The 57671-nt window shown below is 69.9% G+C and carries 39 protein-coding genes, 5 tRNA genes, 1 pseudogene and 1 riboswitch (1 of these 46 running past the window's edge); of the genes and pseudogenes, 24 read left to right on the top strand and 21 right to left on the bottom strand.

Annotated features, from left to right (window positions below; translation table 11 throughout):
* Positions 1–508: the 3' portion of a phosphoribosylformylglycinamidine cyclo-ligase gene (purM, locus tag AB0435_RS18300; RefSeq protein ID WP_366006452.1), read on the top strand. Its footprint begins 587 nt before the window's first position; 508 of the gene's 1095 nt are visible here — the last part of the coding sequence; its start codon lies off the left edge, out of view; it ends in the stop codon at positions 506–508.
* 146 nt (positions 509–654) lie between these two features.
* On the opposite strand, the gene AB0435_RS18295 is transcribed toward purM, so the two are convergent.
* Both AB0435_RS18295 and AB0435_RS18290 read right to left on the bottom strand, forming a co-directional pair.
* Positions 655–915 (bottom strand): DUF3073 domain-containing protein, encoded by a 261-nt coding sequence (locus AB0435_RS18295; RefSeq protein WP_366006453.1) that lies wholly within the window; start codon positions 913–915, stop codon positions 655–657.
* Positions 916–1279: 364 nt separating this feature from the next.
* Entirely contained in the window at positions 1280–2392 is a 1113-nt protein-coding gene (locus tag AB0435_RS18290) for a Glu/Leu/Phe/Val dehydrogenase dimerization domain-containing protein (RefSeq protein ID WP_366427417.1), read from the bottom strand.
* A gap of 203 nt (positions 2393–2595) precedes the next feature.
* On the opposite strand from AB0435_RS18290, the gene AB0435_RS18285 reads away from it, so the two are divergent.
* Positions 2596–3444, top strand: a complete 849-nt coding sequence (locus AB0435_RS18285; protein ID WP_366006455.1) for a hypothetical protein — start codon at positions 2596–2598, stop codon at positions 3442–3444.
* A gap of 498 nt (positions 3445–3942) precedes the next feature.
* On the top strand, positions 3943–4149 hold the full coding sequence (bldC, locus tag AB0435_RS18280) for a developmental transcriptional regulator BldC (protein ID WP_003949541.1): 207 nt from the start codon (positions 3943–3945) through the stop codon (positions 4147–4149).
* Positions 4150–4621: 472 nt separating this feature from the next.
* Here the strand turns inward: bldC and AB0435_RS18275 are convergent, their stop codons facing one another.
* The 6 genes from AB0435_RS18275 to AB0435_RS18250 form a co-directional block, all read right to left on the bottom strand.
* Positions 4622–4840 carry a DUF6274 family protein gene (locus AB0435_RS18275; RefSeq protein WP_366006456.1) on the bottom strand — a complete coding sequence of 73 codons (219 nt, stop codon included), beginning with the start codon at positions 4838–4840 and terminating at the stop codon, positions 4622–4624.
* Between the two features lie 209 nt (positions 4841–5049).
* A tRNA-Asp gene (locus AB0435_RS18270) sits at positions 5050–5124 on the bottom strand.
* A 127-nt stretch (positions 5125–5251) separates the two neighbouring features.
* Positions 5252–9223, bottom strand: coding sequence for an ATP-dependent RNA helicase HrpA (gene hrpA / locus AB0435_RS18265; protein ID WP_366427416.1), 3972 nt, complete (start codon positions 9221–9223; stop codon positions 5252–5254).
* Between the two features lie 762 nt (positions 9224–9985).
* Positions 9986–10059, bottom strand: a tRNA-Phe gene (locus AB0435_RS18260).
* Between the two features lie 23 nt (positions 10060–10082).
* Positions 10083–10157, bottom strand: a tRNA-Asp gene (locus tag AB0435_RS18255).
* A gap of 39 nt (positions 10158–10196) precedes the next feature.
* Positions 10197–10269: transfer RNA gene (locus tag AB0435_RS18250), tRNA-Glu, on the bottom strand.
* A 169-nt stretch (positions 10270–10438) separates the two neighbouring features.
* Here AB0435_RS18250 and AB0435_RS18245 point away from each other — a divergent pair.
* From AB0435_RS18245 to AB0435_RS18230, 4 genes are all read left to right on the top strand, one after another.
* On the top strand, positions 10439–10789 hold the full coding sequence (locus AB0435_RS18245; protein ID WP_229332333.1) for a metallopeptidase family protein: 351 nt from the start codon (positions 10439–10441) through the stop codon (positions 10787–10789).
* A gap of 140 nt (positions 10790–10929) precedes the next feature.
* Complete coding sequence (locus AB0435_RS18240; RefSeq protein ID WP_366006458.1) at positions 10930–11436, top strand: hypothetical protein; 507 nt, start codon at positions 10930–10932, stop codon at positions 11434–11436.
* 306 nt (positions 11437–11742) lie between these two features.
* Positions 11743–14040 (top strand): DEAD/DEAH box helicase, encoded by a 2298-nt coding sequence (locus AB0435_RS18235; protein WP_366427415.1) that lies wholly within the window; start codon positions 11743–11745, stop codon positions 14038–14040.
* A gap of 131 nt (positions 14041–14171) precedes the next feature.
* Positions 14172–14247: transfer RNA gene (locus AB0435_RS18230), tRNA-Lys, on the top strand.
* 78 nt (positions 14248–14325) lie between these two features.
* Here the strand turns inward: AB0435_RS18230 and AB0435_RS18225 are convergent.
* Positions 14326–14820, bottom strand: a complete 495-nt coding sequence (locus AB0435_RS18225; RefSeq protein WP_366427414.1) for an SDR family NAD(P)-dependent oxidoreductase — start codon at positions 14818–14820, stop codon at positions 14326–14328.
* A 179-nt stretch (positions 14821–14999) separates the two neighbouring features.
* On the opposite strand from AB0435_RS18225, the gene AB0435_RS18220 reads away from it, so the two are divergent.
* From AB0435_RS18220 to AB0435_RS18195, 6 genes and pseudogenes are all read left to right on the top strand, one after another.
* Positions 15000–15863, top strand: coding sequence for a DUF6227 family protein (locus tag AB0435_RS18220; RefSeq protein WP_366006461.1), 864 nt, complete (start codon positions 15000–15002; stop codon positions 15861–15863).
* 226 nt (positions 15864–16089) lie between these two features.
* Positions 16090–16293 (top strand): cold-shock protein, encoded by a 204-nt coding sequence (locus AB0435_RS18215; protein WP_366006462.1) that lies wholly within the window; start codon positions 16090–16092, stop codon positions 16291–16293.
* Between the two features lie 242 nt (positions 16294–16535).
* Entirely contained in the window at positions 16536–18176 is a 1641-nt protein-coding gene (locus tag AB0435_RS18210) for a DEAD/DEAH box helicase (protein WP_366427413.1), read from the top strand.
* 935 nt (positions 18177–19111) lie between these two features.
* A riboswitch (cyclic di-AMP (ydaO/yuaA leader) is annotated at positions 19112–19312 on the top strand.
* 11 nt (positions 19313–19323) lie between these two features.
* Positions 19324–20601 carry a peptidoglycan DD-metalloendopeptidase family protein gene (locus AB0435_RS18205; RefSeq protein WP_366427412.1) on the top strand — a complete coding sequence of 426 codons (1278 nt, stop codon included), beginning with the start codon at positions 19324–19326 and terminating at the stop codon, positions 20599–20601.
* Positions 20602–20704: 103 nt separating this feature from the next.
* Positions 20705–21175 (top strand): annotated as a pseudogene (locus tag AB0435_RS18200) (hypothetical protein); the annotation flags it as partial.
* Positions 21176–21192: 17 nt separating this feature from the next.
* Entirely contained in the window at positions 21193–22137 is a 945-nt protein-coding gene (locus tag AB0435_RS18195) for an aldo/keto reductase (protein ID WP_366427411.1), read from the top strand.
* Positions 22138–22334: 197 nt separating this feature from the next.
* Here AB0435_RS18195 and AB0435_RS18190 read toward each other — a convergent pair whose 3' ends face one another.
* The gene (locus tag AB0435_RS18190) at positions 22335–22634 is read right to left on the bottom strand and encodes a hypothetical protein (RefSeq protein ID WP_366008005.1); all 300 of its coding nucleotides are present in this window, start codon (positions 22632–22634) and stop codon (positions 22335–22337) included.
* Between the two features lie 70 nt (positions 22635–22704).
* Positions 22705–23031 carry an ATP-binding protein gene (locus AB0435_RS18185; RefSeq protein ID WP_366427423.1) on the bottom strand — a complete coding sequence of 109 codons (327 nt, stop codon included), beginning with the start codon at positions 23029–23031 and terminating at the stop codon, positions 22705–22707.
* 352 nt (positions 23032–23383) lie between these two features.
* Here AB0435_RS18185 and AB0435_RS18180 point away from each other — a divergent pair, with 352 nt between their 5' ends.
* From AB0435_RS18180 to AB0435_RS18170, 3 genes are read left to right on the top strand one after another with little or no spacing between them, the layout of a single operon-like run.
* A complete protein-coding gene (locus tag AB0435_RS18180) occupies positions 23384–23839 on the top strand; it encodes a very short patch repair endonuclease (RefSeq protein ID WP_366008006.1) in 456 nt (151 codons plus the stop codon).
* Positions 23836–24849, top strand: a complete 1014-nt coding sequence (locus AB0435_RS18175; RefSeq protein ID WP_366008007.1) for a DNA cytosine methyltransferase — start codon at positions 23836–23838, stop codon at positions 24847–24849. The genes AB0435_RS18180 and AB0435_RS18175 overlap by 4 nt, the downstream gene beginning before the upstream one ends.
* Positions 24846–26165, top strand: coding sequence for a DNA cytosine methyltransferase (locus AB0435_RS18170; RefSeq protein ID WP_366008008.1), 1320 nt, complete (start codon positions 24846–24848; stop codon positions 26163–26165). Before AB0435_RS18175 ends, AB0435_RS18170 begins: the two co-directional genes overlap by 4 nt.
* Here the strand turns inward: AB0435_RS18170 and AB0435_RS18165 are convergent.
* From AB0435_RS18165 to AB0435_RS18155, 3 genes are read right to left on the bottom strand one after another with little or no spacing between them, the layout of a single operon-like run.
* Positions 26134–27021: a DUF6339 family protein gene (locus tag AB0435_RS18165; RefSeq protein WP_366008009.1), complete on the bottom strand. Its 888-nt coding sequence runs from the start codon at positions 27019–27021 to the stop codon at positions 26134–26136. The two genes, AB0435_RS18170 and AB0435_RS18165, sit on opposite strands and share 32 nt — an antisense overlap.
* On the bottom strand, positions 27018–28010 hold the full coding sequence (locus AB0435_RS18160; protein ID WP_366008010.1) for a hypothetical protein: 993 nt from the start codon (positions 28008–28010) through the stop codon (positions 27018–27020). Before AB0435_RS18160 ends, AB0435_RS18165 begins: the two co-directional genes overlap by 4 nt.
* Positions 28007–31630 carry a sigma-70 family RNA polymerase sigma factor gene (locus AB0435_RS18155; protein WP_366427422.1) on the bottom strand — a complete coding sequence of 1208 codons (3624 nt, stop codon included), beginning with the start codon at positions 31628–31630 and terminating at the stop codon, positions 28007–28009. Before AB0435_RS18155 ends, AB0435_RS18160 begins: the two co-directional genes overlap by 4 nt.
* A 106-nt stretch (positions 31631–31736) precedes the next feature.
* Between AB0435_RS18155 and AB0435_RS18150 the strand changes: the two genes are divergently transcribed.
* The 4 genes from AB0435_RS18150 to AB0435_RS18135 are packed head-to-tail and all read left to right on the top strand — an operon-like array spanning position 31737 to position 39503.
* Positions 31737–33353 (top strand): NERD domain-containing protein, encoded by a 1617-nt coding sequence (locus AB0435_RS18150; RefSeq protein WP_366008011.1) that lies wholly within the window; start codon positions 31737–31739, stop codon positions 33351–33353.
* Positions 33350–36508 (top strand): helicase-related protein, encoded by a 3159-nt coding sequence (locus tag AB0435_RS18145; RefSeq protein ID WP_366008012.1) that lies wholly within the window; start codon positions 33350–33352, stop codon positions 36506–36508. The genes AB0435_RS18150 and AB0435_RS18145 overlap by 4 nt, the downstream gene beginning before the upstream one ends.
* Positions 36505–38406: a DUF1998 domain-containing protein gene (locus tag AB0435_RS18140; protein ID WP_366008013.1), complete on the top strand. Its 1902-nt coding sequence runs from the start codon at positions 36505–36507 to the stop codon at positions 38404–38406. The genes AB0435_RS18145 and AB0435_RS18140 overlap by 4 nt, the downstream gene beginning before the upstream one ends.
* A complete protein-coding gene (locus AB0435_RS18135; protein ID WP_366427410.1) occupies positions 38403–39503 on the top strand; it encodes a DNA helicase in 1101 nt (366 codons plus the stop codon). The genes AB0435_RS18140 and AB0435_RS18135 overlap by 4 nt, the downstream gene beginning before the upstream one ends.
* 182 nt (positions 39504–39685) lie before the next feature.
* Here AB0435_RS18135 and AB0435_RS18130 read toward each other — a convergent pair whose 3' ends face one another.
* The 4 genes from AB0435_RS18130 to AB0435_RS18115 form a co-directional block, all read right to left on the bottom strand.
* Positions 39686–41020 (bottom strand): PrsW family intramembrane metalloprotease, encoded by a 1335-nt coding sequence (locus AB0435_RS18130; protein WP_366427409.1) that lies wholly within the window; start codon positions 41018–41020, stop codon positions 39686–39688.
* A 161-nt stretch (positions 41021–41181) separates the two neighbouring features.
* Positions 41182–41946 (bottom strand): tRNA (guanosine(46)-N7)-methyltransferase TrmB, encoded by a 765-nt coding sequence (gene trmB, locus AB0435_RS18125; protein ID WP_366427421.1) that lies wholly within the window; start codon positions 41944–41946, stop codon positions 41182–41184.
* Positions 41947–42366: 420 nt separating this feature from the next.
* The gene (gene lhgO, locus AB0435_RS18120; RefSeq protein WP_366008133.1) at positions 42367–43575 is read right to left on the bottom strand and encodes an L-2-hydroxyglutarate oxidase; all 1209 of its coding nucleotides are present in this window, start codon (positions 43573–43575) and stop codon (positions 42367–42369) included.
* A 405-nt stretch (positions 43576–43980) separates the two neighbouring features.
* Complete coding sequence (locus AB0435_RS18115; protein WP_366008134.1) at positions 43981–45426, bottom strand: MFS transporter; 1446 nt, start codon at positions 45424–45426, stop codon at positions 43981–43983.
* A gap of 697 nt (positions 45427–46123) precedes the next feature.
* Here AB0435_RS18115 and AB0435_RS18110 point away from each other — a divergent pair.
* Complete coding sequence (locus AB0435_RS18110; RefSeq protein ID WP_366008135.1) at positions 46124–48277, top strand: asparagine synthase-related protein; 2154 nt, start codon at positions 46124–46126, stop codon at positions 48275–48277.
* 30 nt (positions 48278–48307) lie between these two features.
* Here AB0435_RS18110 and AB0435_RS18105 read toward each other — a convergent pair whose 3' ends face one another.
* A complete protein-coding gene (locus AB0435_RS18105; RefSeq protein ID WP_366427408.1) occupies positions 48308–50308 on the bottom strand; it encodes a sigma-70 family RNA polymerase sigma factor in 2001 nt (666 codons plus the stop codon).
* 329 nt (positions 50309–50637) lie between these two features.
* Entirely contained in the window at positions 50638–51375 is a 738-nt protein-coding gene (locus AB0435_RS18100) for a helix-turn-helix domain-containing protein (RefSeq protein ID WP_366427407.1), read from the bottom strand.
* A gap of 404 nt (positions 51376–51779) precedes the next feature.
* Between AB0435_RS18100 and AB0435_RS18095 the strand changes: the two genes are divergently transcribed.
* Both AB0435_RS18095 and AB0435_RS18090 read left to right on the top strand, forming a co-directional pair.
* Positions 51780–53123: an NAD(P)/FAD-dependent oxidoreductase gene (locus AB0435_RS18095; RefSeq protein WP_366008137.1), complete on the top strand. Its 1344-nt coding sequence runs from the start codon at positions 51780–51782 to the stop codon at positions 53121–53123.
* Between the two features lie 266 nt (positions 53124–53389).
* Positions 53390–55144, top strand: coding sequence for a SpoIIE family protein phosphatase (locus AB0435_RS18090; protein WP_366427406.1), 1755 nt, complete (start codon positions 53390–53392; stop codon positions 55142–55144).
* A 101-nt stretch (positions 55145–55245) separates the two neighbouring features.
* Here the strand turns inward: AB0435_RS18090 and AB0435_RS18085 are convergent, their stop codons facing one another.
* Positions 55246–56556: an MFS transporter gene (locus AB0435_RS18085; RefSeq protein ID WP_366427420.1), complete on the bottom strand. Its 1311-nt coding sequence runs from the start codon at positions 56554–56556 to the stop codon at positions 55246–55248.
* A gap of 139 nt (positions 56557–56695) precedes the next feature.
* Here AB0435_RS18085 and AB0435_RS18080 point away from each other — a divergent pair, with 139 nt between their 5' ends.
* Positions 56696–57244 carry a MarR family transcriptional regulator gene (locus tag AB0435_RS18080; protein WP_366008597.1) on the top strand — a complete coding sequence of 183 codons (549 nt, stop codon included), beginning with the start codon at positions 56696–56698 and terminating at the stop codon, positions 57242–57244.
* The last annotated feature ends 427 nt before the right edge of the window (positions 57245–57671 follow it).

Genomic DNA, 57671 nt, shown 5'->3' with positions numbered 1-57671 from the left:
TTCGTCCGGACTTCACTCGAACGGGTACTCGCTGGTCCGCCATGTGCTGTTCGACCGGGCGGGCTGGGAGCTGGACCGCGAGGTTCCGGAGTTCGGCCGCACCCTCGGCGAGGAGCTGCTGGAGCCCACCAAGATCTATTCGCTCGACTGCCTCGCCCTCACCCGCACGGCCGAGGTGCACGCCTTCTCGCACATCACCGGCGGCGGGCTCGCCAACAACCTGGCCCGGGTGATCCCGGCCGGGCTGCACGCCACCGTCGACCGCTCGACCTGGGCGCCCGGCGCGGTCTTCGACCTGGTCGGCCGGCTGGGCGGGGTCGAGCGCCCGGAGCTGGAGAAGACGCTCAACATGGGCGTCGGCATGATCGCGGTCGTGCCGCAGGAGTCCGTGGACGTCGCGCTCGCGACCTTCGCCGACCGGGGAGTGGAGTCCTGGGTCGCCGGCGAGATCACCGAGCGTGGGGACCACACCGAGGCCGTGGCCCTGACCGGTGAGTACGGCAGCTGACACACGCGGACCCGCGGGTCCCGGAGCCGCAAGGCGCTCCGGGGCCGGTGGGTCCATGCCCGTGCGGGGCCGCGGAAACCGGCGCCGGGCAGCACAGAACCCGGTCCGAGGGCAGGCCCCGGACCGGGTCGGTGGGAGTTACGGCGTCAAGCGCGGCGACGGTATGTCGAGGAGTGGTCGGGCGATTGCTCGTCCTCGTCCTCGTGGTTGTAACGATCCGCATACTGTGCGTACGGATCGTCGTCCAGCTCATCGTCCTTGTCGAGCGGCTCGCTGTTCGGCGGCTGCTTCGTCGTCGGCGATGCGCCCAGCTCATTGGCCAGACGTGAGAGATCGGTCCCGCCGCTGTTGTACTTCAGCTGGCGGGCGACCTTTGTCTGCTTGGCCTTGGCCCGGCCGCGCCCCATGGCTCGACCCCCTCAGTGACGGGGCTCGACGGCCCCAGAGTCTTGACACGCGTTCACGTTCATGAGTCAGAGCGGACCCTCGGTGAGGTGTCCGGCCTGTAGGGCTTCAACGGTACCTGCTTCCGCGGCCATACGGTACGTCGCCCGCATGACGTGCCACGTCGCACAACCCGTGGGGAGCCCCGTCCCCGCTGGTCAGCTGCGATTTTAACGTGTCTTGTGCGCCGACCCGCCGATGGGTGGTGAGGGATCTCTCCCTCGCGGCTCCCGGGGCGGTCCCTGTGGCAACCCTCCGACCGCTGTGCGGGCACCGAGCGTACGGCCGGGCCACGGGCCGCGACGGCCCGTGGCTACCGGCTGGTAATCAGCGGGTCCCGACAGGGGCGGCGGTGCGGGCCTCCGCCATGCGCTGCTCGGCGAGCCGGTCGGCCGCGGCGGCGGGCGGGATGCCGTCCGCCTTGGCGCGCTCGAATATGGCCAGCGTCGTGGCGAAGATCTCGGTCGCCTTGGCCTTCGCCCGGTCGAAGTCGAAGCCGTGCAGCTCATCGGCCACCTGGATCACGCCGCCGGCGTTCACCACATAGTCCGGGGCGTAGAGGATGCCGCGGTCGGCGAGATCCTTCTCGACGCCCGGGTGGGCGAGCTGGTTGTTGGCCGCGCCGCAGACCACGGTGGCGGTCAGGGCGGCCACGGTCTCGTCGTTGAGCGCGCCGCCGAGGGCGCAGGGGGCGTAGACGTCGAGGGGGCTGCGGACCAGGACGTCGGCGGTGGCGACGGAGGTGACCTGCGGGTGCCGGGCGGTGATCCGCTCGACGGCCTCGGCGCGTACGTCGGTGACGACGACCTCGGCGCCGTCCTCGATCAGGTGCTCCACGAGGTGGTGCCCCACCTTGCCGACACCGGCGACGCCGACCCGGCGGCCGCGCAGCGTCGGCTCGCCCCACTGGGTCTGCGCGGCGGCGCGCATGCCCTGGAAGACGCCGTAGGCGGTGAGCACGGAGGAGTCGCCCGCGCCGCCGTTCTCGGGGGAGCGGCCGGTGGTCCAGCGGCACTCGCGGGCGATGACGTCCATGTCCTGCACGTACGTGCCGACATCGCACGCGGTGACATAGCGGCCGCCCAGAGACGCCACGAACCGACCGTAGGCAAGCAGCAATTGCTCGCTCTTGACCGTTTCGGGGTCACCTATGATCACGGCCTTCCCGCCGCCGTGGTCGAGCCCGGCCAGTGCGTTCTTGTACGACATGCCGCGGGCGAGGTTGAGCGCGTCCCGCACCGCCGCCTCGTCGGAGGCGTACGGATAGAAGCGGGTGCCGCCGAGGGCCGGGCCCAGGGCGGTGGAGTGAAGGGCGATCACGGCCCTGAGGCCGGTCTCGCGGTCCTGGCAGAGCATGACTTGCTCATGGCCGCCCTGGTCCGATCGGAACAAGGTGTGCAGCACGCCGTCAACGTCATCGGTGGGACGTACGTCAGTCACTGTGGTGACTCCATATGTCGCGGAGGTCGCCCTCCGGGGGTGGTGGAGGGCCGGTTGGGACGAGGGTAAGACCTGTGGGGCCGCGGGACGGGTCCGGTGCCGAGGATCACTCTCCCGGGGTGCGACGCCATGGGACGATCTGGACAGCAAGGGGGAGGGCTGGGCAACTCCCCGGGGAGTCCGGGCGGTTCGAGGGAGCGGGTGTGGGCTTGGCGTCGTCGGTGACCGTCCCGTACGCGGCGTATCTGCGGGTCTACGAGCCCCTGGGCGCCTTCCCGGAACCGGAACGCGGCCACTGGGCGCGCTACGCCCGCCGCGAGTCGCTCCCGGGCGTCCAGGACGAACTCCGCAGGTCGCTCGCCGATCTGCTGCCCACGCCCCCCATGCCGGTGCCGGTGCACGAGAGCGGCGACGCGTTCGTCGCCTTCCAGGACGGCGTCCTGTGCGTCTGCCCCTGGCGCACCCGGCTGCGCGGCTGGCTGGCGCTGGAGGAGCTGGCCGAGAGCCTGCCCGCGCCGGTCCTGGACGCGGCGCTGCCGCCCGTGGTGCGCCGCCAGGCGGAGGCGGACTACGAGCGCTGGCAGGAGCGCAACCCCGACGCCCGGCCGTGGATCCGTACCGCGACCTGGCAGGTGCCGCTGCGCTGGTTCGTCCTCTTCGCCGACGAGGAGCGGGAGTACGGCAAGGGCTGCGACCCGGGCCGGGACGGGCTCGTCCTGCGCTACCGCACGCCCATGGTGGAGGCCAGACGGCGCGTGGCGCGCGGCCTGCGGACGCTGAAGGACGCGATCGACGAGGGCCCGCTGATCGACGGCCTGGTGGACGTGGGGCGCTGGCTGGAGGAGTTCCACCCGCGCTCCCTGGTGGAGCTGGACTACGGAGGGCTGGTGCACATGGTGCCCGAGGCCGATCTCGCGGAGGACCACTCGGCCGGCGACACCGCGGAGGGGCTGGCGGCGCTGCGCGAGGGGGACGGGGCCCGGGCGGGCGAGGCGTACGAACGGCTGACGGAGCGTTGGAGCGCCGTGCGGAACCGTCAGTATGCGAACTGAAGTCCCATACCGGGGCTTGAGGGAAGGCCGGGGCTCCTGAGGCGGGTGCGGGGGACCTAGGTCCCGATCCGGGCCATTGCGGCAACCGTGACCTAACGCACTTACGTCAGGTCTTGCGCCCATCACCCACCCTCGTGGCAAAATAGGACAAGGAGTCCGGGAAGGGCTCCTTCCGTCCAACTAAGGGCGGATAGATCGGTATTGCACTCCTTGGCGGGTCTGGTGACCCCTGATCCCGCTGTGACTGATCGTCACGGTGGCGTGACTGTCCGCTATGGCATGGTCCATCGGCTTCCGTCGAGGTTGAACACCTGAGAGGGCAATTCCATCGGTTTGGCCGACGTGGCTGGACAGATGGTGTAGTTGTAGTGCCGAGGACAAGCCGTTCGTCCTATAACCGACTCGGCCCGCGTCCGCCATTTCGGGCAACGTGGGTCAAGGTGCAGAATTTAGAGGAAAGAACCGACTCCAAGTCCGGTTCTCCCGAGGAGGCCGCTCATGACCGCTCGCACCCCTGATGCCGAGCCGCTGCTGACCCCGGCTGAGGTTGCCACGATGTTCCGCGTGGACCCGAAGACCGTGACCCGCTGGGCCAAGGCAGGCAAGCTCACGTCCATCCGCACGCTCGGAGGACACCGCCGCTACCGCGAAGCGGAGGTCCGCGCACTGCTGGCGGGCATTCCGCAGCAGCGCAGCGAGGCCTGAACAACCGTATAGCGCACTGCCGGGCGTTTTCCGGGGCCCCCAACCCGGTCCGACGCCCACAACGCATCACAGAGCTTCACACGACAGGGGGACCTGCCCCAACAGGTTCCTTGCCCACCGACTTGGGCGAGTCGTCGATCGCGCTGGACTCCGCCGGGTCCAGCGCGATCTTTTTTGTATCCGGTCACGGGCTCTCCCCGAGGGCTTCCCGCCCGGCCTCCCGTGCTCCTCGCACGAGGCACGGAGCGGACTCCGGTTGCCGGCCGGACCCTTTCGGGTGAGGTGCAATTGCACATATTAAATTGACCCGTTGTAGGCGAGGGGTAAGTTCCGTCACTACGGAAAGTCTTTCGGTGACTCCCGTCACAGTGCGACGCGCTTGTCACTCACCGTGCTGCTGCGGTAGTGGACCGGAGGTCCAGGTGCTGCCTCAAGCCTCGCATCCGACTGCCCCCGGTGCGGCCGTCGTTGGTCACTCGTCGGCGGGGCCTATGTCCTGGCCGGCCCCGGTGTCCCCCCGGCCCGGCCCGGCCGCCTCCTGGGCGAGCCGCAGGAGGCGGTGGCACACGGCGCAGTGCCGCGTCAGGTGGCGATACCCCGAGGCGGCCGCCAGATGGGCGCGCAGCAGCGCCCTCGTCTCGTGCCGGATGCTCTCGGTCCGCTTCGGCTCGGTCCGGGTGGTCGTCGTCATGGAGCGCAGCACCTCCACTGCCTGGGTACCCCTGGCACGTGTCCGAGTCAAGGTCGGATGCGAAGTCGGGTGCAAAAGGGCCCGGATCCTCAAGGGCGGGACCCGGGCTTCGACCGGCGTGGCGCCGAAGGGACTTGGCCCCGGCGCGAGAGCTGCCGCACAAACAGCGGAGCCCGCATCCAGTGAGGATACGGGCTCCGACTCTACTGCGGTCCTGACGGGATTTGAACCCGCGGCCTCCACCTTGACAGGGTGGCGAGCACTCCAAACTGCTCCACAGGACCTTGTGCTTTCCCGCTCTCGCGGTGCTGCGAGACAGACTCTACAGCAGGTCAGGGGGTGTGGTCGAACCCGGTCTCCGGCGGAGCGCGAAGGACGGTCCGGGAGCGCTCCCGGACCGTCCCGCACGCACTACGGAGCCAGCTGATCGATGGCCTTCACGATCCGCTTGTCCGAGACCGGATACGCCGTGCCGAGCGCGTGGGCGAAATAGCTGACCCGCAGCTCCTCGATCATCCAGCGCACCTCCCGCGCCTCCCGCGGCACCGGCCTCCCCTTGGGGAACTGCTCCAGCAGCCAGGCGTACTCGTCCTGCATGTCCTTGACCTTCGCCAGCCGCGCGCGGTCCCGCTCCGCGTTGGTGGGCATCTGCGTCAGCCGGCGGTCGGCCGCCACCAGATAGCGCAGCAGGTCCGGCAGCCTGCGCACGCCGTGCTCGGTCACGAAGCCCGGCTTGACCAGCGCCGCCAGCTGCTCCTTGACATCCGTGAGGGACGGCACGAGCACGAGCGACGTCGTCGCCTTCAGCCGCCGCTCGCACGCCTGCCAGGCCGCCAGCACCTCCTGCACCTTGCGGATCGTGTCCAGCGTCGCGTCGACAATGTCGGCCCGCACCGCGTCGAAGAGCTTCCGGAAGGACTCCTCGTCCCAGGCCGGGCCGCCGCGCAGCGCGATCAGCTTGTCCGCGGCGCCGGCCACGCAGTCCTCGAAGAGGGCCGGGATGGAGCCGTGCGGATTCCGCGACAGGGCGAGCTTCTGCTGGTTGCTGAGCTTGTCCTGGGCGAATTTCGCCGGATTGGAGGGGAGGTTGAGCAGGATGAGGCGGCGGGTGCCCCGCCACATGGCCTCCTGCTGCTCCGCCTCGGTGTCGAAGAGCCGCACCGCCACCGAGCTGCCCTCGTCCACCAGCGCGGGGTACGCCTTGACCGGCTGCCCGGCCCGGCGCGTCTCGAAGGTGCGCTGGAGCGTCCCGACGGTCCACCGGGTGATCCCCGAGCGCTGCTCCGGCGCGCGCGCCGCGCCGTCCTCGCCCGGGGCCTCGGCGGCCTTCTCGAACGCCTTGGTGATCGCGGCCTGCGTCTTCGGCTTGAGCCGGATCCGCAGCGCCTCCAGGTCCTTGTCCTCCGCGATCTTCCGCTTGCGCTCGTCGACGATCCGGAAAGTGATCTTCAGGTGGTCCGGGACCTTGCCGAGATCGAAGTCCTCCGCCTCCATCCGCACGCCCACCATCCGCTGGAGCTCGCGCGTCAGCGTCGTGGTCAGCGGCTCCTGGAGGGGCACCGCGCGGTCCAGGAACGCCTTGGCGTAGTTCGGCGCCGGGACGTAGTTCCGCCGGATCGGCTTGGGCAGCGAGCGGATCAGCTCGGTGACCAGGTCCTCGCGCAGCCCCGGGATCTGCCAGTCGAAGCCCTCGGCCGAGACCTGGTTGAGCACCTGGAGCGGGATGTGGACCGTCACGCCGTCCGCGTCCGCGCCCGGCTCGAACTGATAGGTCACCCGGAACTTCAGCCGGCCCTGTCGCCAGGAGTCCGGATAGTCGTCCTTGGTGACCGCCTCGGCGTTCTCGTTGATGAGCATGGAGTGCTCGAAATTGAGCAACTCCGGCTCGTCCCGGCGCTTGTGCTTCCACCAGGAGTCGAAGTGGGCGCCCGAGACGACGTGTTCGGGCAGCCGCTGGTCGTAGAAGTCGAAGAGCGTCTCGTCGTCCACCAGGATGTCGCGGCGGCGGGCACGGTGCTCCAGCTCCTCGACCTCGCCGAGCAGCTTGCGGTTGTCGAGGAAGAACTGGTGGTGCGTGCGCCAGTCGCCCTCCACCAGGGCGTTGCGGATGAAGAGCTCACGGCTCGTCTCCGGGTCGATGCGCCCGTAATTGACCTTCCGCTGCGCCACGATCGGCACGCCGTAGAGCGTGACCCGCTCGTACGCCATGACGGCGGCCTGCTTCTGTTCCCAGTGCGGCTCGCTGTAGTTGCGCTTCACCAGGTGCTCGGCGAGCGGCTCGATCCACTCCGGCTCCACCTTGGCGTTGACCCGCGCCCACAGCCGCGAGGTCTCCACCAGCGCCGCCGACATGATCCAGCGCGGCTGCTTCTTGAAGAGCGCCGAGCCCGGGAAGATCGCGAACTTCGCGCTGCGTGCACCGAGGTATTCGTTCTTCTCGGTGTCCTTCAGGCCGACGTGCGACAGCAGCCCGGCCAGCAGCGACTGGTGTACGCGGTCCTCCGGCGCGTCCTCCTCCGCGAGGTGCACGCCCATCTGCTTGGCGACCGTCCGCAGCTGGGAGTAGATGTCCTGCCATTCGCGTATCCGCAGGTAGTTCAGGAACTCCGACTTGCACATGCGCCGGAAGGCCGACGACGACAGGGCCTTCTGCTGCTCGCGCACATAGCGCCACAGATTGAGGAAGGCGAGGAAGTCGCTCGTCTCGTCCTTGAACCGCGCGTGCTGCTGATCGGCCTGCTGCTGCTTCTCCGAGGGCCGCTCCCGGGGGTCCTGGATCGACAGCGCGGACGCGATCACCATGACCTCGCGGACGCAGCCGTTGCGGTCGGCCTCCAGCACCATGCGGGCCAGCCGCGGGTCCACCGGCAGCTGCGAGAGCTTGCGGCCGAGCGGTGTCAGCCGCTTCTTGTGGTCCTTCTCCTTCGGATCGAGCGCCCCCAGCTCGTGGAGCAGGTCGACGCCGTCCTTGATGTTGCGGCGGTCCGGCGGGTCGATGAAGGGGAACCGCTCGATGTCCCCGAGCCCGGCAGCGGTCATCTGGAGGATGACGGAGGCGAGGTTCGTACGGAGGATCTCGGCGTCCGTGAACTCCGGCCGGGAGAGGAAGTCGTCCTCCGAGTACAGCCGGATACAGATGCCGTCGCTCGTACGCCCGCAGCGGCCCTTGCGCTGATTGGCACTGGCCTGCGAGACCGGCTCGATCGGCAGCCGCTGGACCTTGGTGCGGTGGCTGTAGCGCGAGATGCGGGCGAACCCGGGGTCGATCACATAGCGGATGCCCGGCACGGTCAGTGACGTCTCGGCGACGTTCGTCGCGAGGACGACACGGCGGCCCGAGTGGCGCTGGAAGACCCGGTGCTGCTCCGCGTGCGACAGCCGCGCGTACAGCGGGAGGATCTCCGTGCTCTGCCCTTGAGCGCCTCCGGCGCGGGTCAGCTTCTTCTTCTCCAGCGCGTCCGCCGTGTCGCGGATCTCCCGCTCGCCGGAGAGGAAGACGAGTATGTCCCCGTCGCCCTCCCGCTGGAGCTCGTCCACCGCGTCGCAGATCGCGGTGATCTGATCGCGGTCGGCGTCCGTGGAGTCTTCCTCCAGCAGCGGCCGGTAGCGCACCTCCACCGGATACGTGCGGCCGCTGACCTCGATGATCGGGGCGTCGCCGAAATGCCGGGAGAAGCGCTCCGGGTCGATGGTCGCCGAGGTGATGACGACCTTGAGGTCGGGGCGGCGCGGCAGCAGCTGGGCGAGGTAGCCGAGGATGAAGTCGATGTTGAGGCTGCGCTCGTGCGCCTCGTCGATGATGATCGTGTCGTACTGGCGCAGCTCGCGGTCCGTCTGGATCTCGGCGAGCAGGATGCCGTCCGTCATCAGCTTGACGAGGGTGTCGCCGCCGACCTGGTCGGTGAAGCGGACCTTCCAGCCGACCGCCTCGCCCAGCGGCGTCCGCAGCTCCTCGGCGACCCGCTCCGCGACCGTGCGGGCGGCGATCCGGCGCGGCTGGGTGTGGCCGATGAGGCCCCGGACACCACGGCCGAGCTCAAGGCAGATCTTGGGGATCTGGGTGGTCTTGCCGGAGCCGGTCTCGCCCGCGACGATCACGACCTGGTGGTCGCGGATCGCCGCGAGGATGTCGTCCTTCTTCTGGCTGACCGGCAGCTGATCGGGGTAGGTGACCGCGGGCACGGCGGCGCGCCGGCGCGCGATCCTCCCTTCGGCCTGGTCGATCTCGGCCGCGATCTCGGCGTGCACGGCCGAGCGGGCCTCGGGCTTACGGATCCGGCGGGCGCCTTCCAGCCTGCGGCCGAGCCGCTGCGCGTCGCGCAGGGAGAGCTCGGACAGGCGCGCGGCGAGGTCGGCGGTGGCGGAGGCAGGCTGCGTAGACATACGAACCCCAGGATCGCACCGCCGCCGCGAAGCGGCTAACCATTTCGCTTCCCGCTGGGGGAGACGGGTTTTCCTGGGCGCGCGCCGTCTGCCGTCCGCGGGCCGTCTCTGCGCCCGCACCACCGCTGCGCGGCGGTGTCCTCAAGCGCCGGCGGGCTGGATCGTGCGGACCGTGGCTCCCGGACGCGGCTGAGCCGTGGGGTCCTCAGGCGCCGGACGGGCTGGGTCGTACGGATGGTGGCTGCCGGCCCGTGGTTCCCGGACGTGGCTGCGCGGCGGTGTCCTCAGCCGCCGGCCGGGCTCGGTTGTACGGACGGTGGGTGCCGGCCTGCGGGGGCTGTTCCCGGACGCGGCCTGCGCCGAGTGCGCTCAGGTGTCGGCGGGCTGGATCGTGCGGACCGCTGTGGCCAGTCCGCGGGCCGTCGCTCCGGCGGACGTGGCTGCGCCGCCTGCCCTCAATTGCCGGGCGGGCTTCAGGTGCCGCAGGTAGATGATCACGCGCGGCACAACCAGCCCGTCCGGCGCCGCACGTGCCCACCGGGTCGCTGTGAAATCCAGCCCGTCCGGCGTTTGAGGACGCTCGCCGCAGGCGCAACGGACCCGCGCGCTGACCGGGGGCCGTACAACCGAGCCCGCCCGCCGCAGGCGGAAGGCGGTGAACCGGCCGCAGCCGAGAAAAGCCGAGAAAAGCCGAGAAAGGGGACTCCGGGCAAGCCCGGAAAAAAACACTGAGCCCCCCATCCGAAGATGGGGGGCTCACCGTGGCTGGGGCCGGGGTCGAACCGGCGACCTTCCGCTTTTCAGGCGGACGCTCGTACCAACTGAGCTACCCAGCCACGCGATCCACGAGGAATCGCAGCGGTCCTGACGGGATTTGAACCCGCGGCCTCCACCTTGACAGGGTGGCGAGCACTCCAAACTGCTCCACAGGACCTTGCTATGTGCGAGCACTAGTCTCGCACATGATCAAGCGTGCCCCCAACGGGATTCGAACCCGTGCTACCGCCTTGAAAGGGCGGCGTCCTGGGCCACTAGACGATGAGGGCTGATGGCCCACCTGGGCGCTTCGCAGCGCCTCGGGGACGTGAGAAGCATATGGGATGGAAGGAGATAACGCCAAAACGGTTTGCCGACCGTCCCTCGCGGCGTCCCCGAGGCCCCCTGGGCCACGCCGGACCACGGCGCGAAGCGCGCGCGTGGCGGACAATGGCGAGCGTGCTGGAGATGACGCGCGAGGAGTTCGAGGAACTGGTCGCCGAGGCGCTGGACCGGATCCCGCCGGAGCTGACGCGGCTGATGGACAACGTCGCGGTGTTCGTGGAGGACGAGCCCCCGGCGGACGACCCGGAGCTGCTCGGTCTCTACGAGGGGACGCCGCTGACCGAGCGCGGCGAGTGGTACGCGGGCGTCCTGCCCGACCGCATCACCGTCTACCGCGGCCCGACGCTCCGGATGTGTGCCACGCGGGAAGAGGCCGTGCACGAGACGGAAGTGACGGTGGTTCACGAGGTGGCCCACCACTTCGGCATCGACGACGCGCGGCTGCACGCGCTGGGTTACGGGTGAGCCCTGGGAGGCCGGTGGTGTGCCCGGCGGTGCGCCCGGGGCGGGAGTGAGCGGGCGGCGGCGTGCCGCGCGTGTCCTGCGCGGTGCGGGGCCAGTTGGGCAGGGCGCCTGTCCCACGCACTCCTAAGGCGGTCCCCTCCATGCCTCCCTCCTCCGCTCAGACAGCCGCCACCCGGATCGCGGCCGTGGCCGTCGCCGCCCTGGCCCTCGGGGGGTGCATGAGCGTGAGCGACCCGGAGCAGCCCGCTCCGTCGTCGGGCTCGGGCAAGCAGCGCGACGCGCGGCCGGAGCCGGACGGCGGGGTGCGGATGCCGGGCAGCCGGCCCGGCCGTACGGACGCGAAGGCCGCGCGGGGCGCGAGCGGCAGCCCCTCGGCCAAGGGCGCCTCCGCCGGTGCGCCCTCCGCCTCGCCCTCCGACGACCAGGCCGAGGAGTCGCCGGGGCCCGCCAAGCCGGGCAAGCCGGGGGCCAGGCCCAAGCCGCCGGCCTCCGGCACGGGCCCCACGCAGGGCAGGACGCCACCGCCCACGCAGACCTCCCCGCAGCCACCGAGCAGCTCCGCGCCCCAGACCCCGGCGAGCTCGCCACCCGTCTCCTCGCCGCCGCCCGCACCCCAGCCCGGGCCACAGGCCGGGCCTGTGGCCTAGGCCCGACACCGGTGACTTCGCGGCTGCCGGGGATCGCCGAAAGACAGCATTTCCGCAGGTCAGGCGGTTGAGCCCGCGCCTATGTCGCCGGTATTGGGCCTAGGTCATTCGGGGGCGGCTTGCGCACAGGGGTGGTGGGTGCGTATGGTGGTAGATCGTTTGATCCCATTTGCCCGGCGCCTGACAGAAGCGCGCCGTGTGGCGCGTTCCTTACCTTGCCGTGGCTGACCGCATCGAGGCGGTCATTTGTGAAGCCGACACGGAGCTTGGGCGCGTGCCGAAACTCCGGAAGGTTTCGCATTTCGCATGTCTATTTCCACTGAGAACACCGTCATGCCCGAGGGCGACGAGATCGTCGTCACCGAGGCTCTCGAGAACGCCGACGTGACCGTCGACGCCGACGCGACCGTGGTCGAGGAGGCCGCCGAGCCGGCCGAGCCGACGATCACCTTCGGCGACCTCGGCCTGGACGACGCGATCGTCCGCAAGCTCGCGCAGAACGGTGTCACCACCCCGTTCCCGATCCAGGCCGCGACCATCCCGGACGCCCTGGCCGGCAAGGACATCCTCGGCCGTGGCCGCACCGGCTCCGGCAAGACCCTCTCCTTCGGTCTGCCGCTGCTGTCCACGCTGGCCGGCGGCCACACCGAGAAGAAGCGCCCCCGCGGCCTGATCCTCACCCCGACCCGCGAGCTCGCGATGCAGGTCGCGGACGCCCTCCAGCCGTACGGTGACGTGCTCGGCCTCAAGATGAAGGTCGTCTGCGGCGGTACGTCGATGGGCAACCAGATCTACGCCCTGGAGCGCGGCGTCGACATCCTCGTCGCCACCCCGGGCCGTCTGCGCGACATCCTCAACCGCGGTGCCGCCACGCTCGACAAGGTCCAGGTCACCGTCCTCGACGAGGCCGACCAGATGGCCGACATGGGCTTCCTGCCCGAGGTCACCGAGATCCTCGACCAGGTGCCGGCCGGCGGCCAGCGCCTGCTGTTCTCCGCCACGCTGGAGAACGAGATCGACACCCTCGTCAAGCGCTACCTGGTCAACCCGGTCACGCACGAGGTCGACGCCGCCCAGGGCGCCGTCACCACCATGACCCACCACGTCCTCGTCGTGAAGCCGAAGGACAAGGCGCCGGTCACGGCCGCCATCGCCGCCCGCAAGGGCCGCACCATCATCTTCGTCCGCACCCAGCTGGGCGCCGACCGCGTCGCCGAGCAGCTGCTCGACGCCGGTGTCCGCGCCGACGCGCTGCACGGCGGCATGACGCAGGGCGCCCGCACCCGGGTGCTGGAGGACTTCAAGGGCGGTTACGTCAACGTCCTCGTCGCCACCGACGTCGCCGCCCGCGGTATCCACGTCGACGGCATCGACCTGGTCCTGAACGTCGACCCGGCCGGTGACCACAAGGACTACCTGCACCGCTCCGGCCGTACGGCCCGCGCGGGCCAGTCCGGCACGGTCGTCTCCCTGGCCCTGCCGCACCAGCGCAAGCAGATCTTCCGCCTGATGGAGGACGCGGGCGTCGACGCCTCGCGCCACATCGTCGGCAACAGCGGTGCCTTCGACGAGGACGTCGCCAAGATCACCGGCGCCCGTTCGCTGACCGAGGTCCAGGCCGACTCGGCCGCCAACTCCGCCAAGCAGGCCGAGCGTGAGGTCCAGGACCTCACCCGCCAGCTGGAGCGCGTCCAGCGCCGCGCCACCGAGTTCCGCGAGGAGGCCGACCGCCTCCTGGCGCGCGCCGCCCGCGAGCGCGGCGAGGACCCGGAGGCGGCCGTGGCCGCCGCTGCCGAGGCCGCCGCCGCCGAGGTCAAGGCCGAGGAGGAGGCCGCCGTGGCCGCCGCCCCCGCCCAGACCGCTCCGGCGCAGGAGCGCCGTGACGACCGTGGCAACTTCGAGCGCCGCGACGACCGCCGTGACGAGCGTTCCGGTGGTTTCCGCCGTGACGACCGCCGCGACGACCGCTCCGGTGGCTTCCGTCGCGACGACCGTCCGTCGGGTGGCTTCCGCTCCGGTGGCGACCGTCGTGACGACCGCTCCGGTGGCGGTTTCCGCCGTGACGACCGTCCCTCCGGTGGTTTCCGTCGTGACGACCGTCGCGATGACCGCCCGTCCTCCGGTGGTGGCTTCCGCCGTGACGACCGCCCCTCCGGTGGTTTCCGTCGCGATGACCGTCCGTCCTCCGGCGGTTTCCGCCGTGACGAGCGTCCGGCCTCCGGCGGTGGCTTCCGCTCCGGTGGCGACCGTCGTGACGACCGCTCCGGTGGCGGTTTCCGCCGTGACGACCGTCCCTCCGGTGGCTTCCGTCGTGACGACCGTCGCGATGACCGCCCGTCCTCCGGTGGTGGCTTCCGTCGCGACGACCGCCCGTCCTCCGGTGGTTTCCGCCGTGACGAGCGTCCGTCCTCCGGCGGTGGCTTCCGCTCCGGTGGCGGCGACCGTCCGTTCAACCGCGACCGCCGCGACGACCGCCCCTCCACCGGTGGTTACCGCTCCGGTGGCGACCGTCCGGCCGGCCGTCGTGACGACCACCGCGGTGGCGGCGCCGGTTCCTCCTTCGGCCGCCGTGACGACAAGCCGCGCTGGAAGCGCAACGGCTGATCAGCGCAGGTGAATTGGGGCCCGTACGGCACTTCGGTGCCGTACGGGCCCCGCCGCGTTCGCGGCCCCGGCCGATGAGTCGGCCATAACGACTCGGGATAACGCCGTCGGCCGGGCTATGCTGCGGGTGCGGGCCGTTAGCTCAATTGGCAGAGCAGTGGACTTTTAATCCATTGGTTGTGGGTTCGAGTCCCACACGGCCTACCAGTTCCACTGGTATCGAAACCCCCACCGACCTGGTCGGCGGGGGTTTCGGCGTTCTCGGGCGGCCCGGCTGACGTGCGCTCAGACCGGCCGGCCGGTGTCCGCCGGCACGATCTCGCGGACGCGGACATTCCGCGGCCGGCGGCACGCATAACGAATGGCCTCGGCGTCGTCGTCCGCGGTGAGTACGCGTTCCGGAGCGGTCTCCGCGGCCTGGCGCGACTCCTTCACTTCGGGACCCGTGATGTGTGAGCCGGGCTCCGTGGCCGCGTCGCCCGGGGCGATCACCGTCATCCGGTCCCGCTCGGCGGGGTCTCGCGTCACCGGATCGCCGGTGAGCATCACCCCGGCGTGGTTGACGAGCACGTCCGTGGGCCCGTACGCGTCCTCCGCCTCCCGGACCGCCGGGGTGAAGGCGGCACGGTCGGTGACGTCCACCGCCTTGTACAGCGTCCGCGGCGGGCCGAGCGCCTTCAGCCGTTCGAACCGTCTGCCCAGGAGCAGCAAGGGGCGGCCGTGCTGTGCGAACAACCGGACGCAAGCGGCACCGGAGCCGGGACCGGCCCCGGTGAGCACGGCGAGCGCGGAGGGGTGTCCATGCCGGGGACGCCAGGCGCGTAGGGCGCGGTGCGCCGGGTGCGGGGTCCGGTCGGGTGACCCGACCAGTTCGCCCGAACCCGGCCCCGATGCCGTGTTCGCGCCGCTACGGTAAGTGCGCGGGGTGGGGTGTGGCCGAGGTCGGGAGGTCGAGCGGCATGGAGAACTCGCGAGCGGGTGAGAGCGGGAGCGGGAGCGGCGGCAAGGGCACGGAGCGCGCGGAGGTCAGGGGGCACGAAGGGCGCGGCGGGGGCGCGGGCGCCGAGCTCACCCCCGCCGAGCACGTGGAGCGGCTGCTGGACCGGGCGCAGAACGGCTTCGAGATCGACGAGGCAGTGCTCGCGCGGCTGCGCACCGCGCTGATGCACCAGGCCGAGCTCCGCTCGTACCGCCAGCGCAACGACGACGCGCGGCCGCTGCGGTGCAACACCTACCGGCACATCTTCCTGCTCACCGACGGCAGCAGCCTGCTGCTGTACGAGCTGGAGCACGACACCGGGCCCGACGAGCGGTTCCTCTACGAGCTCTACGCCCACGAGGACGCCCTCGACCAGGCCGAGCGCCGGGTCCACGAGCGGATCGGCGGCGGCATCGGCCCCGGCAGCGAGGCCGAGGAGCTGCCGGCCTGGCTCGCGGAGGAGCTGCTGCTCGCCATGGGCCCCACCCAGCCCCGCCGGGAGTACGTCTCCGACGCCTCGCCCGACCACGCCCGGCGGCTGCTGCGCCGCGCGGAGAACGAGGACGGGCCCGGCGAGGTCGTGCGCGAGCTCCTCCAGGAGGCGCTCGGCCACCACATCGCGCTGATCACCAAGCCGCGCAGGCGGGGCACCGGCCGGGACGCCACCTGGTGCCGCTTCTACGAGCACGCCTTCCTGCTGGAGGGCGGCGGCGAGCTGAGCCTGTGGGAGCTGGAACACAACATGACGGCGGACGGCAGGCTCGTCTGCGAGGTCTATCTCGACGAGGCGGAGGCCGAGGTGGCGGCGGACCGGCACGCCCGCGCCCAGGGCGTCGAGCTGTAGCCGGGGCGACGCGGGCGATCCGGGGTCGGGTCCCGGGGGCCGGTGGACGGCGGGCGGGAAAGACGGGGGTTACGGGGGCCGCCCCCCGTGTGCTATGGTCGACGGAAGTTGCAGTTGTGGTACCCATGAACTCGTGTGCGCCTGACGGTTATGTAGCCGAAGGCGCATTTTTGTTTTTGCCGGTCTATTCCGGTGTGGGGCCCATCCCATTCACAAGGAGATAGACATGGCTACTGGCACCGTGAAGTGGTTCAACTCGGAAAAGGGCTTCGGCTTCATCGAGCAGGACGGCGGCGGCCCCGACGTCTTCGCCCACTACTCGAACATCGCCTCCAACGGCTTCCGTGAGCTGCTCGAGGGTCAGAAGGTTTCCTTCGACGTCACGCAGGGCCAGAAGGGCCTGCAGGCCGAGAACATCGTCGCTGCCTGACGATTCACATGCCCACCCGGTCAGGGTGACGGGACTTTCGGCCCTCGCGCCGTGAGTCCGACGTCCTCGCCGGGCACCGCATGAAGCACCACGTAATGGGGCCCGCACCACTGGGTGCGGGCCCCATTGCTGCCCCCGCACCAGCGCGCCCAGGCTTTTCCGCCGTCCGTCCGTTCCGGCCGGTCCCGCGAAGCGAAGTCTCCCCTTCCGGGCGTGCCACCCCATTGAGGGAAGGTCCCCGTATGACTCGCTCCGCCCGCTCTTTCTCGTCCTCCTCCGACGGCGGCTCCTCCGCCCGTCCCCCGCGCCAGCGCGGTGGCGGCGGCGGTCAGTCCGCCCGCGGTGGCCAGGCGCCCCGCCGCCGTCCCGCGGCTCCCCTCCAGGGGGAGTTCGAGACGCCGGTCTCCACCACCCCGGCCCTGCCGCCGGTGGCCTCCTTCGCCGACCTGGACATGCCGAACGGCCTGCTCGCCACGCTGACCCGCGAAGGCGTCACCGAGCCGTTCCCGATCCAGGCCGCGACCCTCCCCAATTCGCTGAGCGGCCGTGACGTCCTCGGCCGCGGCCGTACGGGCTCCGGCAAGACGCTGGCCTTCGGCCTGGCGCTGCTCGCCCGCACGGCGGGCCGCCGAGCCGAGCCGGGCCGCCCGCTCGCCCTCGTGCTCGTCCCCACCCGCGAGCTCGCGCAGCAGGTCACCGACTCGCTCAGCCCGTACGCCACCGCGGTCAACCTGCGGATCGCCACCGTCGTCGGTGGCATGTCCATCGGCCGTCAGGCGCAGACCCTCGCGCGCGGCGCCGAGGTCCTGGTCGCCACCCCCGGCCGGCTCGCCGACCTGATCCAGCGCGGCGACTGCAAGCTCGGCGACGTGCGGATCACGGTCCTGGACGAGGCCGACCAGATGGCCGACATGGGCTTCCTGCCGCAGGTCACCAAGCTGCTCGACCAGGTCGACCCGGACGGCCAGCGCATGCTGTTCTCCGCGACCCTCGACCGCAACGTCGACCGCCTCGTGCGCCGCTTCCTCTCCGACCCGGTGACGCACTCCGTCGACGCCTCGGTCGGCGCGGTCTCCACGATGGAGCACCACCTGCTCTTCGTCACCGACGCGGACAAGAAGGACGCCGTCACCCGGATCGCGGCCCGCGAAGGCCGCGTGATCATGTTCGTGGACACCAAGCGCGGCGCCGACCGCCTGGTGAAGAAGCTGCTCTCCGAGGGTGTGCGCGCCGGGGCGCTGCACGGCGGCAAGAGCCAGCCGCAGCGCAACCGCACGCTGGAGCTGTTCCGTACGGACCAGGTCACCGCGCTGATCGCCACCAACGTCGCCGCCCGCGGCATCCACATCGACGGCCTCGACCTCGTCGTGAACATCGACCCGCCGATGGACCACAAGGACTACCTGCACCGCGGCGGCCGCACGGCCCGCGCGGGCGAGTCCGGCACCGTCGTCACCCTCGTCCTGCCCGAGCAGCGGCGCGAGATGACCCGCATGATGGCCACGGCGAAGATCACCCCCAACGTCGTCAAGACGCACCCCCGCGACCCCGAGCTGGAGCGGATCACCGGTGCGCGTGAGCCCAGCGGTGTCGCGGTGGTCATAGCGCCTCCGGCCGCCGCGCAGCCGCAGGGGCAGCAGGGCGCGAAGAAGCCGTCCCGCTCGCGCGGCTCGGGTTCCGGGGGCCGCGGCCGTACGCGTACGGAGCCCGGCACGGGCAACGGTGGTGGCGGTGGCGGTGGCGGCGGTTACCGCGGCTTCGGCAGCGGCACGGGGCAGGGCCAGGGTGGCGGGGCGTCCCGCCGTTCGGGCGGTACGCGTCCGGGCAATGCGGTTCGCCGTGGCGGTGGCGGCGGGGGCTCTCGGCGGGCGCCGAAGGTCTGACCGGTTGCCGGTTTGCTCGGCGTTGCCTTGCGCGGGTGGGTTGCCGCCGGGGGGAGTGCTGCGCCCTGTGGGAGCGCCCTGCGGGCGGCGGCCTCAATCGCCGGCCGGGCTGGTTTGTGGTGGGTGCCGGGGGTGGGTCTTCCGGGCTGGGGACCTGGAACGCGGTGCGGGCACCGTCATGCGTATTGGGTGCCCTGAAGTCGCACCGCGTTCCAGAACCCCACCCTCCAGCCCCACCCCCTCCCGCCGGTGGGCGACATCAGGGCCGGTGGGGGTGCGCCGGTCTTCCCTTTCAGCCCGCCCGGGGTGCTCGTTGCCGTTCCGGGCGCGCCCGTCTTTTTCTTTCAGCCCGTCCGGCGTTTGAGGACAACGCGCGAAGCGTGTTGCTGGAGTCTGGGGCGCAGCCCCAGTTCCGGAGCGCGCAACGTTGCGGGGGTCTGGGGGCTTGCCCCCAGTTTCGGGAAGGGGCGGGGCTGGGGAACAAACCAGCCCGTCCGGCGTTTGAGGACGCGGCCGCAGGCCGCTCCCGCCGCAGGCGGCAACGGACCCGCACGTCGAGGGGCTGAGGCAGCGCCCCCACGCGGCCGGGCGACAGGCCCTGCTCGCGACCCGACCCGCCCCGGTCCGGCGGCGGACGCCCCCGCCGGACCGACGGCGTTTCCGGTACGCCGCGCCGGCACGGCCAGCTGTCCGTACGGCCGTTGACCGGCGGAGCCGAGAGACGCGCGGCACAGAAATCCGTCCGTACGCGCAGTAGTGGATCTTGATCGTTCCGCATTCCGTCGGAATAAGAACCACATTAAGAAGTCGGTCTCCTCGCCAAGTCCTGACCAAGGAGCCGGTCGATTCAGCCTTTCGGCTTGGAAACCACGCGGTCTGTCTATTAACGTTCGATAACGACGTGCGGTCCTCATCACCGCCGCAAGAGGCGGCGCCGTGCGCCTTCGCCGAATCCCGCGGGCACAGCAAGACCTGATACACCAGCAGCATCTGGGAACCGGGGAACCACCCGCCCTGGGGTGAATCGGGCCGCACCCGGCTCGTAGGAGACCTTCCTGCTCCGAACCCTCCCCCAGAGCCTGAAGGGCCTGGGGGTACCCCCACCGCTAACCCGGTAGGCGAGAAGGAAGGAAAGGAGTTCGCCCTCGTGGCGTCCAACGAGCCTGCCCTCGACCCCACTCTGTACGGGTCGTACGAGCCCTACGCACCCGAACTCCCGATCGTGCCCGCGTATATGACCGCCCATATGGCGGCGCCCGCGCCGGGGACGGCAGCCATGGGGGGCGGCGACTCGGCGATCGCTCCTCCCGCGCCGGGCTTCGCCGCCGGACCTCGGCCGATGACCCCTCAGCCGGCCGCACAGCAAGCGGTGGCGCCCCGGCCGGCCGTTCCCCAGTGGGCGGTGCCCGAGCCGACGGCGCCGGAACCGGCCGCCGACGAGTCCGCGCACCCCGCCCCCGTCCCGGCCCGTGCCGGGAGCGGCGGCCGGCACCGCGTCGCCAAGCAGCGCGGCGGCACGATGGCCCGCAGCGGCGCCGTCCTCGGCGTCGGGGTCATCGCGGCGGTCGGCGCGGGCGGCATGGCGAGCGCGCAGGACCGCCCGGCGGCGCCGATATCGGTACCCGACCTGGCCGGAGTGGGCTCCCTCCTCGGCGGCGGTCAGGCGCACGAGGAGCAGGCCGCGGCCGCCGCGCCCGGCGCCGAGCAGCCGCTCACCCAGGCCGGTCTGAGCACCGAGGAAGCCGCCCAGGGCACCACGAACGCGGGCGAGGCCCTGCGCGCCCGGATCCTTCAGCAGGCCGAGCACCAGCAGAACGCCGCTGACGACCAGACACGCGAGTCGACGCAGCGCGAGGCGGCCGAGGCAGCGGCGAAGAAGGCAGCGGAAGCGGCTGAGGCGGAAAAGGCGGCGAAGGAGGCCGAGGCCGAGAAGGCGAAGGCGGCGCGGGCCGAGTCCCGGCCGGCGGCCGCGGAGGACGCCGCCGACCCCACCGACACCGGGCCCCGCACGCCCGCGGCGCACAGCCCCGGCGCGTACACCCTCCCCGTCGGCTCGTACACCCTGACCGCCGGCTTCGGCCAGGCGGGCAACATGTGGTCCGCGAACCACACCGGCGAGGACTTCGCGGCCCCGACCGGCACGCCCGTCAAGGCGATCGGCAGCGGCACGATCACCCACGCCGGGTGGGCGGGCGCGTACGGCTATCGCATCGTGCTGAAGCTGGACGACGGTACGGAGGTGTGGTTCTGCCACCTGTCGTCGATGGTGGTCACCTCGGGCAAGGTGAACAGCGGCGACGTGATCGGCCGCGTGGGCGCCACCGGCAATGTCACCGGCCCGCACCTCCACCTGGAGATCCGCCCGGACGGCGGGGCCCCGGTCGACCCGCTGCCCTGGCTGCGGGAGCGCGGCCTGGAGCCGTAGCCCGCGGGCGCGGCGGCTGCCGCGCATATCTGTCACGGACGAGGGCACCCGGATGCCGTGACAGCCGCGATCACCACCTCCGTACCGGCCCGTCCGGACCGCCGTCGGCCGGCGCGTCATGATTTCCTCGACCTGTCTGCTCTCCGGCCTGCTCCTCTTCGGCACGGCCTGGCTCTTCGGCGCCGGGCGGCTGAGCGCCGACACCCTCACCGCCTGCTGGGCCGTCGTCCTCTTCTTCGCCTCGGCGGGCGCGAGCAGCGCGTACCTCACGGTGTCCGAGGCGTTTCCGATGGAAACGCGCGCCAAGGTCATCGCCTTCTTCTACGCGCTCGGCACGGCGACCGGCGGCAGCACCGGCCCGCTGATCTTCTCCGACCCGACGAGCGGCGGCGTCGTCGGCGACACGGCGCCGACCTTCCGGATCGGCGCGTCCCTGATGCGCGCCGCCGGCCTGGTCGCGGCCTTCCCGGCCGTGCCGGCGGAAGGGCGTTCCCTCGACCGTGGCCCCGCTCTCCACCGAGCGGGCGGAACCGCTGCCCGCCACGGCGAAATAGCGGAATACCCCGCACCGTAAGGACGTTGGAGAGATCCATGGCTGACATTCACAAGAAGATCGGCAAGCTGTCCGTCCACCCGCTGGCCCTCGGCGGCAACGTGTTCGGCTGGACGGCCGACGAAGCGCAGTCCTTCGCCGTCCTCGACGCCTACGTGGCGGCCGGCGGCAATTTCATCGACACCGCCGACGTCTACTCCGCCTGGGTGCCCGGCAATACGGGTGGCGAGTCGGAGACCGTGATCGGCAATTGGTTCGCCGCCCGCGGCAACCGCGCCGACATCGTCCTGGCCACCAAGGTCGGCGCGGGCGTCCCCGAACCGCGCGGCCTCTCCGCCGCCGTCATCAAATCCGGCGTCGAGGATTCGCTGCGCCGCCTGCGCACGGATTACATCGACCTCTACTACACGCACTACGACGACCCGTCGCTGCCGGTGGAGGAATTCATCACCGCGCTCGACGCGCTGGTGAAGGAGGGCAAGGTCCGCGAGATCGCGGCCTCCAACATCACGGCCGAGCGGCTCACGGAGGCCCTGGAATTCTCCGATTCCGCGGGCCTGGCCAAGTACGCCGCGATCCAGCCGCACTACAACCTGGTCTCCCGCGACACGTACGAGGGCCCGCTCGCGGACGTCGCGGCGCGGCACGGCCTGGCCGCCGTCCCGTACTGGGCCCTGGCGTCGGGCTTCCTCACCGGCAAGTACCGGCCGGGAGCGGCGGTGGACAGCGCCCGCGCGGGTGCCGCCGGCAAGTACCTGGAGTCCGAGCGCGGCCCCCGCGTCCTCGCCGCTCTCGACGAGGTGGCCGCGGCCCACGACGCCGAGCTCGCCACGGTCGCCCTGGCCTGGCTCGCGTCCCGCCCCACGGTGGTCGCCCCGCTGGCGAGCGCCCGCACGGTCGAACAGCTTCCGGCGCTGCTGGCGGTGGCGGACCTGAAGCTGACGGAGGCGGAGCTTTCGCTTCTGACGGAGGCGTCGGCGTAGGTGTAGGCGGCCGGCGCGAACGTCGGCGCGAACGTCGGCGCGAACGTCGGCGGGAATGTTGACGCGAATGTTGACGCGAACGCCAGCGGGAATGTTGACGCGAATGATCGGCGCGAACGTCGACGCGGTGGAGGGGGCCGGGTGTCCGGCCCCCTCCACCCCTCTCACGCCAGGCTCACTCCACGCTCACTCCACTCTCAGGCCCGGCTCTCCACGACCCAGGAGGCCAGCGCGACCCCGCCGGCGACGGCGAAGACGGACGGCCACGCGCCGACCTTCTTCGCCAGCGGGTGCGACCCGGCGAACGCGGCGACGTACAGCCCCGTCAGCGCGGCAGCCTTCCCGGCCCCGGCCTTCCCGGCCCACTGCCGAGCGGCCACGGCCCCGGCGGCGGCCAGCGCGACCCCACCGAGCGGCCGCTTCTTCGTCCACCGGGCAACGCCGTACCCACCGACGAGCCCACCGGCAGCCACGACGGATGTCGGAATCCCAGCCATCTGCACAACCTCCGCACGCATCAGAAATCCCATTCCTCCCGAGGCTACGCCGGGGGTGTGCGGGGGGTGGCTACGGGCCTGTCCGGGCGAGCGGCTCGAACCAGACGCACTTCCCGACGACGTTGAGCTGGTCCCACACGAAGGTCACGCCGGACGCCACCGAAAGACACCGCACAAGCGCAAGCCCCCGCCCGTCCTCCTGCCCGTCCCGGGCGACCCGCCGCCGCGGCCGCCGCGCATGATCCCCATCGAGCACGGAAACGACCACCCGGTCCCCACGCACGGCGACCTCCACGGAGAGGTCATCGACCCGGGCGTGCTGCACGACATTGGTGACCAGGTCGGACACGCAGACGAGGGCGTTCTCGATCAGGGGCGTGCGATCGGTGGCCTCCAGCGCGGCGGCGACGAACTCCCGGGCGACGCGGGCGGTGGTGGGGGCGGCGGGTGCGTACAGGCGGTAGATCTCTGCGGGCTCGGCGTCGTCGTCATCGGTGGGGGTGTCGGGGGCTGGTGAGCATGGAGGTATGTATGAGGTGATCTCCGGCAGGGCGTGGTTCTCGTTATCTGCCTGCTCCTACCGAGGGATAACCGATCCTTGCCGTGTGATCACGGCGTTCGCCCTGGACACGCCCACGCTCGCAGGCGGCGAGACGAGGACTTCCCCTCGCTCCTGCGCCCGGATCTCTACTGTGCGTGACTCCGCGATGGTGGACTGAAACGGCGTAGGGACATAGGACACTAGGACCATGCGCGCTGCATTCCCATCCAGCCCTGACGTATCGGCCCGGATGAGCCGGCAGACCAACCGGGACACTGGCGCCGAACGGGCGGTGCGGCAGCTTCTTCACGCCTCCGGATACCGCTACCGGATCCATTATCCGGTGCCGGGCATGCGCAGACGGAAGATCGACATCGCGTTCACGCGCGCCAGGTTGGCCGTTCTCATCGACGGCTGCTTCTGGCATGGCTGCCCGGAGCACGCCACCAGTCCCAAGTCGAACGCGGAATGGTGGCGGCAGAAGCTCGATCGCAACATCGAGCGGGACCAGGAGACGAACGCACAGCTGCTGTCCGAGGGCTGGACGGTCCTGCGCTTCTGGGAACACGAGTCACCGGACGCCGTCATGCGTCAGGTGATCGCGGCTGTTGAGCGCGAGAAGGCAAGCAGGAGGAAACGACCCACGAAGGGCGGGGGCCGATGAGCGATCTACGATTCGTCGACGTGTGCGCTGGGGCGGGCGGATTGGCCTTGGGGCTGGAACAAGCCGGCTTCGACCCCGTCCTGCTACTGGACGAGAAGTCGGTGGCCTGCGACACGCTGCGCATGAACCGACCGGCGTGGCGGGTTCTGGAGACGGATCTGCTGGGATTCGCTCCTTCGCGGCACCGGGAGGTCTACGACGTCGATCTGCTGTCGGCCGGGCTGCCCCGCGTGAAGTCCAGTGCGACCGTCGCGAGGACCGAGACCGAGGCCGAACTGCGCCTGCTGGAGGCGACTGTCTACCTGGCGCATGCCGTCCAGCCTCGAGCTCTGATCATCGAGAACGTACCGGAGCTGGTGGGCGCGCCCGGCTTCGAGCCGATACGCGACCTCATCCGGAAGGAGCTGGATCACCTCGGCTACCGGTTCCGATGGTTCGTCCTGAACGCAGCCGACTTCGGCGTGCCACAGGACCGGAAGCAAGGGGTGCTCGTCGCGCTCAGGAAGCAGTACTTCGACGCGTTCCGCCCACCGGAGCCGACGGCGCGCGAGCATCGGTCCGTCGGTCGAGCTCTGCGCCGGTCCATGGCCATGGGTGGTTGGCGGGACGCCGACCGGTGGGCAGCCCAAGCGCTCAGCGTGGCACCGACCCTGGTGGGCGGGTCGGACAGGCGAGGAGGCGCGGATCTCGGACCGACAGGGACGAAAAAGGCCTGGGCCCGGATGGGGGTCGATGGAGGCACCGTGGCTGACAAGGTTCCTGGCCCGGACTTCGTCTGGGCGCCGGAAACGGGACGGCACGGGATGGTCAGGATCACGACGGACCAGGCTGCACTCCTGCAGGGCTTCCCGCCCGATTGGAGATTCGTTGGGAAGAAGACGGCCCGCTATCGACAGATCGGCCATGCCTCACCACCGCCGGTGGGCAGGGCGCTCGGGCTGGCGATCCGAGCCGCACTGGAGATGCCCCAGTCCACAACCTCCGTCGCCGGCTACACTTCGATCCCATGAACAGCCCAGGAACACAAGCTCACCACCTCGACGGAGTCCGGATCTTGGACCTCTTTGCAGGTCCTGGTGGACTCGACGTGGCCGCGCATTTCCTGGGCTTCAAGAGCATCGGGATCGAGTGGGACCGAAACGCGTGCGAGACGCGCTACGCGGCGGGCCTGCCGACGATTCACGCCGATGTGAGCGTCATGCGTGAGAGCCGCTTCGACGAGATCCCGAAATCGGTCGACGTGCTGGCCGGGGGACCGCCCTGTCAATCCTTCTCCGTCGCAGGCAATGGTGCAGGACGGCGAGCACTGGACAAGGTGAAGGAGTACATCCACCGCCTCGTGGAGGGGGAAGACGAAGCCAAGATCGACGAGGATCTGCACGATTTCCGCGAAGATCCGCGCACCGCCTTGGTCCTGGAACCCCTCCGCTGGCTTCTCAAGGCGATCGAGACAGAGGATCGCGACCCGTACCAGGTGATCGTTCTGGAACAGGTGCCTGCGGTCCTGCCTCTCTGGGAGGTCTACGCCAAGCTTCTGCGAAGTGGCGAAGGGCGGCTCAAGGGCGTCAAGTACGAAGCGGAATGCTGGGAGTTGAAGACCGAGCAGTTCGGGGTTCCGCAGACGCGTACGCGCGCCGTACTCGTCGCCCGGCGCCCGGGGCATGGGGCCATTGAACCGCTCGAAGCGACTCATATGCCCTTCGACTTGCATCGGGGAAAACGTAATGCCGCTCAAGCAGATATGCTCCCGACCGATTCCGCGACTCCAGGGACCAAGCAGCGTTGGCTCTCCATGGCGGAGGCTCTGGACGCGGCTAGCGAGTTGAAAGGCTCGCTCGTGGACGTGTCCCGGCTCCGGACGGGGGGCAGGACGAAGTTCTTCGTTGTCTCGAACTACGGCTCCGGGGGTGATCCGAAGAACCGAGGGCAGCGCCTGTCGTCCGAGCCCGCTTTCACTGTCACCGGAAAAATTTCCCGGAACAAGGTGTACAAGAGCATCGCGGAGTATGAGGCTAAGAAGTTCGACCGATTCGAAATCTGTGAATCCGGGGTGCTCCAGACCTTCCCGCACAACTTCCCCTGGTCGGGAAACGACCAGGCGCAGCAGGTGGGCAATGCGGTACCACCCCGGCTCGGCATGCATGTACTCAGCACGGCACTTCGCGGGAACACCCCCTCAGACGACGAGTTGACGGCTGCGGCCACTTGGCCGACTGTCCCCCAAACCACCACGGACGAACTGCGCGTCATCGGCTGCGGCGATCAGAGCCAGTGCCCTGAGGACTCGCATAAAGTCACTCGCCCTCGTCGGAAGTCCGCCCCCTGACCGGCGCATCCGCGAAGAGCTCCTCGAAATGGGCGACCAGTCTCCGAACTGCCTCCTCCGGTACACGCTCTTCCTTCGGGCCCTGAGGAAGGTTGTTCCGGGGGGACGGGAGGGCTGATTCGGCCCCCGCGATCCAGTCACGCAGGGGCTCCCCGTCACGCTCCACGTCCGGGGCTATGTCGTCGTACATCAGCGTCGCCGCGGCGGCGTTGACCGCGGAGGTCAGTGCGTTGACCTCGCGACCGGTGCGCACAGTCCCTCTTTCCATGAGTCCGACGAGGGCTTGAGCGGTTGGGCGATGGTCGACTATGTCCAGCCGAAGAGCGGAGTTGAGCATGTCCTGGTTCCCGCAGGCCACGACGACGGGCTGGTAATCCGAGCCGTCGCGGAAGAGCTCGGCCGCCCACCAGAGTCGGGCGAACGTTTGCTTGTAGTGCGCGCCGACGAACTTGTCCCGGGCCACGCGTCCGCGCGAACCGTCCGCCTTCGGCTCGGACAGGTGCCGCCATACGACGTAGTCCGGCGCCACCCCGAGGGCCATATACGTCCAAAGCTGCTTCTCGGCCGCTTCCCTGCGTGTCAACCGAAGGGTCTCGTGCAGACGCGGCGCCAACCACGCATCCGCTGCCGTGGGGCGCTCGTCCCGGAATTTGTTCAGGGCGTCGTCGATCAGATCCCGTACCCGGTGCAGCCGCAGTCGCGCGCAGTCGCCGGGCAGGGGCTCGGCGACCTTGTTCAGCGCGATGGAAGGGACGTCCTCACGTCCATCGAGCAATCCAGTGGAGATGTATTCGGCGGCCTGCAGATCGGAGATCAGAGCAAGCCGTTCCGGCAGGTGCTCAGGGCGGGAAATCATGCGTGGGTCTCCTGGTCGAGCCGTTCGATGTGGCGAATCGTGGCGGCCAGTGCCTTGGGCACCTCGGCCCGACGCGCGGCGGCGTAGTGGATGCGCGGCTGTAGATCTGTCCAACTCCCTTCGCCGGTGCGTCGGATGTGCACCTCGCGGAGAGCATCCTCTGCGGATCGGCCGGGAATGATGTCCGGGAGCATTTCGCGGAGCACCGCACCTCGCCAGTCGGGCGGGAGGAGCGGCGTTCCGTCGTCCTCGATCTCCAGGTCGCCGATGGCGGTATGGAAGACAGCAGTCCACACATCGGTGCACATCTGGGCCAGCACCATTTCCCCCACCGTGCTCTCCACCTTCGAGCCTTCGCCTTCCACGAGTGCTACCAGACCCTCGAAGTCGGAGTTCAGACGGACGGTGGGCATCCGGCCCGAGGTGTCCACGACCCAGGGCGCGTCCCGAAAGCCTCGCAACCACTCGGCGCCGCGGGTGAAACTGACGGTGCTGACGTCGAGCTGGCGATCTCTGAGCGGGACGCCGGCCGTCACGTCGATCAGCCAGTCCTGGTCGGTGGAGGCGATGATCCTGCCCGTTGTCCCCCCGACCGTGGCCACCACGTGCACGGCGAGGGACGCGCGGTCCAAGTGGTCGTCCCGGTTGAGCCGGATCTCCCCGGCCCAATCCCTGCCACCCTCCGGACCGGGTTCCAGCCGGACGACAGTGCGCACGTTGGTGGCCCCCTCCGTCAGAACGGCGACAACCGCGACGTCCGACCAGTGCCCCTTCGACTCGATCTCACGAACCGGTACGGTCGCCGCCAGCGCGAGCCGTGCCGTGTGCCAGTCGTCGCGCTCCGCCATGCCGAGTGCCACGACCTGCTCGACAACCGAATATCCCTTGGTGTCCAACTGCTCACGGCCGTCTCCAGGGCCATGCAGCCGCACGGCCGTGACCCTTGCCGTCACCGCGCCGGCCAGTCGGGGGTACGGGTAGGCCCTCACGCGATGCCTCCTTTGCTTTCCTTGAGCTCGACAACGAGACCGGTCAGGGCCGCCCGCACCGGATGTGTGGACACATCTGTGACGCCCCGGAAGACGGCACGGCGGACCCCGGGCGCGAAGCGCAGTACACCGTCGTCCAGTTCGCAGTTCGTGACAGGGGTCAGTTCGGCCCACTCGACCACTGGGCGGGCGCCGGAGCGTACCTCCAGCTTCGCGACGGGGCTCATGCGCCAGAACTCACCCCCGGCAGGCACTTTGACCTCGGCAGTGATCTGCCACGCCCCGGAGGGAGCGATCACGGCCTCGAGGTCGTCCAGCTTCGGGAGCCCTGCAGTTCCCTTGGCGGCCGACTTGCCCGAGATCTTCAGACGCTTGCTCACCTTGCTCGTGCCGCTGGGCTTCTTCTCTCTGGGAACCGCGACAAGCCCGCGTACGGCTCTGTTGGTCTCCGTGGTCAATGCAGCGATTCGGCGATGGGCCGAGGGCGAGAAGCGCATCCTCAGCTCCTCGGTCTGGCCCCACTTGTTGTGCTCCGGTGGCTCGGAGGCCCGCAGGAATTCCTCGGCCTCCGCCGCAAACGGCACGTTGTCTCCTGCCGCTCGGCCCGCGAGCAGAACTGCTTGAAACGGGTTGGTTCCTACCGGAAGGCCCGATACCAAGCTCGTCTTGACCGTCATGCGATTGCCGCGCATCGCGGTCACCTGGTTGATCCTGCCATCGGCGTCCGTGGCCTCGGTGACGAGGAGCACCGCACGGTGCTCGCCGACCGTTCCGGCAAGTCCATCCCTCTCGGGAACCTTCAACGGCACAGTAGTCAGGGCCACTTGGCCTGCTTCAGTGAGCCGTTCGACCGTGGTTCCGCTCAGAAAGGCCTGAAGCGCCCGCGTGCGCGCAGGTTGATGGACTTCTGGCTCGACCCGCTCCTCCGCAAGGTGCTCCACACCATTGCGCAACGTCCGCACCGATGCCTCCAGCAGTGGCTCGCGGTCGCCTCCCGTTGTCATCGCGGCCCAGAAGTTACGACCGAGGGCGCGGACCAATCTCTGATGCATGCGCTCCAGGCTGTCCTCGTCGTCGCCCACGTCCCCTTCTTCGCCCTGACCGGCCTCGGCGAGGCTGGCCACATCATGTGCTCCGACGATGAGGAAGGAAGTGCCAGGATCATCACTCTCGCGGGTGAGATGTAGGCTCTCGACCGTCTCCTCGTCAGCCCACCAGGAGCGGACGACATCTGAGTTGTCCGCCTCGGCATCCGGCCGGCCCAGCCAAGCGGGACCGGCGAATCTCCTGCCGTCGACCTCTCGCCAGGGAAGATCGAGCCGTCCGATCAGCCGCCGCCGGGCGCGCCCCTCGTGCGGTTCGGAGAGGGTGGAGTTCATGAGGACGAGCCCCAGCCGGCTGGTCGCCCAGAGCGTGGCCTTTCCAAGGCCGTATGAGCCGCCGGCCGTCACATCCGACTTGCGACTTTCGAGTTGTCGCCGCACCACGGCGGCGAATCGTCCGTCCTCGTAGTCGTCACCGGTCAGCCCGTTGGCGTTGTAGTCGTCGACGCGAAGAAGGACAAGCCGATCCCGCTCGAGCATTTCTCGCAGACCGGCACTGATGACGCGTCCGACCTTCTGGTCCTGTGCGGCGGCCGCCCAGTAGTGAGGGTGGAGGTCATGCCAGCGGATCGCCGTACGGAACCGGGCCAATGTGTCACCGGTTAGTTCATGCAGGGTGTAGCGGACTCTGACTGGGCGGTTGTTGCTCTTGACGCGCTCGTCCAGGCTGTTCTGAGTCGCCTCACGGGCCAGGACTTCCAAGTCGGCCTCGAAGGCGAAGGCCGCCGCGTTGCCGAACTCCCGACCTCCATCGTCGTGTCCGGGGCGGTGGTACCACACGACTGACGTCTCCACGGGTTCGACCGGCCGTTCCGGACAGACTGCGGAACCCTGCCCGGTTTCGCCCTCGGCCCCAAGGACCTTCTGCACTCGGACCAAAAGGTCCGCGCGTGGCTCCGAGCGGCCTTCGAGCCAGGCTTCGACGGGCGCTCGCGGCACTCCCAGGCTCTCTGCCAGTTCGACTGCCTCCACCCCGGTTTCTTGCAACCGCTCGGCCAACCACCGACCGAACTCGGTCCCCTTCGAAGTCACCGTTCCCTCTTCCCCTTCGGAACTGCTCTCTGTCTCCGGCGTGCCGACGCTGTCGTTCGACAGAGACTCGCCGGCCGCCGTCTCCTCCCGCCCCATCGGACCTCTGCGAAGTGCAGCCCCTTGAGCGGCCTCCTGAGCGATCTTTCGAGCGGCCCTCATGCGACGACGTTCTGCGTCAGGGTCGTCGGGATCCAGCCCCATTTGGATCCTCAGGTCCTTCAGCGCTCGCTTTTCGATCTGCCGAATGCGTTCGCGCGTCACTCCGATTCGCTTACCGATTTCGTCCAGCGTCCAGGATGTGTCATCGATGAACCCGTGTCGCAGCAGAAGGATATCCCGAATTCTTTCCGTGAACACACATTCATCGAATAGCTGGAATATTTCCTCGCGCTCGAATTCGGACGACAGTGCCTGTTCGGGTCCCGGCATCGGATGAAGCGCATCGACGACCACTTCACCGAGAGTCGCATTCTCGCCGATGGGTTGCTCGAGCGACAGAACCGCCCGATGGCCCAGCCGTAGACACTCCATCACCCTTGCGGGGGTGAGTCCACACGCCAGGGAGAGATCATCAACATTGGGTACCCTTCCCTGGTCGAGAAAGACCCGCTCCTTTTTCCGCACCTTCTCCACATCGGTCCAGATGTGAACCGGGAGTCGAATGGCCGACCCTTCATTGGCCACAGCCCGAGTAATGCGTTGCCGAATCCACCAGGTGGCATAGGTGGAAAGCTTGCACCCCATGGAAACGTCGAACTTCTCCACGGCGCGGATGAGCCCGATCATGCCGTGCTGCGCGAGATCCTCGTACGTGGGGCTGCCTGGTCGGTGCCCCGAACCACGCAGAATCTTGTGCACGAGTCGCTGATTATGGATAACCATTGCGGAAAAGGCTTGGTACGCCTCGCTGTCTCGCGGAAGCGTCGCCAAGTAGCCATCGGGCAACAACTCCGATGACTCTCTGGCTCCTCGGAACAAGAGACAGAGCCCTACTTCCTCCTCGGCGCTCAGCAGCCGCCGGTGTGGGTCCGCTCGCCTTCGATCAGCCTCGAGCAAGTCCCGAGCGGTACGACGAGCCGTTTCCATGTCGTCGACACGCACCGTCCCTCGAAGCGACTCGAGATCCGGTCCTTCCTCTTCCTCCTCGGGCGAATCCAAGTCGTCGAGAACCTCGTCGAAACCGGCCGCGTCGTAGGGAGTCACACTCTGCGTGACGTACGGTTCCTCTTCGACGTGTTCGTCTTCCGCCTCCGACGCTGCCACGACCTCGTACAAGGCCTGGGCCTCCTCGGGGCCGAGGCGCGCAGCCCTCATCACCTGCCTCAGAGCCGTCTGACGTTCGAGTCCTTCGGCTGTGAACCGACGTATGAGACCGACGAGCAGATCCCATCCGGCTTCATTCATCCCCCTGCTGGGCGCACCGCCCCGCTCCGTGATCATCACGCCCCCGCGCTCGCGCTCCGCCCCTGTTGCCCCGTAGTCCATCACTCATCGGGTCGTCGCTGCCAGCGCTTGTTCGCCAGGCTCGTGCCCCTGAGGATCCGGCACTCGGTATTTTGAAGACGTGTTGGCGTGACCATGGGGAGAGTTGATGCGCATCATTCCGAGCGAGATCTCGAGCAGCACCAGGAGCCGGGCCGAGCGCAGTGTGTTCGCGGCGCTCAAGGCCATTCCTGACGACCAGAGTGTCGCTCTGCACACGGTTCACCTCCCCCGGCACCACAAGAAGCGTGTCGGCGAGATCGACTTCGTTGTCATCATGCCGGACATTCTGCTCTTCATCGAGGTCAAGGGCGGTCGGGTCCACCAACGCGACGGGAAGTGGTACTACGGTCCGCCCGGTCGCGAGGAGGGCCCGAAGGAGAGCCCCTTCGCGCAGGCCAACGGGGGCATGCACGAGTTCGACCGGGAGATCGGTGCCCTGGTCGGCGACTTGAGGAACCAAGGCGTCCCCAGCGGATACCTCGTGATCACCACGGACGTCGACGTCCCACGCACGACCGAGTTCGAGCCGCAACAGTATCTCGGCGCGATCGCGTACGCCGGTGGACGTGGTCTGGCCCAGGGAATCGAACGAGCCACTCGCTTCTGGCTGGCGCAGAACAGGTGGGCCCGCACCCCTGTCTCCGCCTCCCTGCGCAGGAGGATGCTCGAGGCCATCCGCCCCGATTTCGATCGCGTACCCAATCTGCAATCCCGGCTGACGCATCTCGATGTCGCTTTCGAACGGCTCACCAACGAGCAGCTCGACAGGCTCGACGAGCTGGAGTCCAACCCACGTCTCATCTGGACCGGTGGGGCAGGCACGGGTAAGACGTTCCTCGCCGCCGAGGCGGCTCGCCGCAAGTCTGTCGCCGGCAGCGTTCTGTTCACCTGTGCGAGCACCACGCTGGCTGCCCACATGGACCGGATTCTCACCAACGACGCGATCACCGTCCTGCCGTTCGATCGGCTGGACGAGGTTCGGCACCGCACCTTCGACCAACTGATCGTGGACGAGGCCCAGGATCTGATGACCTTCGAGAGTCTCGACATCTTGGAAAAACTGGTCTCGGGAGGCCTCGCCGAGGGCCGCTGGATCTTCATGCTCGACCAGAACAACCAGATACTGGCCCCAGAGGCCTACGATCCCGACGCCTGGGAGTATCTGCGCCCTCTGGGCTCGGTGTACGGACCCATGAAGCGCAATTGCCGCAACACTGTGCAAATCGTCAAACAGGTCCACCTTTACACGGGCGCCGATCTGGGCGTCGCCTCCGCCGGGGAGGGTGAACCGGTCCGCTTCGCCGACGTGCACGAAGCTTCCGAGGAGGCCTCGACTCTCGATGCCTACGTGAACGAACTCGTGCAGGAAGGTGTCTCGCTGCGAGACATCACACTGCTGTCCGTCTCCGGGGACTGGGAATCGAGCTCGGCCCGTCTGTCCCAGCGAGCCTCAAAGATTGAGCGATTCGCCGATGTGGTGGGGACCGACCGCACGAATCACCGTCTCACCTGGTCGTCCGTCACCGACTTCAAGGGCCACGAGAACCACGTCGTCTGTCTGATCGACATGGAACCCGAACACCTCGAGGGTCGCCTCGACGCGCTCTACGTCGCCTGGACCAGGGCCCGGGCCCAGCTCTGGGTGGCCTGCCGCCCCGGCACCCGCCAGATATTGAAAGACTTGGGACTGGCGGCGCTGACGCGAGAGGGACATCTCAGGTGAACGACTCCGCATCAAGGCTCACCGATCACCGAGCCGACTTCGTGAAGTACCTCCGCGACCAGTTGGTGGGCCCGGCCGTCGCTGACGACGAGGCTCTCGTCGACCCCCCGGACCGGCGCTACCTGATGGGCACGTTGTATCCGCGTGGTGCCTCATTGCTGGAGCACTCGCAGGACGACGGCGAGCAAGATTTCAACGAGACCCAGGCCGGAAACGGAGAGGAGGACAGCTTCGCCGACGATCCGGTGGCCGAGGCGAACGCTTGGTTGCCGTCATCTCTCGGCTTCTCCTTCTTCACCAACGCCCGCCACATCGAGGTGACGTGTGAGGCTTCCCGCTACGTCACGTATCGCGAGGGTGGGCGGCGCAGTTGGCGAAGGCAACCGCGACTCTCCACGAAGAAGACCGTGACTGTGGAACAGACGACCCCGATCCGTGTTCTGGACGGACACGGCCGTCTCCATGTCCGGTGGCGGTCCTTCGGCACCGGACATCTCGTCACATGCGTGCTGGCCAACGCGCACGACGAAGAGGAGAGCACGCACAAGGACCGCGATCTGATGCTCTTCCAGGTCGAACTGGAGGCGACGACACTCGGCGGGACGATCCTCGAGTATCCGAGCACCCGTCTCAACAGTCGCGACGAGGAGGAACAGGAACTCCGTGTCCAGTACCGGCATATCGTGACCAGGGCCGTGGGACACGGATGTGCGGTCGAGTGGGACACCGATTCCGGCCCGGTCACCGCCGTGCGAGCACAGGTCATGCCTCAGCAGGTGGTGGAGCACATCAAACCCGACGGCCCCACGGACCTACCGGTGCTCAACCTCGCACACCTGTCCGACGTTGGTCTCGCAGTGGAAGAGCTCCGGGCCGAACTGCACGGATTCGTTCTGGGGTATCGCCGGTGGTTCGACACCCAGTGGTCGGAGGCAAAGGACCTGCAGCAATGGGCCGCTGCACCCGCCGCACGTATCCTCCAGCGCATCGGGACTGCACTCGACCGCATGACCTCAGGGGTGGAGGCACTCACCGCATCGACCCCCTCAGGAGCCAAGGCACGCGAGGCCTTTCGCCTGGCCAATCGAGCCATGGCGCTCCAGATGCTCCACAGCCGCCCGGAACTGGCAGGCAGCCGTCGTCGCAGGAACAGCGATGTACTCGAACTGACCGAACCCGGTGGCGACTATGCCTGGCACCCGTTCCAACTCGCCTACTTCCTGATCGTGGTCGAAGGCCTGATGAATCCCGAGCACGAGGACCGCAAGACGGTCGACCTCATCTGGTTCCCCACAGGCGGCGGTAAGACGGAGGCATACCTCCTCACCGCCTGCTTCGAGATCCTTTGGCGCCGGCTGCGGTTCGGCGCGGCCGGAGGCGGCACGGCCGTTCTGAGCCGATACACGCTGAGTCTGCTCACCACACAGCAGTTCCAGCGCACGGCGACGGCCATCTGTGCCCTGGAATACATCAGGCAGGGATACGACGGGCCGTTGCCCCACGACCTCGGGCAGGAGCCCATCTCCATCGGACTCTGGGTGGGCAAGGAGACGACGCCGAACAGGATCTCCGCTGCGCAGGACGAGCTCGGGACCCTGAAGCAGATGAACGCTCCGGATGATCGCTTTCTACTGGAACGCTGCCCCTGGTGCGGTACCGAGATCGTCCCGGAACGACAGGGACGGGACCGGGATTTCGGCATTCGAGCGGACGGAGTCACCACCTCGTTCTTCTGTCCGCGCGACACCTGCGTCTTCCACGAGCAGCTTCCGGTGTCCGTCGTGGACGAACAGATCTACAAAGAGCCTCCGACGTTCGTACTCGGCACCGTGGACAAGTTCGCGCGACTGGCGTGGGAACCGGAGGCCGGAAACCTCTTCGGCAGGGACGGCAGGCGTGCCCCCTCGCTGGTAATCCAAGACGAGCTGCACTTGCTGGCCGGCCCACTGGGAACGACGGTCGGTCTGTACGAGTCGGCCATCCTCGAGCTCTGTGCCCGAGGCGGTACCGTGCCGAAGGTCATCGCGTCGACAGCAACGATCCGACGCTCGGAGGATCAGATCCGCAGCCTCTACGGTCGTCCCGCGCAGCTCTTCCCCCCGGCGGGGATCAAAGCGGGTCACTCCTACTTCGCCTCGCCCGACAAGGACAAGCCCGGACGTCTGTACGTGGGTGTCATGGCACAGGGGCACACCGCCTCGACGTCGACCGTTCATGTAGGGGCCGCCGCGTTGCAGGCCCCGAACGAGATCTGTGACGACGACTTCCTCCGCGACGCGTACTGGACCGCGGTCGCCTATCACAACAGCCTGCGGGAACTTGGACGAACCGTCACGATCGCGAGGGACGACATCCCCGCACGTCTCGAGCATCTGACGAAGGACGACAATCGGCGGCGCAAGCTGAATGATGACTCGGTGGTCGAGCTCACCAGTAACATTCCGCGCGCTGCTCAACCACGACTCCTCGAGCGTCTGGGCAAGAGCTTCGAGGAACGCGACAGCGTCTCGTTCCTCGCTACGACCAACATGCTCTCCGTGGGCGTCGACGTTCCGCGTCTCGGCCTCATGCTCATGAACGGGCAGCCCAAGACGACATCGGAATACATCCAGGCCACCAGCCGCGTGGGCCGGCGCCATGTACCGGGGCTGATCGTCACGCTCTTCCGCTCGACCAAACCACGTGACCGGTCCCACTACGAGTCGTTCGGTGTCTACCACCGCTCGCTCTACCGACACGTCGAACCGACCAGCGTCACACCGTGGTCCATGCCCTCTCGTAACCGAGCCCTGCACGCGGTGCTCACCATCCTCGTGCGGCACGGAATCGGCTTGTCCGCGGAGAACAAGGCCGGGGACATCCTCGGTCACCCGGATGAAGTCGTACGGATCCGTGACCTCGTGGTGGACCACGTGCTGCGAGCCGATCCTGACGAGGCCAGTGCCGCAGCCGAACAGCTGGACTCTTTGATCGAAACCTGGAAGCAGGAGGCCGAGATCGCTCGTGGTGAGGGCCGCCGTCTCTATTACCAGCCCCAGGGGCGAGGGCACACATCGCTCCTAACCGACTTCGGCAAGCAAGGCGGCCTGTGGGAGACGGCGCAGTCGATGCGCAACGTCGACCGCGAGTGCCTCATCGCCGTGAGAGGAGCATGAAGGCGATGAAAGACATTCGTCGCAAAGTCCGCAGGACGCAGACCATTGTTCCCTTCGGCGTCGGCGGGATCATCGACATCCGAGGTGAATCGTTCGTAGCCGCCGATATCCGGAGTTGGGCAAAGAATGCCGAACAAGTGGAATCGCCACGGCTTGCAAAGAAGTTGGGGGTTGATGGCTTCCGCTCGGCCCCTGTCATCCCCTCCGGGAAGGCCGCCTACGCTACCCGCACCGGGCCCTCGTACGTACGGTTCCCCAAGTGGTTGTTCTGCCCGCAGTGCAGGGATATGCAGCTCTGGCGCGCAGATCTCGAGGTACGGGACAAGCAACCGACTTGCGGGCGTTGCACGGGAAAACCGCAGCTAGCCCCGATGCGTTTCATCCAGGTGTGCAGGGCAGGCCATATGGCCGACATCGACTGGCGTAGATGGGCTCACTCCAAGAGCGAAGGGCATGCTCAGCGCCAATGCCAGGTTCGCCGTCTTAAATTCGTTGCCACTCCTGAATCGTCTGGGCTGGAAGCTCTGCTCATCTACTGTTCCGTCTGCCATGCCGGTCGCACTCTGGCAGGCATCAGCCAGAAGAACATCCTCAAACAAACGGGCCTGCAATGCTCGGGAACCCACCCTTGGCAACCCGAGGCCGATGAGGCGGATCCTTGCGGGGAAACGCCGCAGGCGGTACAGCGCGGTGCTTCCAATGTGTACTTCCCGATCACGCACTCGGCGCTCGACATCCCCGCACCCGCGGGCCTGTCAGAGGAAGATGAATTGGCGCAGAGAGTCGTCAATCACCGTCTGTGGCCGGACTTCAGCACTTCGGGCAGCAGCCCTATATCTGATGCCTTCAGGCAATTCATCGCCGGCGAATGCGAGGTTTTGGAAGAATTCGTGGAAACTTTGCGACGGCGTCATGTCGACGAGGCTTCGTCGACTCCGTCGCTGGCCGGTTCGGATGATGACCTCAGTATCGCCGAATGGGCAGCCTTTTCCGCCCCGGAATCCGTCGTCAACTCGAAGACATTCTCCGTGCGCCGCACCCACCTCGGGATCGGCCACGGCGATCCTGAATCCATGCAGGAGCTGGCTGTAGGCGTCTCCGCCGTCGTCGTCGCTGACCGGGTGCGTGAGGTGCGTGCGCTCCAAGGGTTCTCACGGTATGAACCCAGCTCCGACGACGGCGAAGGAGACGAGGGCGGACGCGTCGTCTCGGTCAACACACAGACCCGGGCCCAATGGCTGCCTGCCGTGGAGACCTACGGTGAAGGAATCTTCATCGCCGTCGATGAGGAACGCGTGAGCGCCTGGGAGAGGCTCTCGTCGGTGCGTGACTGGACGCGACGGATCGAGCGCAACCTGGATGCCTCTTTCAAGGTCGACCGTCTGAGAGGAAAGTCGGGTCCGGAGCTTCTCCCACGATTCGTGATGCTGCACACTTTGGCCCATCACTTCATCCGCCAACTGTCGTATGACAGTGGGTACAACGCAGCCTCGCTACGGGAGCGCGTCTACGCCCGAAGCCACGCCCCGGGCAGCGAACTTCCGCCTCAAGCCGGCGTGTTCATCTACACGGCTGCTGGGGATGCAGAGGGGACTCTGGGCGGCCTCGTCCGTCAAGGGCAACCGCCGAACCTCGTCGAGACCTTGATCCGGCTGCTCGAATCGGCGCAGTGGTGCTCGCAGGACCCTCTGTGCGCGGACTCGACCGGTAGGTCCCTGGCCAACCTCAACCGTGCTGCCTGTCATGCGTGCACGCTCCTTCCCGAGACATGCTGTGAGATCGACAACTCCCTTCTGGACAGAACACTGTTGATCGGTGACGGCGAGGTCCCGGGATTTTTTCGGGGGGTCGTCCAGGCCGCGCTCGAGGAATCAGCCGGAGTCATCGATCTGCCATGAAGATCCCTTCCCTCCTGGACCTTGAGATCGAGCAGCGGGCCGTCATCGATCTTCCGTTCCATGGATGTCACGTCATCTCCGGTGAACCTGGCGCCGGAAAGACCGTGATGGCCGTCTACCGGGCCTGGGCACTGGCGACCGTCGGTCGCGAAGTCGCCCTCTTCACACGCTCCAACTTGCTACATCAGTACCTCGCTCAAATGGCACCGGACCTCACGGAAGCCCTCAACGTCACCACTTACCATCGGTGGATCAGGGATTTCTGGCGCCGGCGCTTCCGGGCCGATCCGCCACAGACCGACGAGGATGGTTGGCTCTACGACTGGATCGAGATGCAGCGGGACTGCATCCTGCAGGGGGTCAGGTCGACTGCGCATCTGGTGATCGACGAGGGGCAGAACCTGCCTGTCGCCTTCTACCGGTTGTGTCGAACCCTTGGCGTCGACGTCACTGTGTGCGCAGACGAGAACCAGCGGATCGGCGACGATCAGAGCACAGTGTCCGAGATATGCCGGGCCCTCGCCACACAGGCCGATCCGGTTATGCTGCGCGAGAACCGTCGGAACAGTCGGGAGATCGCGATGCTGGCGTCCGAGTTCCGCGAGGAGGCCGGGGATGAGATTGCCTTGCCGACACGCGTCGGGCGTACGCCCACCGTCCTGAAAGTTCCCTCACTGGAGTATCTCCTCACTGGTGTTTCCCAGTACTTCAACGCGCATCCGGAGCGAAGTATCGGAATCATCTGCAGATCGACCTATTTGCTGCGGGACATCCAGAGCAGACTCACGCATCTCGGGCTTGCCAAGCACACCCAGGCCTATGTGCACGACGATCAATACCGAAACGCCATCGACTTCTCGACGCGCCCCATCCGCATCGTGAGCGCGGCGAGCATGAAAGGCCTGGAGTTCGACAGCGTTTTCGTGCCGGACCTGGACGCGTATACAGAGGACCCGACCAGTGTGGACGCGCGTCTTCGCTTCTTCGTACTGTGCACTCGCGCCCGCGAGGATCTCCACTTCGCTCACCGCGGATCCCAAGAGCCCGCCATCTTGTCGAGCATCCCGAAATCTTTGTTGGCGCGACACGCCGGTTGATCTTGTAGCGCAATCAATCATGCCGAGCCAGGAGCGGAACCGCGGCTGCACACCGGGCTTGGGGTTCGTACACACCGGCCTTCGCACCCCTTCGTCCACGATGGAGAACGTGGATGGCCTGCCGCTCTTGGTCATCCTGGACAGACGAGGCGCGGTGCTATGGGAGCAACTGATCTCCTCCGCTAGTTGGTGCCCCTAGGCCCCCACCCCTGCCCCGACCCCCCCTGTACGGCCACAAACGCCCGCGGCACCGTCATCGACGCCTGCGCCAGCGCCGGTTGCGCCACCTGCCTGCGCTGCCACAAGTGGTGGAGGAGTTCCGCCTCGCGGGCCGGGAAGTCGGAGTCCGCCGCGCCGTTGTAGGCGCGTTGGCGGAGGAAGGCCAGGGATGTGGCGAAGGAGATGTATTCGGCGACCGTGCGGGCCGCCGTGGGGCCGGCGGTGCGGCGGGCCAGGTCGCGGGCTATGCCTCGGGCGCGCATGTTGGAGAGGGCCGGCGGCTCGGGCGGGGTGAGCCAGCCGGCGGCCTGGTAGGCGGGGAGGTGGGCGCGGATCGTACGGAGCTCGTTCTGGCGGGACCAGATCGTCAGCCAGGTCAGCACGCCGAACACCGGCACCATGAAGAGGCTGTAGACGGCGAGGAAGCCGAGGGGGGACAGCGACGCCGAACCGTTCCAGCAGGCGTGCAGGACCATCGCGGTCAGCAGGGCGGCGAACGGTACGAGGACGCGGGCCACGCGGCGCCGCGGGCCGAAGGTCGCCGCTATGCCGAAGCCGAGGCCGGTCATCGAGGTGAAGAGCGGGTGCGCGAACGGCGACATCAGCACGCGGATGAAGAACGTCGCGGCCGTCGTCGACTGCAGCCCCGAGTAGCCGAAGCTCTGGTCGGAGGCGAAGGCGTTGCCGAGGTAGAGGATGTTCTCGGTGAAGGCGAAGCCGGTGGCCGTGATGCCGGCGAAGACCACGCCGTCGACGATGCCGTTGAAGTCGCGGCGGCGGAAGAGGAACAACAGCAGTACGGCGGCCGCCTTGGCGCTCTCCTCGACCACGGGGGCGACGAAGGTGGCGCCCCACTTGTCGGCGTCGGCCCGCTGCGCGACGTCGACGGTGGTCAGCAGCCACTTCGTGGCGTAACCGTTGGCCATGATGGCCACGAGGGTGGCCGCGCAGGCGCCCCAGGCGAAGGCGAAGACGAGGTTCCGCCAGGGCTTCGGCTCGACCCGGTCCATCCACCGGAACGCCGCGACGAGCAGCGGTACGGGCAGCACCGCCAGGCCCAGGCCCACCAGGAAGCCCTCGGTGCCGGTCTGTTCGCGGACGAGCGCGAGGATGACGAGACCGCTGAGGGCCAGCAGCAGGATCAGCGCGCCCGCGCGCACCGCCTTGTTGTCCCACAGGGCGTGCCGCGGCCTGTAGCGCCAGCCCTCCGGCGACGGCATCGCGGTGAAGCTCGGCTGCTGGCCGTGGGCGGGCGCGGGCCCGGTGATCGGCTGCTGGTGGGACGGGGACTCATGCACCCGATGACCCTAACGAAGGGCCGGTGCGGGTAACCGGCGGTTCCGACCACGGCTTCGGCCCGGCGGCCATGAGACGCGTCACCGCGAGCCCGGCGACCGCGTCACCGGCGGGGCACCCGCTGGGAGATCAGAGAGCTCGCCACCGGGTCCCGCCGGGAAGATCAGACCGCGCGCCGCCGGAACATCAGGTCGTGCACCACGTGCCCCTTGTCCAGCCCCTGGCCCTCGAACCGCGTCAGCGGGCGGAAGTCCGGACGGGGCGCGTAGCCGCCGTCGGGCTGGGTGTTCTCGAAGTCCGGGGCGGCGGAGAGCACCTCGAGCATCTGCTCGGCGTACGGCTCCCAGTCCGTCGCGCAGTGCAACACGGCGCCGGGCGCGAGCCGGGTGGCCGCCAGTGCCAGGAACTCCGGCTGGATCAGCCGGCGCTTGTGGTGGCGCTTCTTGGGCCACGGGTCCGGGAAATAGACGCGCAGGCCCGCGAGGGAGTCGGGGGTGAGCATCTCGCGGAGCAGGATGATCGCGTCGCCGTTGGCGACGCGGACGTTGGCCAGGCCGTTCCGCTCGGCGAGAGCGAGCAGATTGCCCTGGCCGGGGGTGTGCACATCGCAGGCCAGGATGCCGGTGCCGGGGTCGGCGGCCGCCATCTGCGCCGTGGCCTCGCCCATGCCGAAGCCGATCTCCAGGACGACGGGCAGCTCCGGGTTTCCGAACAGCTCGCCCAGGTCGAGCCGGCTCAGACCGTCGATGTCCAGGCCCCACTTCGGCCACAGGCGGCGCAGGGCCTCGCCCTGGCCGGTCGTGACGCGGCTGCGGCGCGGCTGGAAGGAACGGATCCGGCGCTCGTGGTGCGAGCCGGCCGGGTCCGCGGCGGGTCCGGCCGGGAACTTCGGCTCGCGCTCCGTCCGCTCCGCGGCGGGGGCGGGGATCCCGGTGGGGGCTGGGGTGGGGTGGAGGTTCTCAGGCACAGTTCTTCCATAGTACGGGCGTGGCCCTGGGGTGGTCCCGGGCCACGGATCAGGGGGACCGGGTGGCCCGGCCTCCGGCTGCGTCGGCGCCTGCGGCGGGCTTTTTCCCCAGCCCCGCCCCTTCCCGAAACTGGGGGCGAGCCCCCAGGCCCCCGGCTGCGGGTCGGTTCGCCGCCTGCGGCGGGGGCGACCTTCGGTCGCGTCCTCAAACTCCCCCAGCTACCGCTGGGAGGTGCCCCCAACGGGCTGAATTCGCGCGCCCTGAAGCTCGACGTGCCCCCAGACCCCCGGCAACACGCTTCGCGCGTTGTCCTCAAACGTCGGACGGGCTGGTTCGCAAAACGCCGGACGGGCTGGTTCGCACCCCTCAGGCCCCACGGGTCATCCCAACCCCGCCAGCACCCTCCGTGCCACCTCTCTCCCGATTGGCAGGGACGCCGTCGCCGCCGGGGACGGTGCGTTCAGGACGTGCACCATGCCGGGCGACTCCGCGAAGAGGAAGTCGTCCACCAGCGTGCCGTCCCGCAGGATCGCCTGGGCCCGTACGCCCGCGGGGGCCGGTATCAGGTCGTCCGCGGTCACCTCGGGCAGCAGGCGGCGCACCGCTTCCGTGAAGGCGCGCTTGGAGAGGGAGCGGCGCACTTCACCCGCGCCGTACCGCCAGTGGCGGCGGGCCAGGTGCCAGGAGCCGGGGTACGCGACGGTCGCGGCCAGCTCGCCGGGCCGTACGGTCGCGCGGCCGTACCCCTCGCGCGCGAGGGCGGGCACCGCGTTGGGCCCGACGTGGACGCCGCCGTCTATGCCCCGGGTGAGGTGGACGCCGAGGAAGGGGAACGCCGGGTCCGGCACCGGATAGACGAGGCCGCGCACCAGGCCCGCGCGGGCCGGGGCCAGCTCCCAGTACTCCCCGCGGAAGGGGATGATCCGCATGCCCGGGTCGTCGCCCGCCAGCCGGGCGACGGCGTCGCTGTGCAGCCCGGCGCAGTTGACCAGGGCGCGGGCGCGCAGCACCTCGCCGAGCGCCGTACGGACCGCGACCGCCGGGCCCCGCCGCCCGATGGCCTCGACCCGGGCGCCGTACCGCACCTGGGCCCCGGCCTCTTCCGCGAGGCCGGCCATGCGGCGGGCCACCGCGCCGTAGTCGCAGATGCCCGTCGTGCCGACGTGGATCCCGCCGAGGCCCCGCACGTGCGGTTCGTACTCCGTGATCTGGGCGGGGCCCAGCTCCCGCACCGGGATGCCGTTCTCCCGGCCGCGCTGGACCAGGGCGTGCAGCCGGGGCAGCTCCGCGTGCTCCGTGGCGACGATCAGCTTGCCGGTGACCTCGCACGGCAGGCCGTGCTCCGCGCAGAACTTCACCATCTCCGCCGCGCCCCGCACCGCGAACCGCGCCTTGAGAGAGCCCGGGCGGTAGTAGATCCCGCTGTGGATCACGCCGCTGTTGCGCCCGGTCTGATGGAGCGCGGGCCCCGGCTCCTTCTCCAGCACCATGACGCGCGTGCCCGGTGCGGCGCGCGTGATCGCATACGCCGTCGACAGGCCCACGATCCCGCCCCCGACCACCAGCACATCGCAGTCGTACGCCCTCACCACGTCACCTCCCCGCGCCGACCGGACACCCGCGACCGGGCACCCCGGCAACCCTCAGCGCCTCACCCACGCCCCCATCATGACCTGCGCCACTGACAACGGGTCGAAACCCGAGGTCAGCCCGGGGACCCTGGCTGGATGATCACAGGCGGGGAAAACGTGCCGAGTTGGGTGGAAAGTCGGAAGGGATCGGAAGAGAGGGGACAGAAGAGGAGGTGCCGCTTCCGCCACCCCGCCTGAAGCCCCGTCTGCAAGCCCCCTCCGGAGCCCCCTGAAGCCCGCCTGAAGCCCCCTGAATCCCGTCCGGAGTTCCCTGAAGCCCCTGAAGCCCCTCCGTCACTTCGGCAACCCGCGACGCTTCATCCGCTCGCCACCCGAGCAGGCCCGCGCCGCTTCTGCCGCCCCTCACCCATGCGCCACCAGCAACGGCCGCGCCCGCTCCCGGAGCTCGACCACCCGCGGCTCGTCCCCGTACGGCTCCAGGCGGTGCAGCAGATCCCGTACGTACTCCGTCGTACGCGCCGAGGAGATCCGCCCCGCGACCTCCACCGCACGCGTCCCCGCCGCGCATGCCGCGTCCAGGTTGCCCGACTCCAGCTCGGCGACCGCCGACACCACCAGCCGCAGGCCGTGCGACCGTACGAACTCCTCCGTCGGACGCGACAGCGCCTGCTCCGTGAAGCGCTGCACCTGGCGTGGCATCCGCAGGTCGCGGTAGCACTCGGCGGCGTCGGCCGCGAACCGCTCCTGGGTGTAGAAGTCCAGCCAGGAGGGGTCGGGGTCGCCCGTGCGTGCCCGCTCCAGCCACCCCTCGGCGGCCTTGAGCGCGGCGCCGCAGGCGGGGGCGTCGCCGGCCTTGGCGTGGGCCCGCGCCTCGACCAGCCGGAAGAAGCTCATCGTGCGGGCAGTGGCCAGGCCGCGGTTGCGCTCCAGCGCGGCCTGCGCGAGGTCCACGCCCTCGTCGGCGAAGCCGCGGTAGGTCGCCTGGAGGCTCATCGAGGCCAGCACGTAGCCGCCCAGCGGTACGTCGGCGGCCGCGCGGGCCAGCCGCAGCGCCTGGATGTAGTAGCGCTGCGCGGCCTCCTGCTGGCCGGTGTCGAAGGCCATCCACCCGGCGAGCCGCGTCAGTTCGGCCGTGGCGCCGAACAGCGACCGGCCGACCTCGTCGGTGTACGAACCGAGCAGCAGCGGTGCCGCGTCGACGCGCAGGCACTCGGGGACCATCGACGAACGCCAGTCGCCCCCGCCGTACTTGGAATCCCATCGCCGGGCGTCGTCCGCCGCCTCCCGCAGCTTGGTCACGTCGCTGTGGCCCACGCGCTGCACCGGACCGCCCTCGGAGCCGCCGTTCTCGGTCTCGCGGGCCGCCTGGTGGGCCTCGCGGGCGACCGAGCCGTCGGCGGGGGTTATCAGCCATCGTGACGCGGGCGTGGCGTAAGCGCTGACGGAGAAGGATCCGGCCAGGCTCTGCCAGATGCCGCCACCCCCGCGCCGACCGGCGAAATCCAGCCGGTACAGCTCCGTCGCGGAGCGCACCGCCTGGCCGACATCGCGCGGAAAGGAGAGCCCCACCTCGGGCGCCGGGTCGGCGTCGGCGAGGCCGATCTCGTGCAGCGGCACCGGGCGGCCGAGCTTCCCGGCGATGGCCGCCGCGATCAGATGGGGGGCGGCACCCTGCGGGACCATGCCTTTGGAGACCCAGCGGGCCACGGACGTCTTGTCGTAGCGAAGCGTCAATCCGCGCTGCGCACCTAGGTCGTTGACCCGACGGGCGAGACCGGCGTTGCTGATGCCGGCGAGGACGAGGACAGTGCCGAGCTTCTCGTTCGGCCCGCGTGGCTCCCTTGACATGCGCACCCCTCGACAACAGCGACGCCCGCCCCGGCATAGGCACGAGGCATTCGTAAACCCAGCGTAGTTCCCCGCATCCCGACCGTTAAGAGGTGCTGTCCCGGATGGCGGGATTCAGGTCCGTGCGCGCGTGCATCGAGGGGCACGTGCTCCGGTTGTGTGTGGCTGTGCGCCCGCCGTGCGCTCTGTCCACGCCATCCTGGAGGCGGCTTCCATGGAAGGCGCGTGGGTTGGCCCGCTGCACTGGATCCAGTGGGCTGGGGGAGCCGCCGCCTCATTCCCCGCGGGCGGCGGAGCGGTCCGGGAGGCGGTCGAACGCCTCCCGGACATGCGCATGTCCGCCTGGCGTCTCCCGAAGTGCGGTCAGTCGAACGGCACTTGCCGGTCGAGGCATTCCGCGAACGCGCCCCTCCCCGCGGGCGCCCCGGAGATTGGCCGGTTCTCGCCGCCCGGAGTGCCGGACCGCGACGCCGTCATCTCTCCGCAACGCGCCACACGCGTACACGTCGGGTTCCTCCGCCCCCAGTCGTGACAGCATGGCCTCTGCAATGGGCATGACGATCCGACATCTCGCGCTGTCGCAAGGCGAGTTGAGGTTTGCAGGCGTGACCGGTGTGCCGCATTCTTCGTTGTCGTCGTCGGCCCGATGTGCACGAGGACGGCACCCGTTGGTTGTCCACAGCCTGTGGAGGCGGCAATGCGCTGGTTGGTGGGGTGGAGCAGCACCGCCTCAGGGACCGGTCCGCGCGCCGCGCCGGACTACCCGGACTACGACGCCAGCGGCCCGGACCACCTCGACGCCCCCACCGTCCACCCGGTCGGCGCCCAGCTGCTGTGGGGCGATCCCGCGCCCCTGTGGGCCGTCGGCGACTGGCGTCCGGACGAGATCCGCGTCGTCCAGGCCGACGCGGTCACCCGGCTCGCCGTGTTCGGCCGCTGCGGCGCCACCGACAGCGAGCTGAAGACCGGGCTGATCGCGGCCCGCGGCGGCGCCCTGCGCCACCTGACGGCCTGGCCCGGCAGCTATACGGCCGTCGCCCAGGTGGGGCGGCGCATCACCGTCGCGGGCGACCTCGCCGGCGCCCGGCCCGTCTTCCACACCTCCTGGGCCGGGGGCACCGCCTACGCCACCGCCGCGCTGCCCCTCGCCGACCTCATCGAGGCCCAGCTCGACGTCGGCCACCTCGCCGCCCTGCTCGCCTGCCCCGACTCCCCGGAGGCCCTCAACGACGGCACGCCCTACATGGGCGTACGGCGCGTGCCGCCCGGACACGCGCTGGTGCTGCGCGACGGCGCCCGCGAGATCACGGGCTACGAACCGACCGCCTCGCTCGCCGTCGCCGCGCCCCAACTCGCCGCGGAGGAAGCCGTCGAGGGCGTACGGGACGCCCTGGTCGACGCCGTACGGGCCCGGCTCGCGGCACCCCGCCACGCGCCGGAGGGCGGCTACGGCCACCTCGACCCAGGACCCGTGCCCGGCATGGGGCCCGCGCAGCGCCGCGCCGCACGCGGCGGCCCGGCGCCCGGCATCGGCGCCGACCTCTCCGGAGGCAGCGCCTCCGCCACCCTCGCGCTGCTCGCCGCCGGGCTCCCGGGCGTGGCGGGCATGCACTCCGGCAACGGCGCGGGCGAACGCCTCCTCGCCGTCACCTTCAACGACCTCGCCGCGGGCGGCAGCCGGGCCCACGAGGCCGAACTCGACCGCGCCCGCGCCATCGCCGCCGACCCCCGGCTGCGGCACGTCGTCGTCGCCGCGGGCGAGGAGGCCCTCCCGTACGCGGACCTGGGCGGCGGCCCGCTCACCGACGAACCCGGGCCCTCCCTCGTCACCGCAGGACGGCACCGCCGGTGGCTGTCCGCGGGCAGCGCCGACCACCTCGTCGGGTACGGCGCGCGCCAGGTCCTGGACGCCCATCCGGCGCGGCTCGCCGACCTGTTGATGGACCGGCGGCGCCGCCATCTGATGCGGCCCGTCTCCGCCCTCGCGCGCGCCGACGGGCCGGCCTCGCAGTCCCTCTTCGTCCCCTTCACCGTCTACCGCGCGGCACGCCGGCTGGCCCGTACGTCCTACCGGGAGGGCCTGGAGGCGGCGGCGGGGCAGCTCCTGGCGCTCGACTTCCCGGCTCCGAGCGGCCCGGTGGACGCGCCGCCGCCCGGCCCCGGCGGGGCCGTCGACGCCTCGCTCGCCGCCCTCACCTGGTGCAGACCCGGCCCCGCCGCGCGGTGGCTCACGGGCGAGGCGCTCGCCGAAGTATCGGTTCGCCTCCAGGCCGCCGCGGTCCGCCCCAGAGGTCTCCTCCAGCGCCCCGGCGAACGGCGCGCCGCCGCGGCCCTCGCCCGCCACGCGGCCGACCACCGCATCTTCGAGCAGGCCGCCGAGGTCCGCAGCCAGCGCCTCCACGCCCCCTTCCTCGACAACCAGGTCGTACGCGCCTGCCGGGCCCTCCCCGAGGCGCTCCGGGTGCAGCCGGGGGCGCGCGCGTCCGTGCTGCGCGCCGTCCTGGCGGGCTCCGGCGTCCGTGAACTCCCCCCGGGCTGGGGCGCCACCTCGCACGCCTCGCACGCGGCGGCCGTACGCGCCGGCCTCCGCGCTTCCATGGGCCAGCTGCTGGACCTCTTCGACGCGCCCCTCCTGGCGGACGCCGGCCTCGTCGAGGCCCGGGTCGTACGGGCCGCCCTGCACGCGGCGGCGGACGGCCGGGCCCTGCCGCTCGACGGCCTTGCCGAACTCGTCTCCACAGAGGTCTGGCTGCGCCGCCTGCTGGCCCGCCGCGGCACCTGCTGGACGGGCGCCGCGGCACCTCGCCAGCGCGCGGTCGCGGGGGGCGTGACACCGAGGGGGAGCCTGTGAGCGCTGGCCCTCGTCACCGGTCGCGGCCGGCTACGGGCAACTGATCCGCGCCCGCGCCCAGTCCGCCACGGTCACCGAGTCCATGACGCTCACCGGCGAGACCACCAGCCGGACCGTGCGGTAGCCGGACAACGGCACGTGCACGGGCACCGCGGCGTCGCCCGCCCGCACCACATCCGACTCCCACAGCCGTGTGTCGTCGCCGTAGACGGAGAACCGCGTCGCCCCGAGGCCGAACGTCAGGTCGTCGGCCCCCACCAGCGCGTCGTACGACGTGCAGGACCGGTTCAGATCGACGGTCACGGACGACGACGCGTTCATGCTCACCCCGTCGCCGTACCCCACTCCGCCGATCCCCATCCCGTACCGCTGCCACAGCCAGCTGCTCCCGTACAACCGCACCTCCGGCTCCGTGCCGTCCCCCACCCCGCCGTACTCCAGCTCGTCGAGCGGGAAGACCGTGACGGGCGGCTCCGGCGACGGCGTGGGGTCGGGGGAGGGCGCGGGGGACTCCGGCGCGGACGTCGGGCCGGGCACGGGAGGCGGGGGAGTCACCGGCCGGGGTGTCGGCGGCGGGGGCGTGTGCCGCACGGAAGCCGCTGGTGCCACGGGCGGGGCGGGCGGGGCGGACGTCGGAGCGGAGGGCGACGGTGTCCTTACGGGCGCCGGCTTCGGCGTCGGCTTCGGCGGAACGGTGGCCACCGGCCTCACCGGATCCTTGGCCCGCGCCACGTGGTGATGAGCGGGCGAACTGCCCATCAGGGCGTACGCGGTGACGGCACCGGCCACGACCACCGCGCCCGCCGCGATCCCGATCTTCGCCGGAGCCCCCAGCCCCTCACCGGCCGCGGCGCCTCCCGCACCTCCGCCCGCACCGCCGCTCCCGCCGGAGCCCGCCGCGGCCGCCACGCCCGCGCCCGCCGCCGTACCGGCACCGGCCGCCCCCGCCGCCAGGCCGCCGGCCACCTTGACGGAGAACCCGGCGGCGAACCACCCGATGGCCGCCACCGGCAGCAGCGCCCGCAGCCGGGTGTTGACGTCGGCGACCTCCAGCGCAGCCGTACGGCACCGGGCGCAGTCCTCCAGGTGCTTGCGCAGCCCCCGCTCGGCCCGCATCCGCAACCCGCCCCGCGCGTACGCGCCGAGCCGGTCCGCGTAGCGCGCGCACGACCCGCCGGAGGTCAGCGACGTACTCACGTGCGCCTGCAGAAACGCCTGCTTCAGCCCTTCACGCGCCCGATGCGCGAGCACCGCCGTGGCGTTGGCGGTCAGCCCGAGCAGCGGCGCGACCTCGCTGGGCGACTCGTCCTCGACCGTGGTGTGCCACAGCACCGTCTGCCAGCGCTCCGGCAGGCTGCGGAACGCCTGCACGGCCAGCGACTGCTCCGCCTCCCGCATCGCCAGCACGTCCGCGCCCAGATCGAGCGTGTCGTCGTCCGACGCCAGGGAGCCGCGCGCCGCCGACGCGGCGAAGACCGCGAAGTCCTCGACCAGCTGCTCCCGGCGCGTGGTCCTCGCCCATGCCGCCGCGACCCGCCGAACCGTCGTCAGCAGATACGCCCGCACCGCCGAGTTGGGCCCCGCGCCGCCCCGCACCGCCTGCAGGGTGCTCGCGAAGACCTCGTTGGTGAGGTCCTCGGCGGTGTGGTCGTCCCGGCAGCAGCTACGGGCGTACCGCCGGACCGCGGCCGCGTGCCGGCGGTACAGCTCCTCGTACGCCACACTCTCGCCGGACCGCATCCGGGCGACCAGCTCGATGTCGGACGGCGGCACGTCGACGACCGGCTCCTCGACGACGATCTGCTCGTCGGGAGGGGCGTCCGAGACGCCGGAGCCGGAGGCGCCGGAACCCCGTAGGCCGGAGGGCTGCGCGTCGGCCGGTGGTGTGCCGGACGGCCGCGCACGCGAGGACCGCGCCCCGGACCGCCGCGCGTGCGAGGGCCGCGCCCGCCCGGACCGGGCGTCGGACCGGGCCGCCTGCGCCGAGGAGCCGGCAAGGGTGCCCTGGCCGCCCTCCCGCTGCTGAGGCACGCTCGGACCGTCAGTGGAGCCGCGACCGGACATCCGGCGAGAGAGCGGCGAGCCCGCTTCCTCACTCCCGCGTGGTTCATCCCGGCCGTCAACGCCCATAGCGGCGGCTCCTGTACACGCCAGCGCACCCGAACACCGTAGAAGCGTGGCACAGTGTCGGCCGTCACCACCGCGACAGACGCATCAACCACTCATCCGGGGCGCCCTGGAACACCTGGAGCAGTGGCCGCCACCCGAACGGGGAAGGATTTTCCGAACGCGCCCAATGCGCATTGGGCGCGCCCGTCATGAAAACGCTCGCCCGCGGGCTCGCGCCGACTACGCGGCCATCACTCCGACGGCCGGGACCGGAGCCCCTCCAGGAGGATGTCCAGGAGCCGCGAGGAAGCGGCCGCCTGCTGCACCGCGTCGGGCAGCGAGGGCGCGGCCGTCGCTATCACCAGCAGCACATCGGCCACCGTCACATCGGCGCGCAGCTGACCCGCGGCCCGTGCCCGGTCCACCAGCCGCCCGACGACCTCCAGCAGCGCCGCCGCGCCCGAGTCCTCACGCTCGACGACCGGCGCGGACCGCTGCTCGACCAGCCGCAGCTCGTGCAGCTGGCCCCCGGTGGCCCCCGGCTGCCGCTGCTGCGGCACGCGGGCCTCGATCTGCTCCTCGCCGTCCACGTCGACGCCGACGCGCAGCACCTGCGGCGGCAGCAGCCGCCCCGCGCCCGAGGCCACCGACGTGCGCAGGAACCGGGAGAGGGCCGACCACGGCTCGTCCTCCTGGCCCAGCGCGGTCCGCGCCTGCTCGGTCAGCCGGGCCGTCTCCTCCTCGGCTATGCGCCGTACCAGTACGTCCTTGCTCGGGAAGCGGCGGTACACCGTCCCGACACCGACCCGGGCCCGGCGCGCCACGTCCTCCATCGGCGCCCCGTACCCCAGCTCGCCGAAGACCTCGCGAGCCGCCCGCAGGACATGTTCGAGGTTGCGCTGCGCGTCCACGCGCAGTGGAGTGCTCCGGCCGCCGTTGGCGTCAGCGGACGCGACAGCGGTCGACCAATGAGAGCCCTGAATGTGCATATGTGATCCCCCGGTTATGACGTCTCCCCCCGGAGACTCCCCGCCCTGACTGTCGGAGCACGTCTCTGACACCCCGACGAAGTACGAACATAGTTGAGCCCAGGTCAAGAAAGAAGGGGTAGTTCCGCACAGGCCGTCCCCGATTGGAGTACGAGCCCCACCCGCCCCGTTCCCGCACCACCCCACAACCCCATGACACTCGGCCTGACCTGCTCCTTTGTTCCTCGAACACAGGCCCCGGCCATGGAGGGATCAGCTCCGCGACCGGTCGTACATTTCATGGGGCCCTGTGGACAAACGCTCTTCGGCGATGCGTCATGGGAAGAAGCTGTGCCCGGCCGGGACGACCCGGCACCCCGGCCGCGGACCCCTCGGGCCGGGCGACATCGCGAGGAGGGGCCCTGGTGAAGGAACCGGCGCGCATTCTGATCGTCGGCGGTGGCTACGTCGGGATGTACACAGCTCTCCGGCTCCAGCGGAAGCTCAAGCGGGACGAGGCGCACGTGACCGTGATCGACCCCGAGCCGTACATGACCTACCAGCCCTTCCTCCCCGAGGCCGCGGCCGGCTCCATCTCGCCCCGCCACGTCGTCGTCCCGCTGCGCCGCGTCCTGCCCAAGTGCCAGGTCGTCATCGGCGAGGCCACCTCCATCGACCACGCCAAGCGGACCGCGACCGTCAGCACCCTGGCCACCCGTCAGGACGCCACCGGTGCCCTGGAGGTGCACTACGACAGGCTGATCCTCGCGCCCGGCTCCATCTCCCGCACCCTCCCGGTCCCGGGCCTGGCCGAGCACGGCATCGGCTTCAAGACGGTCGAGGAGGCCATCGGCCTGCGCAACCACGTGCTCGAACAGATGGACATCGCCTCCTCCACCCGCGACCCCGACGTCCGCGACGCCGCCCTCACCTTCGTCTTCGTCGGCGGCGGCTACGCGGGCGTCGAAGCGCTCGCCGAGCTGGAGGACATGGCCCGCTACGCCGCCCGCTACTACCACAACGTGCGTCCCGACGACCTGAAGTTCATCCTCGTCGAGGCGTCCGGCCGCATCCTCCCCGAGGTCGGCGAGGAGATGGGCCGCTACGCGCTCCGCGAGCTGCGCGGCCGCAACATCGACGTACGGCTCGACACCCGTCTGGACTCCTGCGTGGACCGGATCGCCGTCCTCAGCGACGGCTCCCGCTTCCCCACCCGGACGCTCGTCTGGACCGCGGGCGTCAAGCCGCACCCCATCCTCGCCGCCACGGACCTCCCGCTCGACGGACGCGGCCGCCTCAAGTGCACCGCCGCCCTCACCGTGGCGGGCGTCGAACACGCGTGGGCCGCCGGGGACGCGGCGGCCGTCCCCGACGTCACGGCGGAGGAGCCGGGCAAGGAGTGCGCCCCCAACGCCCAGCACGCCGTCCGCCAGGCCAAGGTGCTCGCCGGGAACGTCATCGCCTCACTGCGCGACCAGCCGCTGAAGGACTACGCCCACAAGTACGTCGGGTCCGTCGCCTCGCTCGGCCTGCACAAGGGCGTCGCGCAGGTATACGGCCAGAAGCTCAAGGGCTACCCCGCGTGGTTCATGCACCGCGCCTATCACCTCAGCAGGATCCCGACCTTCAACAGGAAGGCGCGCGTCCTCGCCGAATGGACCCTTACGGGTCTCTTCAAACGTGAGATCGTCTCGCTCGGCTCGCTGGAGAACCCGCGTGCCGAGTTCGAACTCGCCGCGGACACCGGCCGCCACCCGGAAGCGAGTTGAGGCCTTTCCCGGCGCCTTCGCGGAGCCGGGAACTCCCCGACAGGTGGCCGACGTCTGACGAATGTCAGTCCCGTCGGCCACACTGGTCGTGTGACCATGGGTGGGCTCGTATCTGCGAAGAGTAACGACGGCGAGGATTCGGACGTTTGCAGCATTCCCCCGGGGACAGGCCCCCGTACCGCCAACCGTGGCCCCGCGCCGGGCGCGCGGCCCAGCCACGACACGTCGCCGAGCTGGCCCGGAACGACTCCGCGAGGTAACCGTCCGTGAACTTCACCCGCTGGAGCGCCCGACTCCCAGGAACGCAGCGCCGGGCCGCCGCCCGCGCCGAACGCATGGAGCGCGCCGACCGGGCCGCCGCACCCCAGCCCGTGCCCGCGGCCGCCGGCTCGGTGCCCGCCGCCCGCGCCGAGACCACGCCGGCCGCCCCGCCCGGCCCCGACGACCCCGTCCCCAGCCTCGCCGGTCTCTCCGTCCACGACATCCTCGGCCAGGTCCCCGCCCTCGCCGTCGTCGTCTACGGCCCCGACCACCGCCTCGCCTACGTCAACGACGCCTACGCCACCCTCTTCGGCCCCCGCACGCCAGGCACGCCCGCCCGCGAGGCCCTCCCCGAGCTGACCGAGCTCGGCCTGCTCCCCCTGATGGACCAGGTCCTGCGCAGCGGCCGGCCCCGTACGGTCAAGTCCCGCCGCGTCAAGGCCGAAGCGCGTACGCCCGGTGCCGCAGCCGACACACCGACGGCCACGGAGCCCGACACCCGCCACGGGTACTACACCTTCACCTGCTCCCCGATCGAGGTGGGCCCCCACGACGCCACCCAGCCCGGGGTGCTCGTCTTCGCCGCCGACGTCACCGACCAGGTCGAGGCGGCCGAGCGGCTGCGCGCGAGCGAGCGCCGCCAGCGCGAAGCCGCCGTGACCCTCCAGCGCAGCCTCCTCCCGCAGGAGCTCGAACAGCCCGACGACCTGCGCGTCGCCGCGACCTACCAGCCCGGCGGCAAGGACACCGCCGTCGGCGGCGACTGGTACGACGTCATCACCCTCGGCGCCGGCCGTACGGCACTCGTCATCGGCGACGTCATGGGCCGCGGCGTGCGCGCGGCCGCCGTCATGGGCCAGCTCCGCACGGCCGTCCGGGCCTACGCCCGCCTCGACCTGCCCCCGCACGAGGTGCTCCAGCTCCTCGACGGCCTCGCCACCGAGATCGACGCGACCCAGATCGCCACCTGTGTCTACGCCGTCCACGACCCCAACGAGGGCCGCCTCGTCTACGCCTCGGCGGGCCACCTCCCCATCCTCGTGCGCGACCCCGACGGCACGGTCCGCCGCGCGGCCGAGCCCACCGGCCCCCCGCTCGGCACCGGCGGCTGGGTGCACACCTCCGGCACGGTGCCCCTCGGCCCCGGCTCCAGCGCCGTCCTCTATACGGACGGCCTCGTCGAGCGGCGCAACGAGGACATCTACGAAGGCGTCGAGGCCCTGGAGCGCGCCTTCGCCGGAGCCACCGGCTCACCCCAGGTCATGTGCGACCGGCTGATGCGCGCCCTCGGGGTGACCGACGAACACGACGACGACGTCGCGATGCTCGTCCTCCAGCACCCCGCCCGCACCGGCCACGACGCCGAGCTCTTCCACAACGCCGCCCTCGAACTGCTCGGCGGCGTCGAAGCGGCACCACGCGCGCGTGCCTTCGCCTCCGGCGTCCTGGTCAGCTGGCGCTTCCCGACCGAGCTGCGCGACCTGGGCGTCCTGGCCGCCAGCGAGCTCGTCGCCAATTCCCTCCAGCACGGCACACCACCCATGCGGCTGCGCCTGCGCCGCACCGACCGACGGCTGATCATCGAGGTCACCGACGGGGACGACCACCTGCCGCGGCGCCGTCGAGCGGAGCCAGCCGACGAGGCGGGCCGCGGCATCTCGATCATCGCGACCATCGCCTCGTCCTGGGGCTCACGGCGCACGCCGGGCGGCGGCAAGGCCGTCTGGTGCGAATTCGCCCTCCCCGCGGGCCACACATGACACGAGCGCCTGTGGCCCGGAAACGTTTCCGGGCCACAGGCGCTCTTCCATATATATGCGCGGCGGATTTATGCGCAGCGGCCGTTTGCTCAGTGGAGCCCTTACACGGAGACGGGCGTCCGATCGGTCTCCCCGACGACCACTGCCGCATCCACGACCTCGGTACGCGGAGCGGACATCCGCGGAGGGATCTCCTGCGCCGGGGTCAGCCGACGACCCATCCGCAGCGCCAGCGCACTGATGCCGAGTGAGCACACGACCAGCATCACGATGTACGCGACGTACATCCCGCCACCGGCCATCAGACCGCCCACCGCGGGGCCGACCGCCAGCGCCAGCTGCTTCACCAGGGCGAAGGCCGAGTTGTACTGACCGACCAGCCGCGCCGGCGCCAGGTCCGCCACCAGCGGGGCCATCGTCGGCGACAGCATCGACTCACCGATACCGAAGAGCGCGTACGTCGAGATCAACAGCGCGGTCGCCACACCGTGCGCGCCCGGCACGAGCCCCGAGACGCCCGCCGCGATCCACGCCACGGTCCATATCAGCCCGACCAGCGCGATCACCCGGCTCCGGCGCCGCCGCTCGACCAGCTTCAGCACCACGAACTGCGCCAGGACGATGGCGGCCGTGTTCGCCGCGAGAGCGATACCGAGCGTCGCGGGCGAGATCCGGGTCACCTCGACGGCGAAGGCCGCGAGCCCCGACTCGAACTGTCCGTAGCAGGCGAAGAACATCACGAAGCCCAGGACGCACAGCTGCACCATGGCCCGGTCCCCGACCAGGGTCCGCCAGCCACCCTTGGCCGACGCGTCGGTCGGCACGGCGTCCTCGACCTTGGGCACCTTCGGCAGACGCACGGTCGCGATGGCGGCGCCCAGCACCAGGAACATCACGGACTCGATCGCGAACAGCCGCACGAAGCTCGACGGGTTCGACGTGTCCACGAGCTGCCCGCCCAGCAGCCCGCCGACGCCCAGACCGAGATTGTTCATGAAGAACTGCATCGCGAAGGCGCGCGAGCGCGTGGCCGGCGTCGAGCACCACACGATCATCGTGGCCAGCGAGGGCTGGATCACCGCGATACCCGCACCGAGCGCGGCGGCCGCGGCGACGACGAGCGACTGGCTGTCGGCCAGACCGAGCCCCATGGAGCCGATGGCGGCGGAGACCGTACCGGCGATGGCGACAGGCAGCGGGCCCCGCCGGTCGATGACCCGACCGGTGAAGGGCAGCACGATCAGCGCGGCCACGGCGAAGGTCGCGAGCACGATGCCTGCCGTACTCGCGCCGAGGTTCCGCACCTGAGACACATAAATGAACAGGAACGGAACCGTGAAGCCGTTGCCGAACGCGCTCAACGCGTTGCCCAGCTGGATCCGGCGCAGCGCTGCGCCCATCGCGGTGGTCACACTCACCTACCTAGGTCGAGAGAAGGGAAAGGGAAGAAGGCGGACAGTCCAAGCCTGAAGACTTCAACTGTAAACTTCGAAGCTAAAGAGTACACATCAAAGGGCTTTAGTGCCAATCAGTCGTGTCATACTGCGGCTCATGGCTGACACCCCCGGCACCCGCGAGCCGAGCCTCGACGAGCAGATCGCGGCCTACCAGCGCGAGTTCCAGGACCTCGATCCCCAGGTGGAGAAGGTCGTCTCCGCCCTCAGCCGCCTCAACCGGCGCATGAACGTCGCGTACGGGCGGCAGACCGGCGAGCTCGGACTGAGCAACGCGGAATTCGAGGTACTGAAGGCGCTCGTCCTGGCCGGCGACCCCTACCGCATGGGCCCCGGCGACCTCGCCAAGCGGCTCGGCCTCACCCCGGCCGCGATGACCCATCGCATCGACCGCATGGTCGCGGAGGGACTCGTCACCCGTGAGCGCGACGAGAGCAACCGGGTGCGCGTCATCGTGGGCATCACCGAGGCGGGCCGCGCCAAATGGCTCGAGGCGATGCGGCTGGCCTCGGTCTTCGAGGAGGAGCTCCTCCAGGACCTCTCCGGCGAGGAGCGGGGCAGGCTCGGCGAGATGCTGACCCGCCTGCTGCGCCGTGTGGAGACGGCCCAGCCGGACGCCGGCGGCCGCCTCAGCGACCTGGACTGAAGCCGTACGGGCGGTCAGCACCTGGGCGGTTGACACGGGTGGGGGCCATGAGTAATGTTCTCCGGGTTGCCAGACGGGCCTTACGGCTCCAAGGCAGCCACTCAAGCCGCACCGGCGGCAATCTCTACTGCATGACCCCTGAACGGGATGGATTTCGGCGTGCCGAATTCCGGACCGGGCGCCGATTAGGAGCCGCCGGGGAAATACGCTAAAGTAGTGATCACGCCGGAAGGCGCGAAACAAACCCCGCTCCAACAGGGGGCCGGAAACGGAATTCGGACCGACTGCTTCTTCTGGAAGCGGGGGGCACGGAAAACGGATCTGGTAAGGTTGGAAACACGAAATACCGAAGGGAAGCGCCCGGAGGAAAGCCCGAGAGGGTGAGTACAAAGGAAGCGTCCGTTCCTTGAGAACTCAACAGCGTGCC

The organism is Streptomyces sp. NPDC051173 (genome assembly GCF_040689515.1).
GTDB lineage: Bacteria > Actinomycetota > Actinomycetes > Streptomycetales > Streptomycetaceae > Streptomyces.
This window is presented reverse-complemented; position numbering and strand designations above follow the sequence as displayed.

Coding starts and splice junctions, on each gene's coding strand:
- hrpA (WP_366427416.1), bottom strand. CDS start 9,223: ATGTCTACGCAGCCTGCCTCCGCCACCGCCGACCTCGCCGCGCGCCTG.
- AB0435_RS18195 (WP_366427411.1), top strand. CDS start 21,193: ATGGCTGACATTCACAAGAAGATCGGCAAGCTGTCCGTCCACCCGCTG.
- AB0435_RS18240 (WP_366006458.1), top strand. CDS start 10,930: ATGCCTCCCTCCTCCGCTCAGACAGCCGCCACCCGGATCGCGGCCGTG.
- AB0435_RS18115 (WP_366008134.1), bottom strand. CDS start 45,426: ATGTCAAGGGAGCCACGCGGGCCGAACGAGAAGCTCGGCACTGTCCTC.
- AB0435_RS18295 (WP_366006453.1), bottom strand. CDS start 915: ATGGGGCGCGGCCGGGCCAAGGCCAAGCAGACAAAGGTCGCCCGCCAG.
- AB0435_RS18235 (WP_366427415.1), top strand. CDS start 11,743: ATGTCTATTTCCACTGAGAACACCGTCATGCCCGAGGGCGACGAGATC.
- AB0435_RS18150 (WP_366008011.1), top strand. CDS start 31,737: ATGCGCATCATTCCGAGCGAGATCTCGAGCAGCACCAGGAGCCGGGCC.
- AB0435_RS18165 (WP_366008009.1), bottom strand. CDS start 27,021: ATGATTTCCCGCCCTGAGCACCTGCCGGAACGGCTTGCTCTGATCTCC.
- AB0435_RS18155 (WP_366427422.1), bottom strand. CDS start 31,630: ATGGACTACGGGGCAACAGGGGCGGAGCGCGAGCGCGGGGGCGTGATG.
- AB0435_RS18275 (WP_366006456.1), bottom strand. CDS start 4,840: ATGACGACGACCACCCGGACCGAGCCGAAGCGGACCGAGAGCATCCGG.
- AB0435_RS18170 (WP_366008008.1), top strand. CDS start 24,846: ATGAACAGCCCAGGAACACAAGCTCACCACCTCGACGGAGTCCGGATC.
- bldC (WP_003949541.1), top strand. CDS start 3,943: ATGACCGCTCGCACCCCTGATGCCGAGCCGCTGCTGACCCCGGCTGAG.
- AB0435_RS18110 (WP_366008135.1), top strand. CDS start 46,124: ATGCGCTGGTTGGTGGGGTGGAGCAGCACCGCCTCAGGGACCGGTCCG.
- AB0435_RS18190 (WP_366008005.1), bottom strand. CDS start 22,634: ATGGCTGGGATTCCGACATCCGTCGTGGCTGCCGGTGGGCTCGTCGGT.
- AB0435_RS18135 (WP_366427410.1), top strand. CDS start 38,403: ATGAAGATCCCTTCCCTCCTGGACCTTGAGATCGAGCAGCGGGCCGTC.
- AB0435_RS18180 (WP_366008006.1), top strand. CDS start 23,384: ATGCGCGCTGCATTCCCATCCAGCCCTGACGTATCGGCCCGGATGAGC.
- AB0435_RS18175 (WP_366008007.1), top strand. CDS start 23,836: ATGAGCGATCTACGATTCGTCGACGTGTGCGCTGGGGCGGGCGGATTG.
- AB0435_RS18220 (WP_366006461.1), top strand. CDS start 15,000: ATGGAGAACTCGCGAGCGGGTGAGAGCGGGAGCGGGAGCGGCGGCAAG.
- AB0435_RS18215 (WP_366006462.1), top strand. CDS start 16,090: ATGGCTACTGGCACCGTGAAGTGGTTCAACTCGGAAAAGGGCTTCGGC.
- AB0435_RS18100 (WP_366427407.1), bottom strand. CDS start 51,375: ATGCACATTCAGGGCTCTCATTGGTCGACCGCTGTCGCGTCCGCTGAC.
- AB0435_RS18080 (WP_366008597.1), top strand. CDS start 56,696: ATGGCTGACACCCCCGGCACCCGCGAGCCGAGCCTCGACGAGCAGATC.
- AB0435_RS18210 (WP_366427413.1), top strand. CDS start 16,536: ATGACTCGCTCCGCCCGCTCTTTCTCGTCCTCCTCCGACGGCGGCTCC.
- AB0435_RS18140 (WP_366008013.1), top strand. CDS start 36,505: ATGAAGGCGATGAAAGACATTCGTCGCAAAGTCCGCAGGACGCAGACC.